The organism is Planococcus sp. RAB007_Raresut (assembly GCF_057369535.1).
The window spans coordinates 115,343-173,013 of the sequence record NZ_JBXYIF010000004.1 but is presented as its reverse complement, the minus strand read 5'-3'; the positions used below and the strand labels follow the sequence as shown (position 1 = coordinate 173,013).

33 protein-coding genes (1 of these 33 cut by a window edge) are annotated in these 57,671 nt (G+C 46.0%); 26 read left to right on the top strand and 7 right to left on the bottom strand.

All coding sequences use genetic code 11. From position 1 onward, the window contains the following. From AC2Q9J_RS09635 to AC2Q9J_RS09560, 16 genes are all read left to right on the top strand, one after another. Positions 1-347, top strand: partial view of a hypothetical protein gene (locus AC2Q9J_RS09635; protein ID WP_499039365.1) — the 3' portion only. 25 nt of this gene lie to the left of the window's left edge; only the last 347 of its 372 coding nucleotides appear in the window; the start codon falls outside the window, past its left edge; it ends in the stop codon at positions 345-347. A gap of 88 nt (positions 348-435) precedes the next feature. Continuing rightward, positions 436-906, top strand: a complete 471-nt coding sequence (locus AC2Q9J_RS09630) for a transcriptional regulator (RefSeq protein WP_499039363.1) — start codon at positions 436-438, stop codon at positions 904-906. Positions 907-1,436: 530 nt separating this feature from the next. Continuing rightward, complete coding sequence (locus tag AC2Q9J_RS09625) at positions 1,437-2,360, top strand: S66 peptidase family protein (protein WP_499039361.1); 924 nt, start codon at positions 1,437-1,439, stop codon at positions 2,358-2,360. Between the two features lie 178 nt (positions 2,361-2,538). Beyond that, positions 2,539-2,763, top strand: coding sequence for a DUF2187 family protein (locus AC2Q9J_RS09620; RefSeq protein ID WP_084244292.1), 225 nt, complete (start codon positions 2,539-2,541; stop codon positions 2,761-2,763). 196 nt (positions 2,764-2,959) lie between these two features. Continuing rightward, entirely contained in the window at positions 2,960-3,652 is a 693-nt protein-coding gene (locus tag AC2Q9J_RS09615) for a hypothetical protein (RefSeq protein ID WP_499039359.1), read from the top strand. Beyond that, positions 3,645-4,943, top strand: a complete 1,299-nt coding sequence (locus AC2Q9J_RS09610) for an efflux RND transporter periplasmic adaptor subunit (RefSeq protein ID WP_499039357.1) — start codon at positions 3,645-3,647, stop codon at positions 4,941-4,943. The genes AC2Q9J_RS09615 and AC2Q9J_RS09610 overlap by 8 nt, the downstream gene beginning before the upstream one ends. 527 nt (positions 4,944-5,470) lie before the next feature. After that, entirely contained in the window at positions 5,471-5,743 is a 273-nt protein-coding gene (locus AC2Q9J_RS09605) for a YhdT family protein (RefSeq protein ID WP_112221188.1), read from the top strand. Further along, entirely contained in the window at positions 5,740-7,188 is a 1,449-nt protein-coding gene (gene panF, locus AC2Q9J_RS09600) for a sodium/pantothenate symporter (protein ID WP_499039355.1), read from the top strand. The genes AC2Q9J_RS09605 and panF overlap by 4 nt, the downstream gene beginning before the upstream one ends. A gap of 70 nt (positions 7,189-7,258) precedes the next feature. After that, entirely contained in the window at positions 7,259-8,170 is a 912-nt protein-coding gene (locus AC2Q9J_RS09595; protein WP_499039738.1) for a DMT family transporter, read from the top strand. A gap of 386 nt (positions 8,171-8,556) precedes the next feature. Next, complete coding sequence (locus AC2Q9J_RS09590; RefSeq protein WP_499039353.1) at positions 8,557-9,729, top strand: aminotransferase class I/II-fold pyridoxal phosphate-dependent enzyme; 1,173 nt, start codon at positions 8,557-8,559, stop codon at positions 9,727-9,729. 3 nt (positions 9,730-9,732) lie between these two features. Then, a complete protein-coding gene (locus tag AC2Q9J_RS09585) occupies positions 9,733-11,346 on the top strand; it encodes a M20/M25/M40 family metallo-hydrolase (protein WP_499039351.1) in 1,614 nt (537 codons plus the stop codon). Positions 11,347-12,185: 839 nt separating this feature from the next. Next, the gene (locus AC2Q9J_RS09580; protein ID WP_499039349.1) at positions 12,186-13,103 is read left to right on the top strand and encodes a nuclease-related domain-containing protein; all 918 of its coding nucleotides are present in this window, start codon (positions 12,186-12,188) and stop codon (positions 13,101-13,103) included. A 478-nt stretch (positions 13,104-13,581) separates the two neighbouring features. Then, complete coding sequence (locus AC2Q9J_RS09575; RefSeq protein ID WP_499039348.1) at positions 13,582-14,706, top strand: mandelate racemase/muconate lactonizing enzyme family protein; 1,125 nt, start codon at positions 13,582-13,584, stop codon at positions 14,704-14,706. A gap of 2 nt (positions 14,707-14,708) precedes the next feature. Further along, the gene (locus AC2Q9J_RS09570) at positions 14,709-15,800 is read left to right on the top strand and encodes an amidohydrolase (RefSeq protein ID WP_499039346.1); all 1,092 of its coding nucleotides are present in this window, start codon (positions 14,709-14,711) and stop codon (positions 15,798-15,800) included. A gap of 253 nt (positions 15,801-16,053) precedes the next feature. Then, on the top strand, positions 16,054-17,463 hold the full coding sequence (locus tag AC2Q9J_RS09565) for an alanine/glycine:cation symporter family protein (protein ID WP_499039344.1): 1,410 nt from the start codon (positions 16,054-16,056) through the stop codon (positions 17,461-17,463). Positions 17,464-17,755: 292 nt separating this feature from the next. Beyond that, entirely contained in the window at positions 17,756-18,814 is a 1,059-nt protein-coding gene (locus tag AC2Q9J_RS09560) for a C40 family peptidase (protein WP_499039342.1), read from the top strand. A 985-nt stretch (positions 18,815-19,799) separates the two neighbouring features. Here AC2Q9J_RS09560 and AC2Q9J_RS09555 read toward each other — a convergent pair. Both AC2Q9J_RS09555 and AC2Q9J_RS09550 read right to left on the bottom strand, forming a co-directional pair. Further along, positions 19,800-21,479 carry a S8 family peptidase gene (locus tag AC2Q9J_RS09555; protein WP_499039340.1) on the bottom strand — a complete coding sequence of 560 codons (1,680 nt, stop codon included), beginning with the start codon at positions 21,477-21,479 and terminating at the stop codon, positions 19,800-19,802. 97 nt (positions 21,480-21,576) lie between these two features. Next, a complete protein-coding gene (locus AC2Q9J_RS09550; protein WP_499039338.1) occupies positions 21,577-22,956 on the bottom strand; it encodes an N-acetylmuramoyl-L-alanine amidase in 1,380 nt (459 codons plus the stop codon). Positions 22,957-23,413: 457 nt separating this feature from the next. Here AC2Q9J_RS09550 and AC2Q9J_RS09545 point away from each other — a divergent pair, with 457 nt between their 5' ends. The 5 genes from AC2Q9J_RS09545 (at position 23,414) to csaB (ending at position 31,149) form a co-directional block, all read left to right on the top strand. Beyond that, positions 23,414-25,390: an S-layer homology domain-containing protein gene (locus AC2Q9J_RS09545; RefSeq protein WP_499039336.1), complete on the top strand. Its 1,977-nt coding sequence runs from the start codon at positions 23,414-23,416 to the stop codon at positions 25,388-25,390. 113 nt (positions 25,391-25,503) lie between these two features. Then, a complete protein-coding gene (locus AC2Q9J_RS09540) occupies positions 25,504-26,241 on the top strand; it encodes a WecB/TagA/CpsF family glycosyltransferase (RefSeq protein WP_499039334.1) in 738 nt (245 codons plus the stop codon). Beyond that, positions 26,238-27,791 carry a putative polysaccharide biosynthesis protein gene (locus tag AC2Q9J_RS09535; protein ID WP_499039736.1) on the top strand — a complete coding sequence of 518 codons (1,554 nt, stop codon included), beginning with the start codon at positions 26,238-26,240 and terminating at the stop codon, positions 27,789-27,791. The genes AC2Q9J_RS09540 and AC2Q9J_RS09535 overlap by 4 nt, the downstream gene beginning before the upstream one ends. Positions 27,792-28,147: 356 nt before the next feature. After that, positions 28,148-30,016: a DUF5693 family protein gene (locus AC2Q9J_RS09530; protein WP_499039332.1), complete on the top strand. Its 1,869-nt coding sequence runs from the start codon at positions 28,148-28,150 to the stop codon at positions 30,014-30,016. After that, a complete protein-coding gene (csaB, locus tag AC2Q9J_RS09525; protein WP_499039331.1) occupies positions 30,013-31,149 on the top strand; it encodes a polysaccharide pyruvyl transferase CsaB in 1,137 nt (378 codons plus the stop codon). Before AC2Q9J_RS09530 ends, csaB begins: the two co-directional genes overlap by 4 nt. 277 nt (positions 31,150-31,426) lie before the next feature. Here csaB and AC2Q9J_RS09520 read toward each other — a convergent pair whose 3' ends face one another. After that, the gene (locus tag AC2Q9J_RS09520) at positions 31,427-32,578 is read right to left on the bottom strand and encodes an acyltransferase (RefSeq protein ID WP_499039330.1); all 1,152 of its coding nucleotides are present in this window, start codon (positions 32,576-32,578) and stop codon (positions 31,427-31,429) included. 361 nt (positions 32,579-32,939) lie between these two features. On the opposite strand from AC2Q9J_RS09520, the gene AC2Q9J_RS09515 reads away from it, so the two are divergent. Then, entirely contained in the window at positions 32,940-35,138 is a 2,199-nt protein-coding gene (locus AC2Q9J_RS09515) for a 5'-nucleotidase C-terminal domain-containing protein (protein ID WP_499039328.1), read from the top strand. 307 nt (positions 35,139-35,445) lie between these two features. After that, the gene (locus AC2Q9J_RS09510; RefSeq protein ID WP_499039326.1) at positions 35,446-38,979 is read left to right on the top strand and encodes a DUF8508 domain-containing protein; all 3,534 of its coding nucleotides are present in this window, start codon (positions 35,446-35,448) and stop codon (positions 38,977-38,979) included. A 349-nt stretch (positions 38,980-39,328) separates the two neighbouring features. Here AC2Q9J_RS09510 and AC2Q9J_RS09505 read toward each other — a convergent pair whose 3' ends face one another. Beyond that, the gene (locus AC2Q9J_RS09505) at positions 39,329-41,209 is read right to left on the bottom strand and encodes an LTA synthase family protein (RefSeq protein ID WP_499039324.1); all 1,881 of its coding nucleotides are present in this window, start codon (positions 41,207-41,209) and stop codon (positions 39,329-39,331) included. 1,302 nt (positions 41,210-42,511) lie between these two features. On the opposite strand from AC2Q9J_RS09505, the gene AC2Q9J_RS09500 reads away from it, so the two are divergent. The 3 genes from AC2Q9J_RS09500 (at position 42,512) to AC2Q9J_RS09490 (ending at position 49,931) form a co-directional block, all read left to right on the top strand. Further along, complete coding sequence (locus AC2Q9J_RS09500) at positions 42,512-46,789, top strand: S8 family serine peptidase (RefSeq protein ID WP_499039322.1); 4,278 nt, start codon at positions 42,512-42,514, stop codon at positions 46,787-46,789. 650 nt (positions 46,790-47,439) lie between these two features. Further along, positions 47,440-48,789 carry a S1C family serine protease gene (locus tag AC2Q9J_RS09495; RefSeq protein ID WP_499039320.1) on the top strand — a complete coding sequence of 450 codons (1,350 nt, stop codon included), beginning with the start codon at positions 47,440-47,442 and terminating at the stop codon, positions 48,787-48,789. A 122-nt stretch (positions 48,790-48,911) separates the two neighbouring features. Continuing rightward, the gene (locus tag AC2Q9J_RS09490) at positions 48,912-49,931 is read left to right on the top strand and encodes an acyltransferase (RefSeq protein ID WP_499039319.1); all 1,020 of its coding nucleotides are present in this window, start codon (positions 48,912-48,914) and stop codon (positions 49,929-49,931) included. Positions 49,932-51,219: 1,288 nt separating this feature from the next. On the opposite strand, the gene AC2Q9J_RS09485 is transcribed toward AC2Q9J_RS09490, so the two are convergent. The 3 genes from AC2Q9J_RS09485 to AC2Q9J_RS09475 all read right to left on the bottom strand — a co-directional run bounded on the left by AC2Q9J_RS09485 (position 51,220) and on the right by AC2Q9J_RS09475 (position 57,577). Next, positions 51,220-53,130, bottom strand: a complete 1,911-nt coding sequence (locus tag AC2Q9J_RS09485) for an FAD-dependent oxidoreductase (RefSeq protein ID WP_499039318.1) — start codon at positions 53,128-53,130, stop codon at positions 51,220-51,222. A 222-nt stretch (positions 53,131-53,352) separates the two neighbouring features. Continuing rightward, positions 53,353-54,078 (bottom strand): C40 family peptidase, encoded by a 726-nt coding sequence (locus AC2Q9J_RS09480; RefSeq protein ID WP_499039316.1) that lies wholly within the window; start codon positions 54,076-54,078, stop codon positions 53,353-53,355. 835 nt (positions 54,079-54,913) lie between these two features. Further along, positions 54,914-57,577, bottom strand: a complete 2,664-nt coding sequence (locus AC2Q9J_RS09475) for a CDP-glycerol glycerophosphotransferase family protein (RefSeq protein WP_499039314.1) — start codon at positions 57,575-57,577, stop codon at positions 54,914-54,916. Positions 57,578-57,671: the final 94 nt, after the last annotated feature.

Below are 57,671 nucleotides of genomic sequence, written 5' to 3'. Positions count from 1 at the left end.
TCCCTGATTTGCAGCAAGTGTTGAATCAGGAAGATATCGCGGTATGGGAACTTTTCTTATTAACTGCTGAAAAACGCTATGAAAAAATCCGCTTTCAGGTTTCCAGTGACGGGGGATGCTATACGTTCCGGAATGTCGAGGCATGCAATGGTTTATTGGCGACAGTCCAGATAGATTTTGAAGATAAAAAAGTTGTCTTCGTCCAAGGTGAGGCTAATGATAAAGAATTTGAGGATTTCTTATTTGACGCGCTTTCCCAGCTATTCGTGCGGGTGAAGAAAGACCGGATACAATTTCTTGCTACAGCTAAAAAGTCAAAAATAAAAGGTTTCAGCACAAGAAGATAATTCTTGTGTTTTTTTAGTTACGTAATGGGGAATATATGGTATGATTAACTAAACAGAATATTCTAAATTCAGAGAGGGGGGAACCGTCATGTTGCATGTCAAAATGATGAAGCCGTTCTATACAAAGAAAGAAGATCATCTTGTGAAATTCGTCTTTGCCTACCAGTACCTCTCAATTATGAAAGACGATGAATTATTTCATTTCATCCCGGTTGAAGGGAAAGAAATTGTAGTCAATACGAATACATTCCAGGTTGAGAATTTGTCTGAAGTATTCGTTTTCCAAAAAGGAAATCGGTTTATCCGTCTGCCTTTATACCAACTTTTGCTGGTCTCTGATATTCATATGCATCTCCAATCCATCCTGCAGGGTGAAAGTGCGGGCATTGCAGAAATTCCTGATCAAGCAAGAACCGAAGCAATGGAAGCAATCGAATTCCTGGAGCATGAGAATCTTGAACGAATGATCGATTATGCGCTTGAGTCACGGGATGAAGCGATGTTCCATGAACTTATGGCATTACAACAGCTTAATGGAGGTCTGCCAAGTGAAGCCTGATACCAGTCTTGTGAAATTCATATTCAAATGACAGCGTCTGCCCGGAAAGAATATGGGGAGGCGTTTTCGTTTGCTTACATATGTGTGTAAACAGCAAAAACCCCATTTCCTGAAAATCCGGAAAAGGGGTTTTATGGTTTGTAAGTATTCATGAGTCACCTCTACATCATTGTGAAAAAGTTGACGAACAGCATAACGGCTGCTGAGCCACCAATTCCCAGTGCAAGATCTTCCCATCCCAATTCAAGTACTTTTTCGAAATTCATACCGATCCGCTCCTTTTGTAGTTTCTAAGTTTGTATAGAAGACCTTGCGTGTAAGCTATAAATTCTTAGTGGATTTATAACTTGTTTTCATTGTAATAAAAAATCAAATTATTGTCATGATACTTTATTACTAAAAATTCAAAATAATTCAAATATAATAAGTATTAGTTTGAATGGGTAATTATGCGCGATGGCGTCAGCTTGAAGAATGGCGGCCCCATTGCTATATTGAATAGAAGAAAATCCGAAGAGGAGTAGATACAGATGCGGACATTACCGAAACGATTAAAAAAAGGGGACACGGTAGGCATCATCGCGCCTTCAACCCCGCCAAACCTGGACAACTTGAAACGGGCGCTGCCTTTCCTGGAAGAGCTGGGCTTGAAAGTGAAAATGGGCAAATCCGTGGAAGCGAAGCAAGGCTATCTTGCCGGAACTGATGAAGAACGTCTGGCGGATCTGCATGCCATGTTCGAAGACCCGGAAATCGCAGGCATCATTTGCGCGGGAGGCGGATACGGAGCCGCCCGGATTACGGATCGCATTGACTTTGCGATGATCAAGGAAAATCCGAAAGTATTCTGGGGTTATTCAGATATCACATTTTTGCATACGGCAATCGGTCAGTATGCGGAGCTTGTAACTTTCCACGGGCCGATGCTTGCATCCGATGTCGGCAAGGAAGAATTCCACGAACGGAGCGGGCGCATGTTCGGCCAATTATTCGCACCGTTTGAGCTGCATTATGACGAAGGAATTTCTACATTGACTCCAGTCAGCAGAGGAGTGGCACAAGGCGAGTTGGTCGGCGGCAACCTTGGTTTATTGCGCAGCAGCATCGGCACGAAATTCGAAATCGATACGAAAGACAAGATTTTATTGATTGAAGATATTGAAAAACAGCCGTATGAAATTGATGGAATGCTCAATCAGCTGCGCATGGCGCGGAAATTAGAAGGGCTGGCGGGAGTGGTGATCGGCGACTTCAAGAATTGCGAACCGGAAGATCCGGAGAAGTCACTGAGCCTCGACCAGATATTCGACCATTATTTCAAGGAGCTCGGCGTCCCGGTGGTTAAAGGCTTTAAGATCGGCCATTGCGAGCCGCATTTCTCTGTGCCGCTTGGAGTGATGGCGAGGCTTGACGCCACTGACATGACGCTGACGATATTGCCTGGCGTGGAGTAAGAAGTGAGTTTTGCAGTTTAAATAAAAGATAGAGTCGCCAACAAACTGCCTTTCAGAAAAAATAGAAGAATAGCAAATACATTTTCGCAGGAACATTACTGGGGTCAAAAGATGATATTTCCGTGAATTTATGATATAATAGATAGATATTGTTTCTAAAAGAGAGGCGTGGATAACAATGGCATTCCAACCACATGAAAAAGAAGTATCTGAATTCGTAGCGGCTCGCCGCATCGGAGAATGGATTTCCTTTAACCGCAACGGCGTTGACGTCAATGGCACCATCTTCAAAATCATGGACAACTCGGTGATTGTTGAAATTTCACCTGAAGATGCAAAAGAAATCGGTGCAGCTTCGAATATGACCGTGATCTCACATAAGAAATATACACCAATCGAGTAAGTTAGCTTAAACTCCCGCTGTGTGCGGGAGTTTTTTTCTGCCCAATTATATGGCTTATAGCCACCGGAACAATACTGAAATTTTATTTTTTGAAAATTGTACCAGTCTTAGCATTCCAAAGTTCATCGGTTTTTGGTAAAGTAAGGTAAGATTAACATATGCGGAAGCGCAATCGCCATGAAGGGAATAAGGCCTTATGATATTTGATTTTAAGTTCTGGCATTATTTCGCCAGACAGGGACAACTTATACATAATCTTGAGAATTCGGAAATGCGCCATTTCAACAAGCGCCTCGGATGGATATTTGCACTTGGCATCCTTCTTTTTGCGCTGCGTGAAATATGGGGCATGAACAGCGCTTCCCTGACACCTTATCTGGTGGCAGGCGATATGGATACCTACACCCTTGCCCGTTGGACTTCACTCGCCGGCACATTGATCTGGGCGGGAGTCTATTTAGCCTTTCATACATACGGAGCGGCGTTCCTGTTCAGCCGCATATTAAAGATTCCATGGCGCGCGGCACTGGTCATGCAGACTTATGTAACGGCAATTCTTGTCATCGAAAAAGCCTTGCTGTTCTTCCTGTTCGCCGTGCTCGGCTACACTACATACTTATCAGTTTTTTCATTCGGCCCGCTTGCGGCTATGCTTTTTAATCATTCATTTATCATTCTTTTCTTCAATCAATTAACGATTTTCACATCGCTCATCATTGCCATCCAATACCGCTTCCTGCGCAATTACGTGACATTTTCACCGAAATTGCTGCTGTTTGGCCTGATCTTGCTGCACGTCTTGGTCGCGCTGGCTATCGGGGCATTAAGTTTTGTGCCGCTTGCTGACATGATCGAAGGCTTCACGGAAGGAGTGGTTCCGGGTGAATAAATACTTTATGATCGGCTTATCCGTCGCCATTACTGCTTTTTTGGCAATAAACGCGATTTTATTGTTCAGCGATAAAAGCATTGTGCAGAAAAAACTCTATATCAATGAATACGAACGCACATATACGAGCAGTTATACAGAGAAATTACCTAAAGAGGCAGTCACAGCGCCGCTTGCTGCCACAGAGATTTTCATCCAGGATTCGGATGCCGTCGAACAATGGATCATCAATGAAGGTGATTATGTCGAAGCAGGCACTGAACTCGCACTGCTCAATGAAGCGGAAAGCGAAGAACAGCGCGCAATCTGGGAAGCGGAAGAAGATGCGCTGAACGACGAATTGTCTGAAATCCGCACCGTTTTGAGAGATCTCGAATCGGCGCAGTCCCGCCAGTCGCGTCCGACAACAGGTTCAACAACCAATAGTGATACAACGACAACACCGAACGGCGATACAGTTGAACTCGATGTGAACGTTCAATTGGAAGTCGAAGTTCCACAGGACGGCTCTTATGCAGCGGGTGTCGCGGAAGCCGAGCAGCGCATCGCCTCGCTTGAAACCCAGCTTGCGGTCATCGAAGCCCAATTGGAACAAAATACAGCGAAACCAGCTTTAATCAGCCCGATTGAAGGCGTCGTCGGCAAAATTGACGCAGGTTCGATGCCAATGAGCATTGAAATCTACTCGAGCGAAAAACTGTTCATGACTTATGTCGTTGAAAAAGAATGGCTTGAAGTCAATGTCGACGACCGTGTCTTCCTTCATGTCGACGGCATCGCACAGGCAATGCCCGGCAAAGTATTGCGGAAGTCACAGCTGCCGGCGGACGGTTCAAAATGGCTCGACGCTTACCGCGCGCTTGACCCGGTAGACCAAAACAATCCGATTGCGATTTACGAAGTCCTCATTATGACAGAGGAACCGATTACGGATGCCGTACCGTACGGCAAAACCGCCAATGCCTCCATCATCGTCAATGAAGCGGCAGATGCAGTCGCCCTAAAAGACAACTGGATTTTTGACCGCTACAATGGCACCGGCAATGTCTTCATGCTGAATGAAGACGGACGGGCGGAAGCGGCACCAGTCACCATTGCATTCGACCTCGACGGCAAAGCTGTATTGAGCGAAGGCGTGGCACCGGGTACAACGGTGATCGACAGTGAAATCTTAAGAAGATTCGGATTTACGCCACAAGCATTCCTGCCATTCCCGAGCATCCAGCCGGACATCGAGCATGCCAAAAATACCGACTGGCGCAGATACGTTGAATATTTATTAGCGAGATAGATTTTCGGACCCGGGAGCGGATGCTTTCGGGTTTTTTGTTTGGGTTTTGGGTGGGGGGGTGGGGGTTGCTATCGGATAGAGTGGTTTTTGTGTCGTATAGCGTGGATATGGTGCCGTATAGATTGTTTTTGGTGACGTATAGCGGAGATTTGTTACCGTATAACGCATTTTACTTAACGTGCCGGATTTTCATGCGGGTTTCATCGAAAGAAAAGTGCATTCAAATGGAAAGCAGTCCGCTGCCGGCGGACTGCCCAGTGGGCGGCGCTTCGGCCGCCGCCCGATTTTGGCCGATAGTGGGTTGGGATGTTTGGGTGGGGGATGATGTCGTATAGCGTGGATATTGTGTCGTATAACGAAAATTTAGTGACGTATAGCGAAGCTGTCCTGCCGTATAACGGGTTTTATTTAACATATCCGCTAGCTCAGCAAATCCGCCCTAAAAGAAAATCGCCGCACAGCATTATTCATTCTAGAAAATAATGGTACTATTAAAAAATGATAAGAACAGAAACGGAGTGAGATAGATGAACGAGACGGATTGGCGGTTTAAGATTGCCCACCGGGAAGCGCTGATCGGCGTGGGGTTGGCGCTGTTCAATTTTGTTTGGTGGTTTGGCTTTGCCTATGGCATGGGCTCGGCGCCAGTGGAAGAATACACGTATGTCTTCGGCTTGCCGGCGTGGTTCTTCTACAGTTGTGTGGTAGGCTTCCTGGTCATCGCGGTGCTGGTGATCATCATTGTGAAATTCTTCTTTGTGGAAGTGCCGTTTGAAGAGGAAGAGGAGGAGAAACGATGAATTATGCTGTTTTGATACCGATGATCATCTTTTTGATCCTCATCTTCTTTATCGGCTATTGGTCGAGCCGCAAACTGGCGTCGTCCTCGAATTTCATTGCTGATTACTTCTTAGGTGGCCGCGAACTTGGCGGCTTTGTGCTGGCGATGACGATGGTCGCCACTTACGGCAGCGCGTCGAGTTTCCTGGGGGGTCCCGGAACGGCTTATACAATGGGCTTTGGCTGGGTGCTGCTCGCGATGACGCAAGTGGTCACCGGTTATTTCGTGCTGATGATTCTCGGCAAGAAATTCGCGATCATGGCGCGCCGCTATAAAGCGGTGACGATGATCGACTTCCTGAAAGCGCGTTACGACAGCAAAGCCGTGGTTTTATTGTCTGCGCTCAGCATCATCATTTTCTTATTCTCCGCCATGGCAGCACAGTGGATCGGCGGTGCGCGGCTGATCGAATCGCTGACCGGGCTGTCGTATAACTCGGCGCTATTCCTGTTCGCTGTGTCCGTGCTGGTCTACGTCACCATCGGCGGATTCCGCGCGGTTGCGCTGACGGATGCTGTGCAGGGAGCGGTCATGCTGGTCGGAACCCTGATTTTGCTCATCGCGGTCATATTCGCGGGCGGTGGGATTCCGAATATCGTCCAGGATTTAATCAATGAAAACCCGAATCTCGTCACGCCATACGGAGCGGAAGGCAATTTATCAGCGGCTTATGTATCGTCTTTCTGGATACTCGTCGGCGTCGGCGTTGTGGGTTTGCCTCAGATTGCCGTACGGGCGATGTCCTATAAAAACTCGCGCTCGATGCACCGCGCGCTGATCATCGGTACGCTTGTCACCGGTATCATCATGCTCAATATGCACCTTATCGGCGTATTCGCGCGTCCGATTCTGCCGGGCATCGATGTCGGCGATAAAGTCATTCCGCTGATAGCGCTGGAAACCTTGCCGGCATGGCTCGCGGGAATTGTGCTCGCGGCACCGATGGCGGCAATCATGTCGACAGTCGATTCGCTTCTTTTAATCGTCAGTTCGTCGATTGTCCGTGACGTCTATTTGAATTACATAAAACCTGAAGCGGAATTGAAAACCATCAAGCGCATCTCGTTCGGTGTAACGGCGATGCTCGGAATCGGCGTATTCCTATTGGCACTCGACCCGCCAGACTTGTTGATCTTCCTGAATTTATTCGCGTTCGGCGGTTTGGAAGCGGCCTTTATCTGGCCGGTCGTGCTCGGGCTTTACTGGAAATGGGGCAATAAATACGGTGCCATCGCGTCGATGATTACGGGAATCGGCACCTATGTCGCGCTGCATTTCTATAACCAGGAATACGGCAATCTGCTCGGCGTCCACACCGTGACGTTTCCGGTGCTGCTGTCGCTGGTTGCGTTCATCGCATTCAGTTTGCTGATCGGGCGAAAGGCTTATGATTATGCGGGATAGTTATTTACTTTCCAGTCGACAGGGCGTAAAATGAATAGTTATTCGAAACCCGAAAGAAGGCATGACTGGATTGAAGCAATGGAAAGTATACATGATCCTGACAGGCGTCATGATCGTTTGGGGATTTAATCTCGCAACAGTTAAATATATGGTCGAATTTGTCGGCCCCGTTACGCTGACGACATTCCGGATTCTCCTCGCAGGGATTTCAGTCTTCGTCATTCTCGCGTATTTCCGCTTGCTGCGCTGGCCCACGCGCGTCGACTGGAAATATATCTTGCTCGGCGCATTATTAAATGTCGTCTCGCATCATTATTTCCTGTCGAATGCGCTGACATTGACGACCGGCACGAACGCCGGGCTGATCCTTGGTACAGGTCCGATGCTGACGGCGGTGCTCGTGTCGCTCATCATGCGCAATTATCCGTCGCGCCTGCAATGGCTCGGTGTCATCATAGGCCTTGCCGGAGTGGTCATCACCGTGCGCGTTGGCAGCGGTCCGACGAGCGGCATGAATATCGGTGACCTGTTCGTCTTCATCTCGATCCTGACGCAGGTGCTCAGCTATATCGTCATCGCCAATGCGGCAAAAAATCTGGATCCGCGCCTGATGACGGGCTATATGTTCATCACCGGCAGCGTCGTGCTGTTCCTCATCTCACTCGTGCAGGAACCAGGCGGCATGGCCGCATTCGCGGACGTTCCATCCGTGTTCTGGCTGGCATTCATCTTCTCGGCCGTGCTCGGCACATCCGTCGGCCACATGCTCTATAATTATTCAATCGGCCAGGCCGGCCCCACGAAAGCGGCCATCTTCATGAACCTCAACACGCTGTTCTCACTGATCGCCGCGGCCATCATTCTAAATGAAACCATCCTGCCTGGCCACCTGGGCGGCTTTGTGCTGATCGTCATCGGCGTCCTATTCGGCTCAGGTGCGGCAGAAGATTTATTAAATAAAAGAAGGAAACGGTTCGGCTGATGCTGGATCGTTTTTTTGTTGTGTGTGGTGGTTGTTGTCGGTTGGGGGAATGTTGTTGTCGTATAGAGGAGATTTAGTGTCGTATAAGATAATTTTGTTACGTATAGCGACGGTTTGTTGACGTATAGCGTATCTTACTTAACGAACCGACTTTTCCAATGGCTCTCACCAAAGGAGAAAGATCAAAATAGAAATCACCCATACACAACCCAACCGTTTTCCCTTGTCCAATTCCGCATTATTAATTATGATGAGGACAGCAGGGCAAACGTTGCGTAAGCCGAGGGTTTATTGCTTAAATTAACAATCTTTATGAGTATCCTCCCTGTTATTATTCAGCGCGAAAAGAATATAATAGAAGAAAATAGAATGGAACGGAGATTATTATGACATTATCCCTTAATCCACGGGCCGAAGCGCTCGTTATATCGGGCATCCGCCAGTTTTTCAATCAGCTGGTCGATTATCCCGATGCCATCAATTTGACGATCGGCCAGCCCGATTTTCCGACGCCGGAAGCGGTGAAGAAAGCCGGTATGGAGGCGATCGCAGTTAATAAAACCAGCTATTCCCATAATGCGGGGCTGATCGAGCTGCGCCAGGAAGTTGCGGCGTTTTTCGGTGACACGTACGGTTTGTCTTATAATCCGCAGACAGAAATCATCATTACAAACGGTGCCAGTGAAGGACTCGATTCGCTGCTTCGAACCATTATTGAAGAAGGCGACGAAGTCATTATACCGGCGCCTTGCTATACGGGCTATGTGCCGCTCATCGAATTGAACGGCGGCAAAGCGGTTCTGCTCGATACGTCGGATACTGGACTTGTGCCGGATCCGGAGCGTTTGGAAGCGGCCATCACGAATAAAACAAAAGCTGTGCTATTCAATTTCCCTTCGAATCCGACGGGTGTCAGCTTGAATAAAGAAGAAACCGATGCATTGGTTGAAGTGTTGAAAAAGCACGAAGTATTCATCATTTCGGATGAAATCTATTCCGAGAATGTCTTCGAGGGGCAGCATTTTTCATTCGCGTGCTATAACGACATCAAAGATCGGACATTCCTGGTGCATGGCCTGTCGAAATCGCATTCGATGACGGGCTGGCGGATGGGCTTTTTGCTTGGGCCGCAGGAATATTTGCAGCATGTGTTAAAAGTGCATCAGTATAATACGGTGTGCGCGTCGTTGCCGAGCCAGCATGCGGCAATCGAAGCGCTGCGCAATAACCGTTTTGTGCCGGATGAAATGAACGATGCATATAAGACGCGGCGTGATTATGTTTATGGAAAATTAATCGAAATGGGATTTGATGTCGTCAAGCCGACAGGTGCTTTTTACATATTTCCATCCATCGAGAAATTTGGCCTTACTTCATTCGAGTTCGCTACGCGCCTGTTGAAAGAAGGGGGCGTTGCGGCAGTGCCAGGCTCAGCTTTTACTCAATACGGTGAAGGTTTCCTGCGCATTTCGTACGCATATGCGATGCCGACATTGGAGCAGGCGATGGAGCGGATGGCCGAATGGCTGAAATCTGTGCAGGTGACGGAGAGGGGATAAGTTATGGGTCTATTATGGGGAACACCGGAGAAATTGAAGGACTTGCTTTGTGAAATGGTCAGCTGGAACAGCATTACATTGTCTGAAGGGGAAGTGGCATTCGCTTATAAACTAAGGGAAAAACTGGAGCAGATTCCTTACTTCCAGGAAAATCCCGAAAAAATCTACCTCGGTGAAGTCAATTGGGATCGCCAGTACGTCACCGCATTATATAAACATCCGGAAGCAACGGACACCATCGTTCTGATGAGCCATTTCGACACGGTTGAAACGGAGGAATACGGTGATTTGGAACCGCTTGCCTGTATGCCTGTCGAATTGACGGAGGCCTTGAAGGATTTCCGCGATGAATTGGATGAATACGCCCAAGCGGATCTCGATTCCGGTGAATATCTTTTCGGCCGCGGCACGATGGATATGAAAGCGGGCCTTGCGATGCACATGGCAATGCTCGAAAAAGCTGCCGCAAATGAATGGCGGATTAACTTGGTATTATTGTCCGTTCCAGACGAAGAAGTGAATTCTGCCGGCATGCGCTACAGCGTCGGTAAATTACTGGATCTCGAACGGGAATACGGACTCGAATATATTTTATTCCTGAACGGCGAGCCTTCATTCGCGCAGAAGCCAGGAGACCAGGACCATTATATTTACACTGGATCAATCGGCAAAATCATGCCATCCGCCATGTTCTACGGTAAAGAGACACATGTCGGCGAACCGTTGTCAGGCATCACATCGAGCTATATCTCGACATATCTGACGCACCGGATGGAATGGAATCCGTCGTTCAAGGAAACGGTCTACGGTGAAACGACGCCGCTGCCGGTAACCCTGACGCAACGTGATATCAAGAATTCCTATTCCGCGCAGACGCCGTACCGCACATATGCGATGTACAATGTCTTCACGATGGAACATAGCGCCAAAGAAGTTTTCGACTTGTTCGAAGGCGTGGCAAATGATGCCGCCGACCATTGCATGGCCGACTACCGTTCGATGTGCCGCAATGAAAACATCGAGCCCGTAGGCGAAATCCAGGTTATGCGCTATGAAAATCTGGTGAAATACGCACTTGAGAAATTCGGGCTTGAATATTTCAACGATTTGATTCATGACACATTGATGCATCCGGAATGGGACGTGCGCGAGAAATCGATGCATATCACCGACATCCTGCTGCTCAATTGTCAGGAGCTCACGCCGGCAATCGTCATCATGTTCGCGCCGCCATATTATCCGGCGGTCAACTCATCAGAAGACGACCTGGTCAAACGCTGCGTCGAGCAGATCACGGAAAACGCCAAGGAAAAATTCGGCTATGAGCTCAATCAAATCCATTACTTCAACGGCATTTCCGATTTGAGCTATGTCAATTACGGCGACCAGGAAGACGGCTGGGTCACTTACGAAAACAACACGCCGGTATACGGCGATTCCTACAGCATCCCGTTCCAGGCCATGAAGCAATTGACAGCGCCAGTCCTCAACATTGGCCAATTCGGCAAGGATGCCCATAAACGTACCGAACGCCTCCACATCAAAAACGCATTCGAGCAGATGCCAGCGTTGCTGGAGGAAATGATATTGAGTATACCAGTGAAAAGCCGCCTGTGAGGGGGCTTTTTTTGGTGGGTTTCTTATGAGGAGAGCTGATAAAAAAGTCTGCACGTTAAGTAAAAGGGGCTATACGTCAGCATCTCTTCGCTATACGATACCAAAATGAATCTATACGACACTAAATCACGGCTATACGGTAACAAACCTCCACCCAAACGAGTCCACCCACTATCTGAATGGATCGGGCGGCGGCCGAAGCGCCGCCCACTGGGCAGTCCGCGCTGGCGGCGGACTGCTTTCCATTATGAATGCACTTTTCTTTTGATGAGAGTCGTTTAAAAAGTCTGCACGTTAACTAAAATTCGTTATACGTCAGCATTTCATCGCTATACGACACTAAATAGAATCTATACGACACTAAATCACGGCTATACGATAACAAACCTCCACCCAAACGAGTCAACCCACTATCTGAAATGATCGTGCGGCGGCCGAAGCGCCGCCCACTGGGCAGTCTGCGATGCGGGCTGCTTTCCAATCGAATGCTCTTTTCTTTTGGTGCGAGCCGTCTAAAAGTCGGCACGTTAAGTAAAAGGGGCTATACGTCAGCAAATCATCGCTATACGACACCAAAATGAATCTATACGTCACCAAACCACGGTTATACGATAACAACGTTCTATCCAAGCACCTCCTTCTCATCAATAATCAAAAAATCATCAAATAGCAATTAATATCATAGTCAAATCTCATTTTTGAAGCCATATGAGGCTTCAAAATTCATATTTGGATAAATATGGAATAATCCAATAGGCTATGCTACTATTGATAGAGGGGTGGCTATAATAATTATCAAGTACCGAAAAAAGCCAGCTAAAATTGCAGGATATGAAGCAATGTTGAAAAGATTACCCGTTTATCATCCGAAAAGAGAGATTATTGAAGATCTGCTTAAGTCCACCAACGCGGGCTATGGAGGAGAGGAACGACTCGATCAGCTGATGAAATATTTCAACCCTGTTTACCCGTATTTAATTATCCAGGATTACTCAATTTCCTCGAATATTGAACTGCAGATCGATACGATTTTATTGACCCAGTCCTGCGTGATTTTATTGGAAGTAAAAAATATATCTGGGCGCCTCCGTTTCACGATAAATCCAAGTACACTGCGTCAAACGACAGCTTCCGGGGTGGAGCGCGGCCTTAAAAGTCCGCTGGTGCAGATGGAAATGGCGAAGTGGAAATTTGAAAAGCTGCTGAAAAGCCTCAACGTCTCTCTGCCAGTTCATGCGTTTCTGGTGATTGCTTATCCAAATCAAATTGTTGAAGATTCGCCCCCCGGTTCGGTTATTTGGAGTGCAGATGAAGTTATGATTCGCTTGCAAAATTTCAATATGCCGCCGAAAATCCTCTCCATCGATGATTTGCATAGGCTTGGCCAGCGATTACTGAGTCTCTATTCCGATTTTAATCCGTTTCCACTTGCACCCAAGAATAATATTGCTCCAAACGAAATTAGTAAGGGCGTATTTTGTCCAGACTGTAAATCTTCGAAAATGAATAAAATCAAGCGCAGCTGGATGTGCGAGACTTGTGGACTTAGAAACCCTGAGGCGCATCACCAAGCAATTCAGGAGTGGTTCATGCTAATAAAACCAAGTATTACAGTTGCGGAATGCAAGGACTTTTTGGAGTTGGAATATGTCTCAACAGCTAGAAGAATACTCAAAAGTCATATATATAAAAACGTCGACAATAATAAAACGAGGAAATATTATTTGAATATACAAGTGGACATTCATGAAAAATGAATGTCTTTTTTTAGGAGGTCCGCTTTTCCGGAGAGATACAGAAAAAGACGGTACGTTAAGTAAAAGGTGCTATGCGGTAGCAAACCCTCGCTATACGACACCAAAATGAATCTATACGACACCAAATCACCGTTATACGTCAACATCACCTCCACCCAAACAAGTCAACCCACTATTACCTAAGATCGGGCGGCGGCCGAAGCGCCGCCCACTGGGCAGTCCGCGCTATAGCGGCGGGCTGCTTTCCATTATGAATGCACTTTTCTTTTGATGAGAGTCGTATGAAAAGTCGGTACGTTAAGTAAAACTTGTTATACGTTAGCAACCCACCGCTATACGACAACAAAATGAATCTATACGCCACCAAATCACCGCTATACGTCAACAATCCCCCGCTATACGCCACCAACACCCTAGCAACCCCCCACAAATAAAGATACAATCATACATAACCACCACCCAAAAGGAGCGGACCCACATGAAAATCAGCAAAGCAGATATATACGCGGTGAACTTTCCATTGAAAGAGCCGTTCATCATTTCGTATGCCAGCTACCCGAGCATGGCGGCGATTATTGTCAGGCTCCAAACGGACGATGGCATCGTGGGCTACGGCGAGGCGGTGCCGGATGAGCATGTGACCGGTGAGCAGGTGGATGCGGCGTTTGAAATTTTGAAGCATGTGCTGGTGCCGCAAGTTATTGGCCAAAGCCCGTTCGATATAGAGCATATCCATCATAAAATGGATGCAGCGATAGCAGGCAATCCGGCAGCAAAAGCCGCCATCGATATTGCCTGTTATGATTTGATGGGTAAAGCGACGGGGCAGCCTGTCTATAATTTGATTGGCGGAAAGGCGCATGACAATCTGCAATATCCGAAAGTGCTGAGCATTGAAGCGCCGGAAATTATGGCGGAGAAAGCGAAAAAGGCAGTGGCACAGGGTTTCTCGAGTTTGAAACTGAAAGTCGGCTTGGATGATGCCGCACTCGACATCGATCGGATTTATGCGGTGCGCGAGGTGGTTGGCGAAGAGATGCCGATCCGGATAGATGTGAATCAGGGATGGAAAACGGTCGGGCTCGCTGTGCAAACGATCAATTATCTCGAAGGCGCAAATCTCACGTGGATTGAACAGCCGATTAGGATGGGGGATATCCGTGGGCTTGCGGAAGTACGGCGCAAAGTGTCGACGCCGATTATGGCGGATGAAAGCGTGCAGACTATGGAAGATGTGCTGGAGATCATCCGTCTGGAGGCAGCTGATTATATTAATATCAAATTGATGAAAGCAGGCGGGATTTTCCCGGCCGTACAGATGGCGAAAGCGGCTGAAGCAGCGGGAATCATAGCGCAGATCGGCTCGATGGTTGAGTCCTCTATTGGTTCCGCGGCAGGCTATCACGCGGTTATGTCGCGCAGGAATATCCAAACAGCTGAGCTGACAGGACCGCTTTTATTTGCGGAGGAAATCGGTGATTTGCATTACGAATTGCCTTACGTGAAATTGAGCGGCAAGCCGGGGCTTGGCATAGAGGTCGATTTGGGCCAATTAAACAAGCTTGCTTCTAAAATGGCGACAGTTGAAGGGAAAGGTGAATAAGAATGGAAATCAAACAGCAGATTCAGCGATACTTTGATCATTTTCATGCGAATCCGGAAGTCAGCTGGAAGGAATTCAAGACGACACAGAAATTGCAGGATATCATGAATGAGCTGGATGTCCGTTATAATATTTTCGACGACCTCACCGGTTTGATTGCGGAAATTGGTGAAGGTGATGAGATTGTGGCAGTGCGCGCAGACATTGATGCGCTTTGGCAGGAAGTCGGAGGGACGATGCAGGCGAATCATTCCTGCGGCCACGACGCGAATATGGCGATGGTGCTCGGTGCCTTATTGTATCTGCGGAATGAAACACTGACGAAACGTGTGCGTTTTATCTTCCAGCCTGCGGAAGAACAAGGCAATGGTTCGCTGTCGATGATCGAGCGGGGAGCGGTGGAAGGAGTCAGTCATTTGTTTGGCGTCCACCTGCGTCCGGCGGAAGAATTGCCGCTTGGTAAAGTGTCGCCGGCACTGCATCACGGAGCAGGGATTTTCCTGCGGGGGAAAATTACAGGAGACGACGCGCATGGGGCTCGTCCGCATCAGGGCAGAAATGCGATGGACGTTATTGCGGCGATTCACCAATTCGTGAAGTCGGTTTATTTTTCACCGTTCGAATCTTATTCGGCGAAGTTGACGAATGTTCAGATGGGCGAGGAAAGTTTGAATATCATTCCGGGAAGCGCGACGTTTGCGCTCGATGTCCGCTCACAGTCGAATGAATTAATGGATGAGTTGCGGAAACGCATCGATGAAGGGTTTGCCTCGCTATCCATGCTTTATAATGTCGGCATCGATTGGGAATGGACGGATTACACGCCGGCTGCGGAAGTGTCGGATGAAGCGATGGCAATTGCGCAGACTGCAATCCGGCATGTGATTGGCGACGAGAATACAGCCGAATCGTTGCATACGCCTGGCGCGGATGATTTTCATTTCTATACGATTCGAAAACCCAAATTGAAAGCGGCGATGATCGGTGTCGGCGCGAATTTGACGCCGGGACTTCATCATCCCAATATGACATTCAATCCGGATGCACTTGATATAGGTGCGCGTGTTTTGGCGGAAACACTGAAGAACGCTTGAAAACATTTCCCGGGAAATAATTGACTCAATTAATGCTTATGACTCTGCCGCTTAAAATTGCAATCTGATAAAGTGGATAGAGCAAAAGGAAAAACCCTCTTGAAAAAAAGAGGGTTTTATTAATTTGAACGATAAAAAGTTTGAATCTTAAGTAATTTCTTTTGCGGAATACTGCCACCGAGTGCAGGTTTTCTGGACCGTCTTTAAGGGTATAGAAAACAAGTTTGGTTCATCTTAGAGGAGGATTTTTACAATGGATGCAATTTTAGACGCGTTGACGTGGATCGTTGACGAGGGTAATAACTTATTATGGACATACATATTGATCGCTCTATTATTAGGCTTGGGCGTCTATTTCACGATCCGCACAAAATTTGTGCAAGTACGTGCTTTTGGCGAAATGTTCCGCGTCATCAGTGAAAAGAAAGATGGCGAAAAAGGGGTCTCGGCTTTCCAGGCCTTCACCATTTCAACGGCATCACGCGTTGGGACGGGGAACATTACGGGTGTAGCCTTGGCGGTTGCTATTGGTGGACCCGGAGCGGTGTTCTGGATGTGGATGGTTGCGCTGATCGGTATGGCGACAGCTTTCATTGAAAGTACATTGGCTCAGGTTTATAAAGTACGTGACGGCGAGCAATTCCGCGGCGGTCCGGCTTATTATATGGAGAAAGCGCTGGGCAACCGGAAACTGGGAATTGTATTCGCGGTACTGCTGACACTGGCATTCGGGTTTATTTTCAACTCGGTACAGTCCAACACCATCGCCCAGTCGTTCGGAGATGTCTTTAACATTCCGGATTGGACGGTAGGATTGGGATTGATCATTTTGGCTGCTATCGTAATCTTTGGGGGCGTCAAACGAATCGCGAAAGTTACTCAGGTAGTCGTGCCGGTAATGGCGATTCTTTACTTAATAGTTGCTATCTTCATCGTCATCACGAATATTACGGAAATTCCAGCAGTCTTCATGCTGATCATCGAAAATGCTTTCGGCCTTGAAGAAGCTGTCGGTGGAGGTATCGGTGCTGCAATCATGCAAGGCGTGCGTCGCGGTCTCTTCTCGAACGAAGCCGGTATGGGTTCTGTTCCGAACGCGGCTGCATCAGCGAACGTATCGCATCCTGCTAAACAAGGGCTTGTACAGAGTCTGGGTGTATTCTTTGATACGATCATCATCTGTTCAGCTACAGCTTTCATCATCATTCTGGCTGATCTTTATGGCACAAGTGAGCAGGAAGGAATTCTTCTTACGCAGGCATCTCTTGGCGTACATGTAGGTGACTGGGCTCCTTACTTCCTGGCGATTGCGATTCTGTTCTTCGCATTCAGCTCGATTATCGGGAACTATTATTACGGTGAAACGAACATCGAATTCATCAATGCGCACAGTGGCTGGTTGACAGCTTACCGTTTCGGCGTATTGGCAATGGTAATGTTCGGCGCATTGGCGCAAGTAAGCCTTGTGTGGAATATGGCCGATTTGTTCATGGGCCTCATGGCTGTTCTCAACTTAATTGTTATAGCACTGTTAGGTAACACGGCCTTCAAAGTGCTCGATGATTACACGAAACAACGAAAAGCAGGAAAAAATCCCGAATTTTACGCAAAAGACATTCCAGGATTAAAAAATACGGAATGTTGGGGAGAAGATCGGGATTAATTATAATAATATATAGAAAAAGCCCTTCAGATCAACGTCTGAAGGGCTTTTTTACTGCAATAAAATCAGGTTTTATTTAAGTTGATTTGACTTGAAAACGTTAATAAATACCCTTCTCTTCCAATAATAAACATAGAAATAGCACTTGTTACATAACTGTAATATAACTGTAACCTACTTATGATGTTTATTCTGTTAGTATCTAAATATGCAACAAAGGTATTTCAAAAAAAGAAATTTGATTCGGTGTCTGATCAGCATCCAGAATCCACTAACTTATAGAGGTGACGATTTGAAGAAACGTATAATGCTTATGATGATTGCTGTACTATTAATTTCAGCAGCACCAATGATGACTAGTGAAGCCGACGCAGCCAGTGGAGCAACACCAGACCAAATTGCAGAATATGCTCTTAAATTTAAAGGCGTTCCATACAAATGGGGCGGAACAACACCTTCAGGATTCGATTGCTCAGGATATATCAGATACGTTTACGGTAACTTCGGCATTAGCTTGCCAAGAACATCAGCAGAACAATTCAATGTAGGCACAGCAGTTTCCAAGAGTAACCTTAAAAAAGGCGATCTAGTATTTTTCGCAAATACATATAAGCCGGGAATCTCACATACAGGAATCTACATCGGAAATGGCAATGTCATTTCAGCTGAAAGCGGCGGAATTGAAATCTCAAACATTAACACTAACCCGTATTGGGCTCCTAAATATGCAGGCGCTAAGCGCTTGTCAAGTGTCAAAGAAGCAGTAGCACCAGTATCAGCACCAAAACCGGCGCCAGCTCCGGCACCAGCGCCAAAACCTGATCTTCCAAAAGGCCAGTACTATGATGTTTCTAAATCATTCTGGGCTTACGCGCCAATCACAGAATTGAGCACGAAAAACATCATCACTGGTTATGCACACAGCGAATTCAAACCGAACAACTCTGTAACAAGAGCAGAAGCGGCAACAATGATCGCTAAATCACTTGGAATCGCACCAGTCGCTGGAACATCATTCAACGATGTATCTTCTAAGCACTGGGCAGCAGGCTACATCAACGCAGTTTACAAAAAAGGCATCATCGATGGACGCGGCAACGGCAACTATGCGCCAGACGCTAAAATCACTCGTGCTGAAATCAGCGCTTTGCTGACTAAAGCTTACGCAATGAAAGCATCTAACTCTTCAGTGTCATTCACTGATATCGGCGGCCACTGGGCTGAATCTTCAATCATCAAAGTTGCATCAAGCAACTTGGCTAAAGGCTACGATGACGGATCATTCAAACCAAACGCTAATGCTACAAGAGCTGAATTTGCTCAATTCATCTACAACTCAATCAATCAATAAAATAGCAAACCGCCTGTCCCTAGTGGGGCAGGCGGTTTTTTTGTTTGAGAGGGGATGTTGACGGATAGCGGGGAATTGGTGTCGTATAGCTTACTTTTAGTGTCGTATAGCATGAGTTTGGTGTCGTATGGTGGGGAGTTGATGACGTATATGGGAATTTAGTTAACGTGGACAATATAATTGAGGGTTTCTCGGGAAGAAAAGTGCATTCGAATGGAAAGCAGTCCGCACAGCGGACTGCCCAGTGGGCGGCGGTGCCGCCCGATCTTGGGTAATAGTGGGTTGAGTTGCTTGAGTGAAGGTGATGGTGTCGCATAGCTGTGATTTAGTGTCGTATAAATTCTGTTTGGTGTCGTATGAAGGAGAGTTGCGGACGTATAAGGGAATTTAGTTAACGTGTCGACTTTTAATGCGGGTTTCTCGGAAAAAGACATTTGAATGGAAAGCAGTCCGCACAGCGGACTGCCCAGTGGGCGGCGGTGCCGCCCGATCTTGGGTAATAATGGGTTGGCTCGTATGGGTGAAGTTCTATCTTATGATTGTGGGAGGCTATCTTATAATTTCGCATTTCTATCTTACGTTTTTGGAGTTGTATCTTACGGTTTGCGATTCTTATCTAATGAATTTACATTTCCTTCGGCTCTCACCAAGTGAAAAGTGCATCTGAATGGAAAGCAGTCCGCACAGCGGACTGCCCAGTGGGCGGCGGTTGCCGCCCGATCTTGGGTAATAGTGGGTCAACTCGCTTGGATCGAGATATGGTCTCGTATAGCGGTGATATAGTGTCGTATAGAATCTATTTGGTGTCATATAGCGCCAGTTTGCTGCCGTATAGAGCAGATTTGCTATCGTATAAAGCCCTTTACCTAACACACCCCCACGCCGCCACACCCACACGCATTGTCTACCCACACCATTCCCCAAAAAAATCCAACAAAAAAGAAAGCCGCACACCCGCACGGCTCTCTCTTATAAATCTCATATTTTATTGCAGTTTCAATGATTTGCTCAAGATTTCAGCGTTTTCTGCCCGCGTGATGGAGGCTTCGGGGCGGAATGTGTTGTCGATGTTGTAGCCTTGGACGATGCCGCTTTCGTATGCGGCCTGGATGGCTTCTGCATAGTATTTGGATGTATCGACATCAGAGAATGTGTTGCCGCCTGATGAAGTGAGTTCGTATATGCGTTTCATGATGACGGCCATGTCGCCTCGTTTAATAGGTGCTTCGGGATGGAAGCTGGTGCTTGAGACACCTTTGATGTAACCGAGTTCGTAGGCTTTATTGATATAGCCAGCGGCGTAAGAGCCTGTTTTAACGTCTTTGAAGTAATGTTTTGAAGCATCTGTCTTCAATTCAAGTGCGCGGCCGATCATAGTCATCGCTTCGGCACGCGTGATTGTAGCGTCTGGGCGGTAAGTGCCGTCCGGGAAGCCGGTGACGATGCCGCGGTCAAAGATGTATTGGATTGAATCGGAATACCAGTAATTAGTGCGTAGATCCGGGAACAAGGCAACTTTCGATTGAAGGGATTGCACAAGTCCGTGGCCGTACAGATTATCTTTGCCTTTAGGTCCGAGATCGACAACAGCACGTTTGACGGTGGCGCGTAATTGTCCGTTCGTCAGATGCGGATATGCTTCTTTATACTGTGCGAATACCGCAGAAACGAATGGTGTTGAAACAGAAGTTCCTTCACTTGTTTTATAGTCGTCGTGACCCGAAGTGTGGATATTAGTGAAGGTGCTGTAGATGCCTTGGCCTGGTGCAACCAGTTCTACAGAAGGGCCGCGGTAGGAAAAGCCGGACAAGCGATTGTTGGTGTCAGTGGATCCGACTGCGATAACTGATTTATAACGGGCCGGATACAAGACATCCCCTTCACCTTGAATATAATTGCCGCGGGTATCGACTGTTTCGATATTGCCGGCAGCGGCAACGACGATGATGCCCAAGTCATTTGCTTTTTGCAGTATTGCCTCTAATTCAGGAATATAACTGTCTGTTGTCAAACTAAGGTTGATGATGTCCATTTTCTGGTCAATCGCCCATTGGATGCCGTCCAAAACGTCTCCGAGGGTGCCGGCGCCGCTGCTTGCCAGGACTTTTACCGAGTATATATCAGCGTCCGGAGCTGCGCCGACAACGCCGATTGTATTATTCAATGCGGCGATTACACCGGCTACATGTGTGCCGTGGCCAGCGCCGTCTGTAAATGGCGATGCATTTTCAATCATCGATGCGCCGCCTGCCACCGATAGGTCAGGGTGTTTGGAATTGATGCCTGAATCGATGACAGCGATTTTCACGCCTTTACCTGTGTAGCCGAGCTTTAAAGCGCTTGGGGCCTTAATGTGATGATAGCCCCAAGACGGCTGCTGGGCAGCTGCTTTGAAAATCGGTTCGTCGGAAAGAGTCTTTACCGATACCTCTGTATCGGCTTTCATTACAGTAGTAGAAGGAATAGTCGCAATGACAGATGATATGGCGTCCAGTTCGCTATGTACTTCAGCGCCCATGTTTTCGAGAGCCTTGTAGTCAATGCTGTCTTCAAATGAGATGATCACTTTTTCAAGATCATTGTCGGAAGTTGCTGCAAAGGCTGGTGTGATGCTGATGGATGTTAGCAACACCAATAAAATAAAAGTGATCCCTATTTTCTTCAATTAATTTCCTCCTAAACATAGTATATATGTACAGTATATATTATTTCCCAAAAAAAACGGACTTTAAAAGTCCGTTTTTTGAAAAAATAATATTTTTTTATCGTTGCTTCCAGTCGTAATAATCTTCGATTCCTTCAGCGATTGCTGAAGCTGAACGTTCTCTATAAGTGGATGTTGCCAATTTAGCAGCATCGCCTGAGTTTGTTAAGAATCCAAGTTCTACAAGAGCGGCAGGAAGCGGGTTAGCTGCAAGAACACGGTAATCGTATTCTTTTACGCCGCGGTTATTATGCTCCATCGCTTTGTACAAACGGTTTTGGATGAAAGTAGCAAGCTGTTTGCTGTCGTTGGCAACAGATGCTGAGTAGAAAGTTTCAGAACCGCTTGTTCCCGGTGTATAAGCGTTGGCGTGGATGCTGACAAAAGCGTCTGCGCCATTCTTCACGCCGTAAGCAGCGCGGTAATCAAGGGTGTAGAATACGTCAGTTCTGCGGATCATCAAAACAGTGATGCCTTTTGCTTTCAGCATTCTTTCGACGCGAAGTGCTACATCAAGGTTTACGTCTTTTTCACGCAAGCCGTTTGCAACCGCTCCTGGATCAGAACCGCCGTGGCCGGCATCGATCACCATTACGCGAGATTCTTTAGATGTTGCTTTTGCCAGGTAAGAAAGGCTGAAGTAACCTGTCAGGTTTCCGGATTTACCATAAACCCAGTTGCCGCTGTAGCCGTAAACTTGAACTTCATTGTTCGTATGGATTTGGCCGACTACTTTATAGCTTGTAGATGGGCCTGAACGGACATTTAAATTATCAGTAGTTGAGTATAATTTAGCGATTGTTGCATTTTGGAAAGCAACTTTGAATTTTGGTTCCAAAGCGCGTGCCAGGAAGATTGCGAATTCTTCTCTGATCAAAGCTTTGTTTGGAGAATAGCTTCCTGCGCCGGTTCCGTTGGAAATGCCGGCAGTCGCAATTTTGTTAACTGCTGTGTAAAGGCTTGTGCTGCTTGAATCTTGTTTGATATCTGTAAAGAACACAGTACTTGTTTTCGACAAGTTGAATGCGCGGCTTAACAAGTATGCCATCTCACCACGAGTCATTGTTTGTTTCGGCTTGAAACTGCCATCGGGATAACCGGTAATAATCCCTTTGTCTACAGCTGATTGAATATAGCCTGAGCTGTAGCTTGTCGCACTCACATCGGAAAATTTGGTTTTTCTCTCTGTTCCATTTAATCCAAGTGCGCGGCCGATCAATGTAGCCGCTTGTTCACGTGTTACTGAATAGTCAGGTCCAAATTGATTGCTCGAAATTCCTTTAATAAGTCCTCTATCATATAAGTAATCAATTTCAACATCACTTGATGATACATCCTTAAATGGTGTCCAAGCGGATGCGGGGCTGAGCCCTATACTGGAAATCACTAAAACAGCAGCGACTAGAAATAACATGACCTTGCTATAAAAACTATTCATTTGTCTTTCATTTTCCCCTTCCGGTTCTTAATTTTTTTCTATCTCTGATGATATTATCACGTTTTTATGCTATATTATGTATTTTTTTATAAAATAAGCAATAAGTCTGGTTTAAAAGTCAAATTTCAAAAATACACTCTGGTACACAAGACTATTTATTCGTAAAATGACCTGTTTTTATACATTCTCTAATATTCAGAAGAATACCTTCTATATAACAGATAAAAATTTTCCTTTCTAATAAAAAAATCTACATTTTATCATCTTTAGGTGACTTTTAGATGATATACTTATTTTTAGGCAATGGTCATATCTGTATGAAAAAATGGTTAAATTTAGATATATAGATGTATAGTTTGCCGCAGAAAAATGATATAAAGTGTTAACAGGCTATTAACGAAACACTTAATATGCCGATTACTAGTTTCATACAGAAAAAAGGGGGATTCATCAGAGAATGAAGAAAACAGTAATTTATTTAGTAGCAATGCTTCTGGTCCTTTCGTCGCTGACTCCGCTGCAAACAAGTGCAGCAGATGATTTAACAGGTTACCTATATGAAGACGAAATGCGTGAGTTAATCGATCTTGGCGTATTGAACGGTTATCCGGACGGTACATATCAACCTAGACGTGAAGTGACACGAGCTGAATTTGCAAAAATGGTTGTAAAATCATTTGAACTGGAATCGGAAGTGCAAAGCGCTGAATTTACAAGTGCGGCAGCAACTGAAATGACTTTTACAGATGTACCGGCAGATAAATGGTTCGCAGCTCCAATCCTGGATGCTGTTAAAGCGGGTATTGTTAATGGTTATCCGAATAACACTTTCAAGCCGGATGATTTAATCACCCGTGAACAAATGGCAAGTATGGTATCACGTGCCATGAAGGCAAAAGGTATTGTTACGGACATGAAAGAGGTCCCGCAACTTGCTTTCTCCGACACTTCATTGATCCATAACGACCACAAAGAAGATGTCAGAATCCTGACTCACCTTGGAATTATCAAAGGTAATGAAAATAACACATTTGCTCCTAAAGGAAAATCTGAACGTTGGATGGTGGCATTGCTTATGTTGAGAGGACGCGATATCGTGTTTCCACCAGTGCCGAAAGAATTTCAGGCTTCAACCATTAAGGACGGGGCAACTATCGTCGTTGAAGAATTCGATACATTTGCAGACGCTCAAAAATACGTAGCTAACAACAGTACGGCTCAATTGGTTGAGCGCAGCAGCCAAATTTTGTGGATGAAAGGTGAGGGATTGGCGGTAGCCAATAAATTCACTGAAGTATTCCCAACGGAAACATTGAAAACAGACTGGAATACAAAGTACCGTCCGTACGTGACAGCGAACGCTGAAATGAAATACCTCGGCGCAACTGATAAGTATGTGAAAGTGGAATTGGCTGGTAAAGTGGGCTATGTTCCATCAAATACAGTGAATCTTCATCCTAAACAGTTGCTTACTGGCCAGTCTTATTACCAGACGACGACTAACGGCGAACTGATTCATTATATTTATAACCACAATACAAAAGCATATGCGACTGCCGGAATCATTGGCGTTGCACCGGAAGCTTTCCAGGCCGGCACAAAGTATTACAGCTGGGATGGGGCGAACTTCTCAGATGCCGCTGGCAAGAAAGTGACGGAATCCCATCAGTATTTCAACAAATTGCAGCTCGCGACAAAAACGAATTACACAGCTGAAGAGTTGGACAGATACCTTCTGGAAGCCTTCCCTTACTACGATAAAAAAGTGCACGGCAAAGTGTGGACTGAAAGCCCGCTTGTCGGGACAGGGGAGTTCTTCAAAGCAGTCGAAGAAGAATACAAAGTGAATGCTTTCTATCTATTGGCACACGCATTGCATGAAAGCCAATGGGGCACAAGCTTGATCGCACAGGATAAAAAGAATTTATTCGGATTAAACGCTGTTGACGGCGACGCGTATAATGGCGCGAAAATTTATGCTAGTTATAAAGATTCCATCATTCACGCTGCTCAGCATGTAAATGGCAGCTACCAGAAAGTGACAGGCACAAACTATAACGGATCATTCCTTGGCAACAAAGGAATGGGCATGAACGTCCGTTATGCATCTGATCATCTGTGGGGAGAGAAAATTGCCGGCCATATGTACCGGGCTGATAAATTCCTAGGGAAAAAAGATCTGTATGCTTATAAGCTTGGCGTAACGAACACTCCTGGATTGAACTTCCGCAATGCGGCTGGTGCAACTGGCGCAGATACAGTTCTTTACAAAACACCGCTGGCAGGAATTCCTGTTGTCATTTTGGGTGAATCAACTGTATCAGGAGCTAAATGGTATAAAGTGGTTTCTGAAAACAAAGCTTATAATGAAGCATTCGCTTATGGATCAGGCTCACTCGGCGAATACATCAAACAATTACCGCTCGCAAAATAACAACCGAATATGTAGACAGGGTGCTGTTTAAGGGTCTATTCTCCTTAACACAGCACCCTTTTTTTGTGTTATATTATGATGAGATATTTTGCCTCATTATAAGGAGAATACATATGACCCCACAATTCGTAAAAATATTGGACGTACCGTTTATTAATACGACGAGAGCTGCATTCATCCAGACTCTGCAAAATAGAATAGAAAAGAAAGAAAAGACGTTCGTTGTCACTGCCAATCCTGAAATCGTCATGGCCTCATTGAATGATCCGGTTTATAAGAAGACACTTGAAAAAGCCGATTTCATTACAGCGGACGGCATTGGCATAGTCAAAGCGGCCCAACTGGTCGGACAGCCATTGCCGGAACGTGTCAGCGGATTCGACATCATGATGGATTTGCTGGAAGTCGCGAACGAAAAGCAATATCGCGTCTTTTTCCTCGGAGCGGCGGACCATGTGCTGCAGGAAACTCTGGCGAAAGTGAAATCCGATTATCCAGGCATCCAAATCGCAGGAGCGCAAAACGGCTTTTTCGACTGGAACGATCCAGTGCTGCCGCAAATGATCAAAGATGCCAAACCGGATCTTGTATTTGTGGCGCTCGGTTTCCCGAGACAGGAAAATTGGATCGGCGGCCATATCGGCCACTTTAACCAAGGGGTCTTCATCGGCATCGGCGGCAGCTTTGACGTGTTCTCCGGAAACGTTAAACGCGCGCCGGAAGCGTGGCAGAAGATGAATCTTGAATGGTTCTACCGCTTAGTGAAACAGCCATCGCGCTGGAAACGCATGCTCGTATTGCCGAAATTCGCTCTGACGGTCATTCAGAAGAAAGCTTTGAACAAACGATGAAAAGCACTTTACTGAAAAGCACCATCATCCTGTCGGCAGCCGCATTGCTGTCGAAGATTCTGGGCAGCCTCTTCCGCATCCCGCTGCAGAACATAGCGGGGGACGAGGTGCTCGGAATTTTTACTTTAGTCTATCCGGTCTATATGGTCGCTTTGATCCTGTCAGTCGCGGGCATTCCGATCGCAATTTCGAAATTGATCGCCGAGTCCAGGGCGCGCGGCGACGAGCAGGAAGTCAAAGATATCTTCATGACTTCCGGGATTCTCGCGGCTGCGTTCGGCATCGGCAGTTTCTTGCTGTTGTATCTGTTCTCTTACCAGATTGCTGAAATCCTGGGAGGGAGTTCTACGCGTCCCGCACTGATCATCGTTTCCGCAACTCTCTTGATCGCTCCATATATGGCGGTTTACCGCGGTTATTTCCAGGGCCATGAAAATATGACCCCGACCGCTGTGTCGCAAGTGATCGAACAATTCATACGGGTCGGCTTGATTCTGCTGGCAGCAGTTTACCTTGTCCAGAACCTTTATTCGGACAGTGAAGTAGCGGGCGGAATCATGATCGGCTCCATCTTCGGGGCACTGGCTTCATTGATCTATCTCCGTATTCTTTACACGCGCTCGGAAGTACGCGTGAAAAAATCGCTTCCATATAACTTCAGCCATTTTAAAAAGACCGCGGGCCGGATTCTTTCCATTTCCATACCGATTGCTTTTGGTGCCATAACCATGGCATTATTGAATCTCGTGGATTCCATTACGATCCCAAGTGCTTTAAAGGCTTATGAAAATACATCGGATAATGTCAATTATCTCTATGGAATCTATGGGCGCGGCTTGGCAATCGTGCAAATCGTCACGGTTTTTGCAAGCTCAGTCATCCTGCCCCTGATTCCGAATATCTCAGCGAAACTGGCGCAGAACGACAGCCTCGGAACGCAGAAAGTCATCGAAAAGACCTTTTTCCTGACCTATCTTCTGACTGTTCCCGCGGCAATCGGGCTTTTTGCGCTGGCTTATCCGATTAACCTTGGCTTATTCACGGACCTAGCCGGCAGCAGTGTACTTGCAATCATTTCCCTTAGCTCGTTGTTCACATCACTGACGATCCTCAGCACCGGCGTTTTGCAGGGAATCAATAAGGCAAGGCTTGCTGCGTGGATCATCGTTGCAGGAGTAGGAGTGAAACTGGTCCTGAATCTTATTCTGGTGAATCTTTTCGGCCTGGACGGAGCGGCGATCTCGACAGCTCTAGTGTATTTGATACTGTTTGTGGCCAATCTTTACTTTATCCAGAAGCACGCGAAGTTCGTTTCATTCAATAAAAGAACGGTCGTCATCCTGTTTGCTTCGCTGATAATGGGAGCGGTAATAGGAATTCCGACGCTGTTTATTGATTTTGAAGCGGCATCACGCGGATTTGCCCTGCTTTACCTGACTGCCGCTATCGCAATTGGCGCAGCAGTGTATGCCGTATTGCTGTTTGCAGGGAAAGCGGTGGACAAAGAATTAGTGAGCGGCTTGCCGTTGGTAAACAAAATCTTTAAATAATACAGTTATGTTAATTTTTCGCAAATCAAAGATTTACACAGGCTTTTGCCTATATAATAGAAGGAAGTTTATTATTTTATAAAAAACTTTCGTTAATAACCGATATTCCGCAAAACAGCTTCGCTTTCCTGGCTGCTTATGCTGAGCTAACTCGTGCTCGTTACACTTCGCCCGAGTGGATCTCAGCATTTCGCTTAGTCGCCTGGGAGTCTTCGCTGTTTTGCTCCATATCTCAGTTAATTCTTAAAATTAGAATGTCATCTAAAATATGAAACTTAACTAATTTTAAACTAGTTACCTAATAGCGTCGCCATTGGAAGAACGAATTCAAAGTAATTGTAAGGGTGTGTAGGCAAGTGCAGAAAGTGTTAATCGGAATAATCCTGGCCGCGATGATTTTAACGATTCCTTCTATATATAACCGTGTGCAGGTAGAGGAATCGAACAAGACAGTCGAAACAATCGTGCCTTATAAATATATAGTGGACTGGATGATCAAAGATCCGGAATTGGAACAGGAGCGTATTCTAAGCCAATTGCAGGAGGATGGCATCGATACGATCAGCATGGAGCCTGATACCTTACGTACTCTTCAGCAAAAAGGGGATTTGACAGTCATCAGTGTTCCCCGGATGAGTGAATTGCTGATTTTCAATCAAATGGAACCGCTGAGGCACCCTTTTGATAAACAAGGCGTTTTCATTCATTCTTATGGGGATTCGTCTTTTGATGATTTAACCAGAAACGTTTTTGAAGAAACGAGACAAATTACAGTCGAAGGTGTAGATTACACCTTTGTACCGGGACCGCCAGATGATATTTTAGAAGTTCCTGTGGGTTACGATTCGAGTATTGTCGATGCTGTCTTGGATTCCGGAATGAATTTGGTGCCGAGAATGGCTGACTCGAAGAACATTGAAGATACAGAAAGAATGGCAGAAGAGCTGCTTGACTTAAAGCAGCCTGGAGTTGATAAAGTTTTGTTTTCGGGAACTGCTGCCCCATTCAGCTCTGAACCGCAAAAATTGAAGGAATTCAGCACTCGTCTTGCTGATGCGGGTTATTCTTTATTTAATGTTGAGTTTGGAAAAACCAAAGGATTCGAGACAGCTGCATATACAATGGACATGGATGTTGTCCGCCTGCATAGTCAAAGATTAACGGAAGATAACGCTTTTGACATTGCGGATAAGTATACACGCGGTGCTAAAGAGCGGAATATTCGTGCATTCTTTGTTAATCCTGAAGTCGCAGAATATGAAGATGCAGTACTGGCATTTGAAGGGCTGAACAATGAAATTGAAAAACAATTGCCTGCTTCTTTCAAACGCGGGCAATCCGAATTATATGATGAAATCGAAGTGCCTTTGTGGCAGATTGCTATTGGTCTGATCGGCTCCATCGCATTTCTGGCATGGGCTGCACAGACTGTTTTCGGTAACCGCAAACTTACGTACGTTGCAATTGGCGGGCTGACACTGCTGGCACTTGCTTATCTTGTAACAGATATGACGTTGATCCTTAAAGCATTTGCACTTGCTTTGGCAGTCACGACGCCAGTTTTCGCAGTGCTGCTGAAAAAGGATACGGAATCGAAATATTACCTTTTTTCTTCTTATTTCAAGGCAGTGGGCATCACGCTAATCGGAATTTGGTTAATTGTCGTACTGTTGAATGGCAATGCTTTTATTCTCGGCATAGATGCTTTCAAAGGTGTTAAATTAGTTTACTTCCTTCCAATCGCCTTTCTTGTGCTGTATGCTTTGTGGGGGAATATGGAGAAATTCATAAGAGCGAATGTCACTTTCGGGCATTTGATTGTCATCGCGGTGGTAGGTGCTATTGTAGTGTTCTATCTTGGCCGTACCGGCAATGAAGGCTCAGTGCTGCCTTATGAACTGCAATTCCGCATGTTCCTGGAAGAGATATTGTATGTGCGCCCACGAACCAAAGAGTTTCTGATTGGCTTGCCAATCTTTTTACTGGCATTGGAAATGGCTAAAAAATATAAAACGATGAGCTATTACTTACTGATCCCAGCCGTCATCGGCTTCCTGTCGATGGTCAATACGTTCACGCATTTCCACATTCCACTGTCCATTTCTTTATTGCGTACAGGATATAGTGTCGTTTTAGGCTTGTTAATCGGGCTGATTCTGGTATTCTTGTATAGGTGGGCAAGTCAAAAAATTATCACAGAATTGAACAGGAGGTGGCAGAGATGAGAATCGTATTATCCGGATATTACGGCTTTGACAATGTAGGCGATGAAGCTATCCTTTTTGCCATCATCCAGTCATTAAAAGAGTATCATCCAGGAGTAGATCTCACAGTCCTGTCCAATAATCCTGAAAAAACAGCATCTTCCTACGGGGTTGATGCAGTCAATAGATGGAATATCAACGAAGTAAGAAAAGCGTTAAAAGAATCGGATTGCCTTATCAGCGGAGGCGGCAGCCTGCTGCAGGACGAGACTGGCATGAAGAGCATCTCGTATTACTCGGGCGTGATGAAAATTGCCCAGTTCCTGAAAAAGCCTGTGATAATTTATGCGCAGGGGATGGGTCCGGTCAAAAGCGGCATCAATCGCCAAATCATGAAGCATGTGCTTCAGCGTTCAGAAATGATTACGGTGCGCGACAAGCATTCCAAAAGCTTTCTGCAATCAATCGGCGTTTCAAAACCGATCCAGCTTGTGCCGGATCCGGTCATGGGCATTGATGCGAGCGGCTTCAGCAGCGGTTTGACGAAAGGCACGGATGCGAGTAAACGCGTCATTTCCGTTTCTATCCGGAATTGGACAGAAGATTTGTCCTATCTGAAAAAAGTGGCGGCTGGCCTCGATCAGCTCGCTTGCAATGGACATGAAATCCTGATGATTCCGATGCACGGCAAATACGATCAAGAGACGTCTAAAAATGTTGCGGGAATGATGAAGCAAAAAGCGGAAATCTTCCCTTACGACAGTTCAATAGAAGAAAAAATGGCAGCAGTCAAAGAATCGGATGTTCTTCTCGGCATGCGCCTGCATGCGTTGATTTTCGCAAGCGTCGGCAATACGCCGTTTGTGGCTTTGTCATACGATCCGAAGATTGATTCGTTCGCGGAAATTGTTGACCAGAAAGTGCTTGGCAATGTCAGCTCGGACGATTGGAGCGCGGATGATATCGTCTCTTCCATTGAAGAGATTCTTGCAAATTATCCGAAGGAAATCAAGAAACTTGAAGAAAGCGTCATCCCGCTGCAGCAAAAAGCGAATGACACGGCAAAACAAGTAATCGATTTTTTGCTGACAGGCGCTAAAGTTGAGAAACAGCGCGAATACATTGTAGCTTCACCGAAAACGAAAAACAGATAGATAAAAACCGGCAGACGATGAGTGAATCGTCTGCCGGTTTTTTAGCTTTTTGAAAAAGAAAGGTAGGAAACCGATATTCCGCAAAACAGCTTCGCTTGCCTGGTGGCTCGCGCTGAGCTAACTCGGGCTCAGCACGCTTCTCCCGAGTGGATCTTGCACTTCGTCGGCATTCGCCTGCTCACCTGGGCGTCTTCGCTGTTTTGCTCCATATCTTCAATTACTTTCTGCAAGGTAATCTTCCGCCTAAAGCGAAATGATTATAGAAATAGAAAAAATTTTAATTATCATATGCTTTGCCAGTCTTCACTTGGCCAAATATCTTATTGCCTTTCCCGAACACGATCCAGCTATGCGGGACGAAGTCGAAGAATAATCGGACGATGAACCAGCTGGCGAAGAAGGTGATGACCATGGTGGCGAGCTGCCACGCATGGAACAGCATGCCGTCTCCGCTTGGGAGCATCTGTCTCAGTATGAGCAGGAACAAAGGATGGATCAAATAGAATCCGAATGACACTGTTCCGATTTCCGTCAGGAAGCTTTTGATCCTCGGCAACTTCCAGAAACGCATCAGATGGACAAAGATGAACAGCGTCGCTGCAGCTGTGAAAGCATGTGTGCTCCAGGCGAATTCGTGGAGCTTACTGTGAAAACTGGCTTGTCCAGTCAGCGTCAGGTAATTGATGCTGACGTATAAGACTACCATGGACAGGTAAGCGGCGAACACTGCTGTGAGACCTGGCCAGCTTTTGCGCCAATTGAGTATCCAAGCGGTTATCTTTTCGTAATAGACGCCGAGAAACGCACCGAAGAAATAAAACATGAAATACGACAGCGACACAGAGCCTTTATTGGCTACCTGGAAGATTTCAGAATTGGCGAAGACCCAGGCCCACTGAATGGCTATGCCGATTGGGATGGCAAAGCGCCGGACGAATGTAACTTTCTGGAACAGATACAAGATCAGCGGGAACATGAGATATAGCTGCACGCTGACAAAGACAAAATACAGATGGAAGTACGCATCTCCTGTGAAGAATTCTTTCAGGAAATTCGGCAATGCTTCTGCTGGCACAAATGGTACGCCGACTGTCGTGTTCATATAGCTTGCAATTCCAAAATAGAAAGTTGAAAAGACAAGGTATGGGACGAGAATGTAGAGCATGCGTTTTTTGTAGAATTTCTTAAACAGATCCATCGTCAGTTTGCGGTGGTAATAGGTATAGAACAGGATGAAGCTGCTCAGGAAAATGAAAGTCGGTGTACCGAGTTTTCCTGCGTAATTGAAAAATGTATAAATGCTGAATGCCGGAGATGAATGTTCGGTAAAGCCGACTCCGGTTGATGATGCGTGGACGGCAAGCACGGCGAAAATGGCGATTGCGCGTGCAAATTGAATCTCATCCAAATGTTTTCTGTTGATATTCAATGATTTTCACCTGGCTTTCTTCTACTATCATATATACTAACCAGCCAAGAGTTAAACCCTCAGCCTGAAAAATTTACAAAACACGAACATTAACGCAGTTTACTTTATTGAAATAAGGAATTGTGAACCACGACTTCGTGGGTAGAAGGGCTCTGATGGGACTTTGGTTTGTAAAAGGTTTGTTAATTTGTTAATTTTCCGAATAATATATTGTTGAAATATTCCATCCATGCTAAACTTAAAACGTATGATTGCGCTTTCATGAATGGGAACAAAAGATCACCCACAGCATAAGATTACATAATTTATTCCCATAAACTGAAAAAAGCAGTCTAACCAATAAACCAAAGGATGGTGCCGAATGAAGGGTAATAAGATGTTTAAAGCCTCAATTGCCGCTGCAATGACAGTGAGTATGGTAGGCTTGCAAGCGCCGCTGGCTGCAGAAGCAGCTGAAGGGGATTTCGATTTAACGATCATGCACACGAATGACACGCATGCAAACTTGGAGAACGCTCCAAAACGTGCGACGCTCGTCAAACAGCTTCGTGCTGCAAACCCGAATAGCCTGTTGCTTGACGCTGGTGACGTTTTCTCTGGAAGTCTTTACTTCAATTTATTTGAAGGCTTGGCTGACTTGGAACTTATGAATTATATGGGTTACGATGCAATGACTTTCGGTAACCACGAGTTTGACCTTGGAAGCAGTGAATTTGGACATCAGTCATTGGCTGATTTCGTAACAAACGCTGAATTCCCGTTCGTATCATCAAACGTTGATTTCTCTGGCGATCCATTGTTTGACGGTCTTCAAAAGAACGTTTATACAGCTGATTTTGGAAACGGCGAAATCTATGATGGAATCATTAAAGATTTCAACGGAGAAAAAGTCGGGGTTTTCGGTTTGACTACTGAAGAAACAGCGTCCATTTCAAGCCCGGATGCAATTGAATTCACGAACTACCTTGCTGCTGCAGAAGAAGCGGTTGCTGCTTTTGAAGCTGAAGGCGTAAACAAAATTATTGCTTTGACTCACATCGGCTACAACGATTCTGCACAATTCGACAACGATCGCTTGTTGGCTGAAGGCGTTGCCGGCATTGACGTAATTGTCGGTGGACACACGCATACAGCATTAACTGAAGGCCAAGTGATCGATAACGGCGGCGAGCCGGTTGTCATCGTACAAACAGGCCAATACAACAACAACCTTGGTCAACTTGATGTAACTTTCAACGCTGAAGGTGTCATCACTTCAACTGTAGGTGAAACGCACCCAGTAACTTTGCATAAAGTTTCTGATGCAGCGGCTGATCCTGAAGCTACAGAACTGCTTGCAAGCTATAAAGCGGAAGTTGACGAAGTGAAAAACGAATCAGCTGGCGCATACACTGAAGTATTCCTGAACGGTGGCCGTAATGAAGGCGGAGTCCGCTCTTCAGAAACAAACCTTGGGAACGTCATCACTGACGGTATGTTGAATACAGCAAAACAAATCGATCCTGAAACTGTAATCGCTCTTCAAAACGGCGGCGGTATCCGCGCTTCAATCGATGTGGGTGAAATCACAATCGGTGAAGTATTGACAGTTATGCCTTTCGGTAACTCATTGGCAATCATGGACTTGACTGGTGCAGAGCTTAAAACTGCACTTGAACACAGCGTAAAAGAATTCCCGAAAGAAAGCGGCGGATTCCTTCACGTTGCTGGTATGGAATTCTCGTTTGATCCATCTCAGCCAGTAGGCAGCCGTGTAACTTCAGCAAACGTAATTTCTGAAGACGGTGTTCGCACGAAGATTGAAAACGATAAAAACTATAAAGTTGCAACAAACACTTTCACTGCTGCTGGCGGTGACGGCTATACAGTATTCGCTGATGTGTATGCTGACGGCCGCGTAAGTGAGCCAGGAAACATTGACTATGAAATGTTCATCGATTACATCTCTGAATTGGAAGTCATCTCACCGATGCTTGAAAACCGCATCAACCCGACAGTTCCATTCAAAGACATCAACATGAAAGATTGGGAATACCCATACGTTAAAGATTTGTACTACCGCGGAATCATGAACGGAACTGAATTGGATACATTCTCTCCGGATCAGAACCTGACTCGCTGGCAGGCTGTTACAATCCTGACGCGTATTCCAGGATTGATTGATGAAGATTTGGTTATCGAAGATTCACCGTTCACTGATATCTCAAACTTGCCGCAAGTACGCCAGGATGAAATCCATGCAGCTTATGCAGCTGGTTTGATCCAAGGTACAGATGCAGCAGGCACGAAATTCAACCCGAACGCTAACATCTCTCGTAAGCATTTCGCGTTGTTGATCAACCGTGTATTCGAAAACATCAACGGCGATTTCGAGTACGATGAAAACGCTCCATACAAAGATACAGCTAAATTGACTGCTGAAGAGCAGGAAGCTGTTACAATGCTTTACTACCACAGCATTGCAACTGGTTACAATGGTAACTTCATGCCAAGCAAAAACGCTACTCGCGCTGAAGCGGCTAAGATGTTCTCATTGTTCATGCCTTACACAGCTCAATAAGGTGACAGCTTAGAAAAGCGGAAGCGCCCGTTAAGCTCTGTGCTCCTGCATCGCTGCGCTAGCTTCGTCGCAAAGCCTTGACCTCGCAGGCGTCGGTCAAGACTTGGCCGCTGGAGTCTGGACATAGCTTCGATCTTCCAAAGCCATTAAAAATGTTAAAATTTTTGTACTTTCTTATCTAGTTAGAAAAGCAGCCTCTTCCACAAGGAGGGGCTGCCTTTTACTGGCTTTACAGCATTTTATTACTTTTTTGTTATTTATTAGTTAAATGTTTTTATCTGTCCCAACTATTGAGGAGTGAAATTCATTGACGAAAAGTTCTTTTGGTAAATTATTCTTGAGTTTTCTATTAGTTATTTCTGCGGTTCTGCCATATGCAGCGACGCAGGCAAATGCTGAAGCAGCACCGATTACGGTTGCTGAAGCGATTGCGACTAACAGCGGTGATGCAACGGTTAACGGGTATATTGTAGGGACTGTCGTCAGCGGCGGGAATTATGATCAGGAAGCGCCGTTTACAAGCGCTACGAATATGGCATTAGCGGATTCACCGGATGAAACAGATCCGGCAAAAATTCTTACTGTACAATTGCCATCTGGTGCGACTCGCGCAGCATTGAATTTGGTGGATAACCCAACAAATTTCAAAGCAGAAATTAACATTACAGGAACTTTGAAAGCATATTTTGGCGTTCCTGGTATTACATCTCCAACCGCTTTCACAATCCTCTCTGAAGGCGAAGCTCCACCTGAAGCGACTGTTGTCGATTCAGTATTGGAAGCACGCGCTGCAGTTGGTGAATTGATCCAAGTGGAAGCAACAGTTACGACAGGCACAGGATTCTGGGGCGGGAAAGCTTTCTACGTCCAGGATGACACTGCCGGAATCTACGTCTACACAAGCAACGCTGACGTAGCGCCTGGCGACATCGTTCGTCTGACAGGTTCGATTTCCGAGTATAGCGGCGAATTGCAATTGCAGCCGAATACGATTGACATCGTTTCTTCAGGAAACGAATTGCCGGCTGTTCAATCAATCACTCCTGCAGGTGTCGATGTGGACACGCAAGGTGAATTGATCGAGATGAACAAAGTTACAATTTCTAACTTGAATGCTGTAAACGATTACGGAACTTTCGAGTTTACTGCAACTGATGCAGACGGCAACGCTGTAGTTGTCCGCAACGACAACCGCAACGGCTTGACGTTCGACCGTTTCACACAGCAGTTTAAAGATGGCGACCTGATCAACGTTACAGGGATCGCTTCGAAATACAACGACAGCTTCCAGGTAAAAACATTGGGTCTTGAAAGCTTTGACCTTGTGAATAAACCTGCAGTTTATGTAGACATTTTCCCGGGCATCGTATCTGAAGGCACTGAAATTACCCTTCAGTCTGGCTGGGAATCTGCAAAAATCTATTACACAGTTGACGGCAGCACGCCGACAGCTTTAAGCACAGAATACACTGCACCAATCACGCTTTCTGAAGATACAACGATTAAAGCAATCGCTGTAGGAAGCGATACATCTGAAGTGTTTTCATTCGAATATACGGTATTGAAAACAGCTGACTTGAGAATCCGCGACATCCAAGGTGATGGCCATTATTCGGATTATGAAGATGTAGTTGTCAACGAAATCGTAGGTGTGGTTACACATATTTACAACTCTGCTAACTTTGTCATTCAGGATGTTGAAGCGGATAACGATTTGACGACTTCTGATGCATTGATGGTCAACATGGCTTCAAACAATGTGGCTGTAGGTGACTTGGTCACTGTTGCAGGTACTGTTGAAGAGCATTTCCAGGAAGGCTATTCGGATATGCGCGACAACGATATGCCGATCACACGCATCCGCGCTACTGACGTAGCAAAAGATGGAACAGCTGACCTTCCGGAACCGATCGTAATCGGTGAAGATGTTACGCCGCCATCTGAAATTATCGACAACGACGGTTTGACTTCATTTGACCCTGCTGAAGATGGAATCGATTTCTGGGAATCCCTTGAATTGATGTATCTGGCAGTGCCGAATGCACAAATTGTTGGACCGCAGAAATACGGCGAAGTGGTTGTAGTCGCTGAAAATTCTCCAAACACTGAATTCCATAAGCAAGGCGGAATTTTGATCTCTGAAAATGATTACAATCCAGAACGCATCACTGTTGATTTTGACAATGAAAGCTTCGTTGCAAAAGCTGGCGATTCTTTCGACGGCCAAATCACTGGCGTTATGGGCTACGGATTCGGCAACTACAAACTATGGACTGAAGAAGAAAACCTTCCGACGTTTGTAACAGGCGATACTGCTCCAGAAACAACGTGGATCACTGCTGACGAAGAAAAATTGACAGTAGCTACGTATAATATGGAGAACTTCTCTGCAGACCCTGGCCATACATCGGACGAAAAAGCAGCTCGCATCGGCGAATCATTTGTTGAAAACTTGAACTCTCCTGATGTTGTTGCATTGGTTGAAGTTCAGGACAACGACGGACCGAAGGCTTCAGGCGACAGCGACGCATCACAGAGCTATGAGCGTCTGATTGCGGCTATCGAAGCTGCAGGCGGACCAACTTACGCTTGGACTGATATTGCTCCTGAATACAATAAAGACGGCGGACAGCCGGACGGTAACATCCGCGTCGGTTTCCTTTATAACCCTGAGCGCGTAACATTTGCTGAAGGTGAAAAAGGCGCATTTGATGAAGATAACTCATGGGTGGACGGCGAATTGGCATTGAACCCAGGACGCATCGATCCAAAAAATCAACCAGGCACGCGTAAACCGCTTGCCGCTCAATTTGATTTCCAAGGCGAGAAAGTCGTTGTCATCGCAGCTCACTTAAACTCTAAAGGCGGCGACCAGCCTTTATTCGGACAGAACCAGCCTCCATTCCTTGGATCTGAACAAGAACGAATCGGTCTTGCGACGATGATCAATGACTTTATCGTAGAAGGCCAAAAACAGGATCCGGATCTGAATGTAGTCGTAACAGGCGACATGAACGACTTCGAATTCACACCGGCTCTTGCCGCATTGAAAGGCGATATTCTAACGAATAAAGTCGAAGATGTGCCGCTTGATGACCGTTTCTCTTATTACTACCAAGGCAACTCGCAAGTTCTTGACCATGCGCTAGTTACTAATAATATCGCAGCTCAGACAGAAATCGATATGGTCCACATCAACTCAATGTTCATGGAAGAGCACGGACGTGCATCTGACCACGACCCAGTGTTGATCCAAATCGATTTCACACCAGAACCACCGGTTAAAGAAATGCCGTTCACGGATATTAAAGTGACGGACTGGTCATACGTTTACATCAAAGATCTTTTCGACAGAGGGATTGTAAACGGTACGACGGAAACGACGTATTCACCGCAAAGCAGCCTGACGCGCTACCAGGCAGTAACAATCTTGACGCGTATCCTTGAAATGGACACTGCAAACGCACCGAAATCTCCATTCAAGGATATTTCAAGACTTCACCAGGACCGTCAAAACGAGATCAATGCCGCTTACGCTGCTGGATTGATCACAGGTAAAACAGCAACTGAATTCAAGCCGAACGAGTACATCTCACGTGCCCATTTCGCGTTGTTGCTTGACCGCGTTTACACGAAAATCAACGGTGATTACAGAATTGCCAAATTGGCTCCATACAGCGACATCAAAAACCTGACGAACGATGAAAAACTAGCAATCACATTGCTGCACGACAAGAAAATCGTTGAAGGATACAACGGGAAATTTAACCCATTCCGTTCAACATCACGTGAAGAAGCAGCGAAGATGTTCTCACTGTTCTTACCGTACACATCAAACTAATGATGTAAGCTAAATGATAAGCGAGGCTCCCTGGAAATGGGGGCCTCGCTTTTTTGTGTAGTTGAGGAAGAAATGTAGGAAAACGATATTCCGCAAAACAGCTGCGCGTTCCTGGGGGCTTGCGCTGAGCTAACTCGGACTCGTTTCCCTTCGCCCGAGTGGATCTCAGCACTTCGCTCGAAACCCAGTTGGAAAGCCAACTGGGTTTCTAATCCCCTGGGAGTCTTCGCTGTTTTGCTCCATATCTAAAATACTTTAAGTCTCATCTTTGGGTTGATTTGAAAACTATAACGTAACGTCAAAGAAAAACCCGCTTCCAGCCAAACGAGGCGGGGAGCGGGTTTCGAAATTAATCTCTGACAGGCAGCGTCTTCATGTACGCATCCGATAAGTATTCGAGATGCAGCACGCGGTCATAATCTTCGCGGTATTGTTCGAAATCAGGAATGATTTCTTCGGTTTCGAGATCATACGCAGTGCCGTCTTCAAAGCCTTTCTCCGGGATGAAGAGGATTTCTTCATTCCAGAAAGAACCGACCGGCAGATAATAACGTGCGCCGAGAAGCGTTTCCTGATGGTTCAACACATCCTGGCCGAAAATGACCATATCATCGAGTGTTAGGCCAAGCAGGTTAGCGATAGTCGGCATCATGTCGAGCTGGCCAATCTGCTGGTCGAAAGTTTCGCCTTCATCGGTGATGCCCGGTGCGTGAAGGATGAACGGAATCTTCAACCGGTCGATCGTCTTGTATTCATTGCCGAGCAATTCGGTTACGAGATCCACATCACGCTGTTCGATAGCGCTTTGCTGGAGGCCGAAATGGTCGCCGTAGATGGCGATGACTGAGTTCTCATAAATGCCTTCTTCTTTCAGTCGTTCAATAAAATCATTGATGACGCGGTCCATATAATTGATGGAAACCAAATACTCGCCGGTCAATGAGCCTTCGAAGCGTTCCGGCAGGTCATATTGCTGATGCTCTTCCGGCAGATGGAACGGGTGATGGCTCGTGAGTCCAACCAATTGCGTGTAAAACGGTTTGTTCTTCATATGGGATTCACGGAGAACCGGCAGCGCCTTGTTAAACATCACTTCATCGGATGGACCGATGCCAATTATATCTTCATTGCCGAAAAACTCACCGTAATAATATTTCTCGATGCCAAGCGCCGGATACAGTTCGTTGCGGTTCCAAAAACTGATATCGTCGGCATGGAATGTCGAAGTCGTGTAGCCTTCACCTTTCAGCAGGCGCGGCAGACTCGGGAACGAACGATCGGCGAAAGTCTGGGACGTCGGATTGAACGCCGTTGGGTAAAGGGATGTATTGACGATGAATTCGGCATCAGATGTATTACCCGGGCCGGTCTGTTGTGCAGTGTTCGGGAAATAGAAACTGCCGTCTACTAGCTTGTTGAGGTTCGGCGTCACTTCTTTGCCGTCCAGTTCAAGTCCGACCGGGAAGCTCTGCATCGATTCAACTTGAATCACGATCAAGTTGCGGCCTTCAGCAGCGCCGAAAAATTTACGCTCTTCCGGCGGGATGTATTCCAAGCCTTTCAAGTTGCGCACTTCTTCAATCAACTCGGCAGAATTCTCGACCGAAATATCCGTTTCGATCGCCGCTTGCCCCTCGGGCCCCAGATAAATTTCCAGCGCCTCGTAATTCAAAATGCCTTTTTCCTCTGCAGCCAAAACATTGTTCGAAATGGCTTCATCTTTATGCGCCTGGAAATTAAAGACTGAAACGATAACCGCCAATAAAAGAAGCGGGAGCACGACAAACTTCTTGTTCAAGGAATAATTGCGGATCGGATATTTGCGGATCAGCAATAAAATGATCAGCACGACAATCTCTGCAAAGAACAGGAAATAAATCGGCTTGATCAACGCGCTGACACTTTCGTTAATTGTCCCGACCTGTCCCAATTGGAACAGCGCAAAATAAGTAACGATGCGGCCAAAGAACGCGTGATACATAACGACAGCCAAAAATAGCGTCGAAAATATCAGGTTGAGCAATAAAAAAGCACCAGGTTTCCATTTGCCGGCAATCAGCTCAATCAAAGCAGTGAAGACAAGAATATAACTCAACTCGAGCACGAGTGCCCGAGTGATATCCGCCTCGCCGAACAGCAAGTAGCGGAGGAAGATGATCTTTAATATCAGTATGGCCGTGACAATAAATAAATGGCTCGTCAAAAATTTTACAATATGCTCTTTTTTCATCATTACCCACCTATGAATATCTATATTTTTATCTATTTATATTCTTCTGTAAATAATATGTAAAGTCAAGGTAAAGATGAAGTAAAGGGGAAGGAGATTGTGGTATTTCCCGGGAAATATTTTGTAGATTTAGGAAGAGGATTTTAAGGAAGTAAAGTTGATTTTTATAGCAAGAGAAGGAATGATTGAGCAGACTGCTTTCTACATAAATACACTTTTCTTATGGATGAGGGCCGAGGCTAATAGTAATTCGTAAGATAAGAATCACAAACCGTAAGATACAACTCGAAAAACGTAAGATAGAAATGTGTAATTATAAGTTATAGGACCAAAACCATAAGATAGAACTTCACCTATGAGAGTAAAGCTACTATTAGAATGGATCGGGCGGCAACGGCCGCCCACTGAGCAGTCCGCTGGCGGACTGCTTTCAATTCCCATGCACTTTTCTTTTGATAAGAGTCGGACGAAATATGAATTCGTAAGATAAGAATCGCAAACCGTAAGATACAACTCGAAAAACGTAAACTGAAAACACTAAATCATAAGATAACCGCCAAAACCATAAGATAGAACTTCACCCATACGAGTAAACCCACTATTAGAATGGATCGGGCGGCAATGGCCGCCCCTGGGCAGTCCGCGGGCGGACTGCTTTCCATTCCCCTGTACTTTTCTTACGAAAACCCCCACATCTAAAATCAACACGTTAAGTAATACTCGCTATATGACACCAACTTACCGCTATACGACAACAAAAACATTCTATACGACACCAATTCCCTTTTATACGTCAACAAACCTTCATTTAAGAGAGCCACCCTAGATTTTGAACTGCGTCACTCAAATCTTATTTTATTAATGAACTTTCTAAGATATGGAGCAAAACAGCTGAGACTCCCAGGCGACCAAGTGAAGTGCTGAGATCCACTCGGGCGAAGTGGAACGAGCACGAGTTAGCTCAGCGCGAGCAGCCAGGAAAGCGAAGCTGTTTTGCGGAATATCGATTATAAAGATTGGTAGTGCAATTTATATAGATGCTTTTCACAAGCAAAGTGTGTGAAATCTTGCCCAATGTACAAATGATCTTCCAATTATCACCCGCCCTCCTAAATTTCGTGCAACTTCCAATAATCCACCATCCCCTAACACTCCCTAAACCCAATATCACAATAAATACGCCAAATATTCAAAAAAATATTAAGAATACGTTTGCAATACTGAAAATTTATGGTAAATTTAATAGTGTTATGCAATTAGGAATAATTGCACAATTACCAACCAATAAAAGGGGGAAAAACATTGAAGAAGTTTAAAACAGCGTTAGTTACGATGTTAGTCGTAATGATGACGCTCAGCTCTGCTGTCTTCGGTTTGACCGGCGTATCCGCGGCGACGACCAAGTCCGTATCGGACCTTCCGACTTTGAACGCTGAAAAACCAGCTGTCAAAGTACCGGAAAAATTCGTGAACCCGGAAGATCCATCCAAAACAGTCCGTGTGATTGTGGAACTTGAAAAAGCTCCAACAATTGAAACGGCGACTCAAAAAGGAGTTCTTTACAAAGACCTTCCTGAGTCAGAAAAAGCAAGTCTCGAAGCGGCTGTAGAATCTGATCAGGTGACTGTTCAGTCGGCTGTGAAAATGGCTGCGCCAAGCGTTACATATCTTGAAAACTTCACGACTGTTTTCAACGGTTTCTCTGCTAATGTAGCAGCTGGACAAGTTGAAAAAATCGCGAATACTGCAGGCGTTAAGAAAGTATACGAAGCGACTGAATACACACGTCCTTCTGTACAGCCTGAAATGAAATACTCTAAAGAATTGGTTCAAGCTCAACAAGCTTGGGGCGATTTCGGCTACAAAGGTGAAGGAATGGTTGTCGGCGTTATCGACACTGGTATCGATCCTTCCCACAAAGACATGGTTTTGACTGATGACTCTACTGGAGACATCACGAAAGACGAAGTGCAGGCTTTGCTTGCTGACGGTTCTATTGAACACGGTGAATACTTCACTGCAAAAGTTCCATTCGGTTGGAACTACATGGACAATAACAACCAGATCCTTGACCTTGGACCAGATGCTTCTATGCACGGTATGCACGTTGCCGGTACAGTAGGCGCTAATGGTGACGAGGATGCTGAAAACCCTGGCCTTAAAGGTGTGGCTCCTGAAACACAATTATTGGCTTTGAAAGTTTTCGGCAACGACCCGAACTTCGCTTCAACTTACGGCGATATCTACGTTAAAGCAATTGATGATTCCATCAAACTTGGCGCAGATGTCATCAATATGTCTCTGGGATCCACTGCTGGGTATGTTGATTCAACTAACCCTGAGCAAATGGCAGTTGAACGTTCAACTGAAAACGGAATCCTTGTAGCAATCTCTGCTGGTAACTCTGATATGTTCGGATCTGGTACTTGGTATCCGTACGCAGAGAACCAGGATTACGGTTTGACTGGTTCACCAAGTGTATCTGAAGATTCATTCGGTGTAGCATCATTCGAAAACACGATCGTTACTGGCTACGGCTTTAATTACCATGTAAATGGTGAAGAAGCTGGACAAGTAATGTACCTTCTTGCAAATGACGCTGATCCGATCGAATTGCCGAACGCTTCTTATGAAGTAGAGTTCGCTGGCTTCGGTAACCCGGCTGATTTTGAAGGAAAAGATTTCACTGGTAAATTCGCTCTTATTTCACGCGGCGAAATTGCTTTCGTTGAAAAAGGCTTGAATGCACAAGCGGCTGGCGCTGCTGGTGTTATCGTATACAACAACACAACTGGCACGATCAACATGGCTTCTGACGCAGCTATCAAAATTCCATACATGTCTACATTGCAGGCTGATGGACTGGCGATGAAAGCGGAAATCGATGCAGGAAACACAGTTACTGTATCGTTCGAAGGCGATAACGTTGAAACACCAAACCCGAACTCGGGTCTTATGAGTGACTTCACTTCATGGGGTCCAACTCCGAACCTTGATTTCAAACCTGAAATCACTGCTCCGGGCGGAAACATCTTCTCTACATTGAATAACGATGAGTACGGCCTGATGAGCGGAACGTCTATGGCGGCTCCACACGTAGCCGGCGGTACTGCACTAGTTTACCAACGAGTTGACGCAGAATTCGGATTGTCAGGCGCTGACCGCGTTCAATTCGCGAAAAACTTGATGATGAACACAGCTAACCCTGTTGAACTTGAAGAAGGTCAATTCGTATCTCCACGCCGTCAAGGTGCTGGTCTGATGCAATTGCACGATGCACTTTCAACGGATGTAATGGTAACGAATAAAGCGACTGGCGAAGCGAAAGTTGCTTTGAAAGAAATCGCGAACGATCAATACACATTCACTTTGACAGCAGAGAACTTCTCTGATGAAGCAGCTGAATACGTGGTTGACGTAGCAGTACAAGTTGATACTCCAGTTAACGCTGGCGATTACTTCGTAACTATTCCAAATGAGTACGGTTCACTTGTAATCACGGAAGATGCTTCAATTGCAGCTCCGGAAACTGTAACAGTTCCTGCTAACGGTTCTGTTGAAATCCCGGTAACTGTTGATATCTCTGATGTCAGCGCTGAACTTGACGCATACTTCAAAAACGGATTCTTCGTTGACGGCTTTGTCACTTTGACTGACGTAAATGAAGAAATCACTGGCAATACTTCTCTAGTAGTTCCTTACTTCGGCTTCAACGGCGAGTGGGACGATGCAAGAATCTTTGACTACTTTGCATGGGACGAAGTTATGACTTATTACGGTATGACTCTTCTTACTGATGGCGATGGCAACATCCTTAACGGCGGAACACATCTTGATGGATTTGACCCAGAGAAATTCGCATTCTCACCAAACGGTGACGGATCGGTTGACTCGGTACTTCCTGTTTATTCATTAATCCGTAACGCTAAGGAATTCGAAGTGAATATCCTGAACGAAGCGGGCACAGTAATCCGCACGATCCGTACAGCTGAAAACCTGGTTAAGCATTATGATGGTACAGCTTCGTACACGTACAACCCAGATTTCGCTTGGGACGGTAAAGCCCGGGGTAAAGTGGTTGCAGACGGCGACTATCAAATCCAGCTTCGCGCTGTAATTGATTACCCGGATGCTGAATGGCAGTCAATCGAATTCCCGATTACAGTGGATACGGTTGCTCCTGAAGCAGATGCAACTTACAATGCTGCTACGAAAACTGTAGAAGTTTCATCATTCACTGACAACACTGGCGCAGACCGCTGGGAAGTTTACTTGAATGGCGAAGAAATCACTGAAGATGCAACAACAGATGCTGATGAGTCATTGGCCCCATCAACAACTCAATTTGCAGTAACTGCAGATGTTAAGAAAACGGATGAATTGACTGCTGTATTCTACGATGTAGCAGGCAACTCTACAGAAGTTGAATTGCGCGTTACAGCTGAAGAATCAACACATCCTGTAATCTTCATCGAAACACCTGAAGTTATGGAATACCTTGATTCGAATGAAGTAACGGTTGCTGGTACAGTAGAAGACGATTCAAACGTTGTCGCTGTAACAGTTAACGGTGAAGAAGTTGACACATTTGATGGCGTGAACTTCGAACACACAATCACTTTGGAAGATGGCGTTCACGCGATCAAAGTCAAAGCGGTTGACGAGTTCGACAACGAAATGGAAATCCAACGTCAGATTCTGGTTGATACAACTGCTCCAACTGTAGAAGTTGTAGAAGCTCCTGAATCTGTAGATCTTGAAACAGAAGAAGCGGAAGTAACAGTAAACGTACAAGATAACTTCGACGAAATCGCAGTTTATGTTGACGGTTCTGAAGTATTCCGTAAAACAATCACTGAGCCATACGGTATGTATGCGTTCGACGAAGACATCACATTCAATGTACCTGTTCTTGACGAAGGACAAAACGACTACGTAGTAAAAGTAGTTGATGTAGCTGGAAACGAAGCAGAAGTTGAATTCTCGATCGTCAAAGAAGATGTAGAAGAAGTGGAAGTTGTAACATTTGCTGATATCCAAGGACACTGGGCTCAAGAACAAATTGAAGCTCTTGCAACACTTGGAATCATCCAAGGTAAAACAGCTGACTTGTTCGCACCTGAAGCTGACCTTACTCGTGCTGAGTATGCAACGCTTCTAGTTCGTACACTTGACCTTCCGGTTGAGGACTTCGAAGGAACATTCAAAGATGTATCAGCTAAGCACTGGGCTGCACAATACATCGAAGCAGCTGCACGCGCTGGAATCGTACTTGGTAACCCGGATGGCACGTTCAAACCGAACGCTGACATCTCACGCCAGGACACTGCGGTTATGGTAATCCGCGCAGTTGACTATGAAGATGCTTCACTTCTTGAAGGTCTTGATCTGTCGCACAAATATGCAGATCAAAACAAAGTTTCAAATTACGCTAAAGAAGCAGTTTCACAAGCTTATGCACTTGGCTTGATGACAGGACGCAACAAAAACGTCTTTGCTCCGAAAGATGACATCAAACGTGGAGAGACTGCGGTAGTCGTTTACCGTGCTCTTGAGTTGATGTACGGGGAACTGGAATAGAATAAAGAATGAAAGCCGGGAGCGGATGCTCTCGGCTTTTTTCGTTTGTGGTAATAAAATCGATATTACGCAAAACAGCTCAAAATATTTTCTATAATAATTTCGCTCTAGCCGGAAGCTTTCCGCGGGGAGCGGCCTGAGCCTCCTCATCCGCTGCGCTCCTTGCGGGGTCTCAGGACACGCTCTAGATCCCGCAGGAGTCACCGGCTGTCGCTACATTTTAGTATGTTATAAATAGAAGGTATGCTGTTTTTCATAAAGAAATAATGTTTCTTAAATTACAGAAAGCAATCAGAGATATGGAGCAAAACAGCTGAGACTCCCAGGCGACTAAGTGAAGTGCTGAGATCCACTCGGGCGAAGTGGAACGAGCACGAGTTAGCTCAGCGCAAGCAGCCAAGTGCGGCCAAAGTATTTCGGCCAGCGCTTTGCGACGAAGCTAGCGTAGCGATACAGGAGCATGGTTTTGAAAGCGAAGCTGTTTTGCGTAATATCGGTTATAGCATCTCTAAAATATCTGTCAAAGGTAAGAATGGTAATATTTCTGCAATCTTAATGAAACTATACATAGGGTTCATCCGTCTATATAATGAGCAGTGATGCAATGAATCAAAAAAAGTGAGCTGATTTTATTGAACAGACGAGTAGATATGAGAAATAATAATACACCCAAGAAAAAGAACTGGCTGATTACGTTAGTCACTATCCTATTTTTGGCGGCAGTCGGAGCGGGCGTCTATTTGATGATCGCCAGTCCGGAAGAGCAATCGACCAAGGAATCACTGGAAAAAACCTCGTTCTCAGAGCGTGAATACCAGGGTGGAGGCGGCGTCAGTGTCGCGATAGAAGAAGAAGAGCCGGAGACGGTTGAACCGGGCACAGTCACGGACCGGACGGAACAAAATGACTCTTCAGAAGAAGAAGCCACGGATACAGAAGAAAGCAGCGACGCGATTAAAAACGAGACAGTGGAAGAAGTAAGCCAGCCGGATGACAGTATGGTAGTTGTTCCGGAGCCGGATCTTTCCTCGATGATCGCCAACGCAAAAACATATGTCTACACGCTATATACCGATCTCGATCAGGGATCCGGGTTTTTATTTAACAATAAAGGCGATATCCTTACCAACGCGCATGTCGTTAAAGACTCACAATACGTAACAGTTAAAAACAGCAACGGCCAGGAATTCAATGGCCAGGTCATCGGCTTTTCCAGAACAACGGACATCGCGTTGATCCGTGTGCCGGAGATTGCCGGCAAAGCGCCGATGGAAATGGAAACGCAGGAGGTGCCAGCGGGCACGAAAGTGTTTGCACTCGGCAGTCCGGAAAACATCAACAATACATCGACAGAAGGCGAAATCACGGCAACGGGGATGGACTTCTTCGATGGCTATAAATACGATGATTTATATGAAATGACTGCGAAGATCAAACAAGGATCAAGCGGCGGGCCGTTAATTTCAGCGGAATCCGGCAGAATCCTCGGCATCAACTCAATCGTTTTGACTGACAATCCGGACATCGGCTACTCGATTCCGATTTACACAGTCAACGACCAGTTGCAGGAATGGGCGGCAAATCCACTTCCGGCCGAAAGCGATGCGTGGCAGCCGGAAGTTCCGGATGCAAGCTTTGAAGAAGAAGCGCTCCGCGGATTCATCTCGGATTTCTATGAACTGGTTCCATATTCACTCAACGACGACGAAGTCACGTTCTACCAATTCTTCCTGCTGTCAGGCAGCCAGGGTGAAATGGCCGGCAACGAAATGGTCGAAGGCTTGAAAGGCGAGCAGCGCGTATTCCAGGCTGTGGAGCCGGTCATCACAAATGTCGAAATCGGTGACAACGAAGCCCACATCACGGCAAACGCGACGTTCACATTCCACGACCAGGAAGACGATAAACTTGTCTCCATCAGCCACGCGGTCATCTACACCATCGTCATTGACCGTTTCGGCGATTACCAGATCTCAGCGATCACCAACCAGGAACAATAACCAAAAGCGCCGGGGCACGATGCCGCCGGCGCTTTTCTTTTTGCGGAGTTTCACGCTTCATTGCTGAGGGAATATTGCAATAAAATCGAATAAAAATATTTATATCTTAAAAGGAGTCCACTATGGCAAAGCGATACGATTATATGGACTGGCTGCGGGTGCTGGCGATTTTCACAGTAGTCGGCGTCCATGTTGTTTCAAAGATCATCAATACCGGCCACACCGGCGAATGGGAATGGCAATTCGCCAACTGGATCGATTCGGCGCTGCGCTGGTGTGTGCCAGTATTCTTCATGCTGAGCGGCGCGCTGCTGCTCAACTTGAAAAGGGAAGACCCGATCGGCGAATTCCTGAAGAGGCGGCTGACCAAAGTCATCATTCCGCTGCTTTTCTGGAGCGGCGTCTACATCGCCTATAAAGTGTTTGAACAGGGCGAATCGTTTACGCCGTGGGAGATGGTCGTGCTGTTTCTGACAGACGACGTCTATTACCATTTATGGTTCATGTACGTCATCATCGGCCTCTACATCATGGCGCCATTCTTGAAGATTCTCGTCAAGAACATGGACCAGAAAGCGTATCTCTACTTTCTCGGCATCTGGTTCTTTTTCGCAGGTCTCCTGCCATTCGTGCAGAAGATGTACGGCTTCGAACCGGCACTTGTCGCCGGCCTGTTCCAGCCCTATATCGGCTACTTCTTATTAGGCGCCTATCTCGTGCGTTACCCGTTGCCTAAGAAGGCCCTATGGCCGCTGCTTGGCTTGTCCGTCATCTCTTATCTCGCGACCGTCTACGGCACGCATAACCTGACCGTCCAAAAAGGCGAACTCGACGAATTCTATTACGAGCATTACCGCCCGACGCAAATGGTGATTTCCGTCTTCATCTTTACCTTATTCCAGCAGCTCGGGCCGCGCATTAAACCAAATCCGCTCATCACGCAGCTGAGTCTCGCCACACTGGGCATCTACGTGATCCATCCATTGGTGCAGTTTTACCTCAATAAATTCTTCGGCATCAATGAAACGATGGTGAACGCCTTAGTAGGCGTGCCAGTCGTGTGGGTGCTGATATTCACAATTTCATTTCTAATTGTCTGGGCGCTGAAGAAAGTGCCGGGCGCGAAGCATATCATTCCTTAGGGGTGATGTGCTTTTTTTTTGCGGGTGGGGGAGGAGTAAGTGTGGGTTAGTGAGGTAAGAATTGCAAAACGTAAGATACAACACGAAAAACATAAGATAGAAACACTTAATCATAAGATAAACGTCCAAAATCATAAGATAGAACTTCACCCATGAGAGTCAACCCACTATTAGAATGGATCCGGGCGGCGCTCGCCGCCCACTGGGCAGTCCGCTGGCGGACTGCTTTCCATTAGGAATGCACTTTTCTTATGTTGAGAGGTGGAAGAAGTGTGCGTTCGTAAGATAAGAATGGAAAACCATAAGATACAACTCAAAAAACGTAAGATAGAAATGCAAAATCATAAGATAGCCGACCAAAATCATAAGATAGGACTTCACCCATGCGAGTCAACCCACTATTAGAATGGATTGGGCGGCAACCGCCGCCCACTGGGCAGTCCGCCAGCGGACTGCTTTCCATTCAAGTGTACTTTTCTTTTGGTGAGAGCCGGAGGAGAGTTGCGTTCGTAAGATAAGAATCGCAAACCGTAAGATAAAACTCGAAAAACGTAAGATAGAAACACGGAAACATAAGATAGCCATCCAAAATCATAAGATAGAACTTCACCCATGAGAACAAACCCACTATTACCAAAGATCGGGCGGCAACCGCCGCCCGCTGGGCAGTCCGCGGGCGGACTGCTTTCCATTCGAACGCACTTTTCTTTCGATGAAACCCCATTAAAAATCGAAGTGTTAAGTAAAATCCGCTATACGACAACAAACACATTCTATACGTCAGCATCTCACCGCTATACGACAACAAAATCAATCTATACGTAACCAACTCCCATCTATACGACAACTTGCTGCTGCATCCCTCTGTAATCAACAATTCCACAACAAAAGCAATCCATAAAAAAAGAGCGACGCAGAATTCAAACTGCATCATTCAACATATTATTTATTAATGCACTCTCTAAGATATGGAGCAAAATAGCGAAGACTCCCAGGGGATTAGAACTGGAGTTGGAAAGCCAACTCCAGTTCGAGCGAAGTGCTGAGATCCACTCGGGCGAAGGGAAGCGAGCACGAGTTAGCTCAGTGCAAGCCCCCAGGAAAGCGAAGCTGTTTTGCGCAATATCGGTTTTCGTTTTTTCTTTCTAAACAAAAGACCAGTGCAGAGAATATCTCTGCACTGGCTCTATACTTAATCACTTAATCACTTAATCACTTAATCACTTAATCACTTAATCACTTAATCACTTAATCACTTAATCACTCGATCACTCGATCACTTAAAACTTTACTCCAGCTCTTCATTCAAACTAACTAACACACTATACAACAAATAATAACCTTCAGCCCGCGTCAATTCGCGCTCGCTGTCTACACGAGAGTGGATGGTTTCGTCCATCAAGCCAAGCTCGAAAGCTTGATCCCAAGGACTGCCACTAACTTCTTCATCACTGAACGCCTCCACTAAATAAGTACCAGCAGCTTCACGCGTCAGCATTTCGTCAGGAGACGTCACGCCTGCAGTGATTTCAGCCAGCTTATCGCCGTATTGTTCATTCAGCCGGTCGTCGGTGTGAACCAAGCCGGTGCCCAAAGTTTTCAGGAAGCCAAGAGCTCCTTGTGGCTCGTCGACTTGCAGGTCGTTGTCATAGCCGCCGAATGCCAGGCCGTAGTCCATCAAATACTGGACCGCGCCGTCGAACCATTCGCCTTCGTATGGATATTCAATATCGAAGTGTTCCACTTTCGCGCCTTGGTCGGCAAGCGTCGTGCGCAATTGTTCAATCGCGTATTCGCTCTTCGACAATTCACGGAAGTTCATATCCGCTTCGATGGACTGAGCGGCAGCAGCGCCGCCAGCTTCAGCAGCGGCCATGCCCGTAGGAATGATGCGCGCGCTGCCGGCAGCAAGCGATGAGTAACCCGCTGAGCGGCTGACAACCAGTATATTGTCGATTTCTAGCGGTACCAGCGAGCGGAAAGGAACCGCGTACTGGACCGGACTTGATAATACATAACCGTAATCATTTACAGAAGTTGCCTGCACATCAACCGGGTAGCCGCCGAAGCCGATGCTGTCCCAGTGATCCGCGTTTGTCCAGATATCGGACATCTGCAGGATGTATTCCGCCTTCATGTGGCGGGTTTCACGAATATACATTTCGTCAGGGAAACTTGCGATTTCCGCATTTTCAAAGCCAGGGAAGTTCTCGCGGAGCCATTTCACGATATGCTCCGTTTCGCGGATGCCTCGTTCCAGGCCTTCCGCTTTTGATGCTTCATCCAAGCCGTCAACGCCGAAAATCTGCAATGCGTTGATGTAATACTGATCTTCATCGCCCGGCACACGTACCAGGTTCAAACCGCGCAGGCGCGTATTTTCTTCAACCGCCGGATACGTCGTATGCAAGTCGCCGAAGCCCCATGCCACGATCGGCGTCACTTCGCCGTAGCCGAAGACTTCTTCATCAGCGGCTTTTTTAACGCCGTCCCAATCAAGTCCTGTCAAATGGATCATCGGCGTCACCGACATCAAACGATCTTTCAAGTTGATGTCTTCACCGCCAACATTGAAGGGAACACCCGCTTCAGCTGCAAAATCAGCATCCTGTGTCGCGTCAATAAAACGTTTGCCGTTTACAATGAAATCGCCGTTTTTATTTTCAAGTTCAGCACCAGTAACCGTCCCGTTCTCGACAATCGCCGAAGTAAAATCGGTTTCAAGCGCCAATGTGATATTTTCTTCATCTTCAACGAGCTTCAGGAACGCCGCCTTTGCCAGTTCGATATCAAACGAACTGCCGCCGCCAACAATCTGATGCCATTCCTTGAAGATCCCGGTAACTGCACTGTCACCGCCGATGCCTTGCACCATGTCAATGAAGTTCAGCATGCCGTATGTCATCAAGCCGCCAAGACCTTCGCGGTGCTCAATCAGCAACACAGAAGAACCGTTGCGCGCAGCTGAAACCGCCGCCGCAACACCTTCCGGCTCACCGCCGATTACCACTACATCATATTCTTCTTCGAGCTCTGGAATCTCTTCCGCAGGCTGATACTGGTCAACCAATGTCTTCTGCTCAGTTGTCGGACCGGCCGCACTCTGGCCGCCGCCGTTATCTTTAAAATAATAATAAGCCGTCGTGATGCCTATCCCCAGCACGAATGCCAGAAACGCCACAATAATAGTCTTCTTCAACGTAAAATTCCTCCTATGTATAACTAAAAATTTCTATATTTGATAAAGCCTTACTAAGAAATAAGTATACTATGATTCCCAGTTCTTTTGTAAAAAAACTCCTAAAGTTAATAAATCCTTAATATGTAAAGCCCGTCCATAAAGGCCACCGCAATATTTTACCAAAAATAAAAAGACACCCAATTGTATGGGTGCCTCACCTTGCTCTTATGTTTTATTGACTTATCGTCTGAAGCTGTGGAATTTCGGGCCCCAGTAAGAATCGCTCAAGCTTCTGACTTCCGCTTTCGCGCCGCCGGAGTGTACGAACTGGTTGTTGCCGATGTAGATGCCGACGTGCGAGATCCCTGGACGGTAAGTGTTGGCGAAGAATACTAGGTCGCCGACTTTAGGTGTCGAAACTTTATCCGTTTCAGCAAATTGCGTCAACGTTGTGCGTGTAAGGTTCTTGCCGTTTTTCTTGAAGACATATTGTGTGAATCCGCTGCAGTCAAAGCCGGCCGTTGTCGTTCCGCCGAATTTGTAAGGGATGCCGCGTAGTGACATAGCAGTCGCAACGATGCCAGAACTTGAAGCAGGAGCTGTAGCCGCTGATACTTTAGAAGTTGATGCTGACATCAATGTGCTCAAGATCCAGCCCGTTTTGCCGTTAACATTCACTTTGTACCAAACTTGGTTGCCATATTTCTTCTGGTGAGTGGCAGTTACTTTCGTGCCTTTTTTAGCTGTAAGAATGCGTTTATTATGGACACCCGCGTCTAAGCGGACATTTGAATTATATTTAAGAACGAAAGTTCCGGATTTAGCAGTCGCTTTAGAAGCCGATACTTGTTGAACTTGTTCTGCTGATGGAGCGAAAGTTGGTGTTGAAGTTTGTGCGCTTGCTGCTGAAATTGTTCCAGAAAAGATCATCGTGCTCGCGAATAAAGTAAAGATAAGTTTTCTCATTATTATTCCCCAATCATATGTTTGATGTCCGTGTCTGGTTGCTGATAAGGTTTAATATCGATTTATAGTTGATGTTAGTTTTTTGATCTGTTCTTATCATAAGGAGTGGGGAGGGGTAAAACAAGGTCAGTTCTATTGCAATAACATTACATTTATATTTCACGATAATTTGCAATTTACTTTGAATAAAGAGCGGCTCTTACTACCGCCTGAGACTAGCATCCATAGCCGCATTACCATTAACCCAGGAAGTTATACAAAGGATTTAATGTCTCAGATTAAAACAAATATTACTATTACACGAAAATACCGAAAAAATACATGGATAGCTTCAGGGGAGGATTGGGTAGTTTTATATTAAGAAAAAAGACCCTCGTGTGAGGGTCTTGATATAACTTAATAAAAATGTTGATGATGGATAAACGATATTTCGCAAAACAGCTTCGCTTTCCTGGGGGCTTGCACTGAGCTAACTCGGACTCGGTGCCCTTCGTCCGAGTGGATCTCAGCACTTCGCTCGAATCGGAGTTGGTTGCCCAACTCCGATTCTAATCCCCTGGGAGTCTTCGCTGTTTTGCTTCATATCTGAAATGTCTATTCTTAAAGCTCGTTAATATATAGAAGTAGATACAATTTTACTGAACAGAAAAAATGAAGTGCCAGATGGCGACTCCTGCGGGATCCAGAGCGTGTCCTGAGACCCCGCAAGGAGCGAAGCGGATGAGGAGGCTCAGGCCGCTCCCCGCGGAAAGCGTCCATCTGAAACGTAATGATTATAGAAGTTAAACGTTATTTAACAAGAAAAGAGCCCTCTCACGAGGGCCCTTTAAAATCTTTAACTCAACTCACCATCAACCACAACTTGCTTACCTTCCAGCAATCCCTGGACACTTTCATAAATCCGTCGGCAATTGTCCTGGTCCTGATACTTGATGATGCCAGATATATCGATATCGAAATTCGCAAAGTCATGCAGGATCCGGTCCTCGATGATGCTCACTAATTCTTCTTCGTGGCTGGCAATCCCACCGATGAACGTCTCATCAATCGGACGCAGGATGCCGCGGCGGAAGAAACGGTCCACATCGAAATGGTAGAACACAACCGGCTTATTGAGAAGGGTGAAGTCGAAACTCACGCTGCTGTAATCTGTTATCAGCAGCGCATGGCGGATCAGCAGACGCTGAACCGTCACGGAACCCAGCGGGATGAACTTGATGCGCTCATGCATATCGGCTATTCCGTGCTGGAAATAATTCTGCGCCCGATAATGTGGATAGAAATACAAATTGATATTGTGCTCATCCAGTAAGCCCAATAACTTCTCGTTCTGGATAAGGTTCGTGTATGCAAGATAGTACTCACTGGCCAAGAACGCTTCGTCCGTATTGATCCAGTCGCGCCATGTCGGCATCAGCAGGATATCTCGCGGCTCTTTATTCTGCACAAGGCGGTCAAAACGAGCTAACCCTGTAACAGCGACTTCCTCTTCAGCATAACCCATTTCTTCCATAACAACGGCTTCTTTTTCTGGCTCTGAACTGACGATGAACAGATCAAACGGCAACTCGTAATTGCGCTTGTGGTACTCGACATTCTTGCGTCCGAGCACACCATGCTGCAGGAAGATTTTCTTCGTGTTCTCGTAACCGAAGAAACCGCGCGCCGGTTTGTACGGCAAGATATTTTCGATGTCATGTGTACACAGCAGCACACCCGCACGGAATGCCACTTCGAAATGCTCTGGTGAACCAAATACCAAGACATTTTTCAGATGCTGGATCGGTTCATAGTCGAGGCTGTCTTCTTCAATCACATAATAGGCTTCGATATCCGTATTCTCGCGAAGCCACTGGAATAGCACGATGCCGTTATCCTGCGCGGTGTTGCTGCGCTCGCCGACCAGCCAGACATTCGGATCCTTCACATCGACATCCGCAGGAATCCGGATATCCGCCGGCACTGTGAACGTTTCAATCTTCAAATTATCAAAAGGGGTTGTCGTGATCATGAAATGATGTTCGTTTTGCTCTTCATCACGCAGCACCTTATGGCTATAGTAATTGTCTTTTCGGTAGTCAGCTTTCAAATACTTGATCTTTTCCTTGCGAATCACTTCACCATTGGCATTTTCGACTACTACGAAGAAGTCGAAAATCGTTTTGTCTTTACTTTTCAGCCCGATTAAATTCCACTCATTCAGATCGATTGTAAATTTGTCCTGGATCGGCACTTGGCGGGATTCCAGGGACAACCGGTCTTCGAGCAGGATGTAGGTGGTGGAATCGATGAATTCCTCCGTCGAGCCGATAAAGCCATTCAGGCGGAAACCGTCAATATCGTTGACTGCTCTGCGCAGTTTCGGCAGGGAGATCTTCACGCCGAGGGAATTGTCTTTCCGTTTGTAGAAACGCAATTTCGTTTGCTGCGAGTTGGTGATCACTTTGAAGCGCACAGCGGTCTGGCTCAATTGCTGTGTATCGAGCATAAACTGCGCCACTTTCGGTTTGTCGTTTTGCTGCAGGATAAAGAAGCGCTTCGCGAATAAAGACTCATGCAGATCTTCCAATGGAATAACGGCTTGCAGGGAACCATCTATTTTCTCCAAAGGATAGGTCGCGTTTCTGCCGCTTTTTGGTGTATCCATAAACAATGCATAATGTGCTTCATCAATAAGATCTGCCGCTGTAAGCGTCACGGCAATCCGGAAATAGCGGTCCTCGTAATTCTCGATGAGGATACGTTCAGGTCGTACGAAGTTTGGATGCACTTCCAGATAGAAAGCTTTTCCGCGGCGCACCGGCCAAATTTCATTGCGCAGCGTCGTGAACGACTCGACATCCTTGGCTTCAGCGCACAGGGGATGGAGCATTCCGTCCATTTCCACGAAGAGCCGCCAAATTCCACGGGTCAATTCAAGAAAATCCTCGATGACCAACAGCCCCGGAGCTTCATCATAAACCGCATTCAAAATTTTAAACTGCCGGTTTTTAAAAGCGTACAGTTTCACTTCTGCACCGTTCTCCAGAACAGCATCTTTCCACGAAAGACATAGTTTATCATAAGCCGAATCCGATACGGCGACTGGAATGTCGCTGCCCGTGAAACGGAACTCGGAGAACCTGTTGCTGATCGTCAGCGTCTTTTTAACACGCGTCGTCAAATAACGCTCATTCACCAATAGACTCTCGTTAAAATCGCCTTCTTTATAAGAAACGTGTTCCGTCAGCCAAACCGCCTGTTTATTGATGAAAATCTTCACTTTGGCACCAGTCTCGATCCAGTCCAAATAGCCCAATGGAATAAAAACCTTAAGTGTGTCCCGTTTGGTCAATTCAAAATCAACCGGCAGGTGCTCGTCGTTATTCCAAAACTCTGCGTGGACTTTGCGGATAAACAGAAAATTGGTCAATCGAAACTCGAACACCAAGTGCGTGTCCGTCAAATAATGCTTTTCAGCCTCGACTCGTTTTATTAGATAATTTCTCAACCTTCTCAACGTTCTGGATCCTATCACAAATACCTCTCCCTATAACCATATTACTCAGTCTCAAATTCATATAACTTACTATAAACCAAAAGCGGTCAAATCA

What these genes read in the sequence shown, in the direction of transcription:
- AC2Q9J_RS09630 (WP_499039363.1), top strand. Translation starts at nt 436, where the DNA reads ATGTTGCATGTCAAAATGATGAAGCCGTTCTATACAAAGAAAGAAGAT.
- AC2Q9J_RS09625 (WP_499039361.1), top strand. Translation starts at nt 1,437, where the DNA reads ATGCGGACATTACCGAAACGATTAAAAAAAGGGGACACGGTAGGCATC.
- AC2Q9J_RS09620 (WP_084244292.1), top strand. Translation starts at nt 2,539, where the DNA reads ATGGCATTCCAACCACATGAAAAAGAAGTATCTGAATTCGTAGCGGCT.
- AC2Q9J_RS09615 (WP_499039359.1), top strand. Translation starts at nt 2,960, where the DNA reads ATGATATTTGATTTTAAGTTCTGGCATTATTTCGCCAGACAGGGACAA.
- AC2Q9J_RS09605 (WP_112221188.1), top strand. Translation starts at nt 5,471, where the DNA reads ATGAACGAGACGGATTGGCGGTTTAAGATTGCCCACCGGGAAGCGCTG.
- panF (WP_499039355.1), top strand. Translation starts at nt 5,740, where the DNA reads ATGAATTATGCTGTTTTGATACCGATGATCATCTTTTTGATCCTCATC.
- AC2Q9J_RS09590 (WP_499039353.1), top strand. Translation starts at nt 8,557, where the DNA reads ATGACATTATCCCTTAATCCACGGGCCGAAGCGCTCGTTATATCGGGC.
- AC2Q9J_RS09585 (WP_499039351.1), top strand. Translation starts at nt 9,733, where the DNA reads ATGGGTCTATTATGGGGAACACCGGAGAAATTGAAGGACTTGCTTTGT.
- AC2Q9J_RS09580 (WP_499039349.1), top strand. Translation starts at nt 12,186, where the DNA reads ATGTTGAAAAGATTACCCGTTTATCATCCGAAAAGAGAGATTATTGAA.
- AC2Q9J_RS09575 (WP_499039348.1), top strand. Translation starts at nt 13,582, where the DNA reads ATGAAAATCAGCAAAGCAGATATATACGCGGTGAACTTTCCATTGAAA.
- AC2Q9J_RS09570 (WP_499039346.1), top strand. Translation starts at nt 14,709, where the DNA reads ATGGAAATCAAACAGCAGATTCAGCGATACTTTGATCATTTTCATGCG.
- AC2Q9J_RS09565 (WP_499039344.1), top strand. Translation starts at nt 16,054, where the DNA reads ATGGATGCAATTTTAGACGCGTTGACGTGGATCGTTGACGAGGGTAAT.
- AC2Q9J_RS09550 (WP_499039338.1), bottom strand. Translation starts at nt 22,956, where the DNA reads ATGAATAGTTTTTATAGCAAGGTCATGTTATTTCTAGTCGCTGCTGTT.
- AC2Q9J_RS09545 (WP_499039336.1), top strand. Translation starts at nt 23,414, where the DNA reads ATGAAGAAAACAGTAATTTATTTAGTAGCAATGCTTCTGGTCCTTTCG.
- AC2Q9J_RS09540 (WP_499039334.1), top strand. Translation starts at nt 25,504, where the DNA reads ATGACCCCACAATTCGTAAAAATATTGGACGTACCGTTTATTAATACG.
- AC2Q9J_RS09535 (WP_499039736.1), top strand. Translation starts at nt 26,238, where the DNA reads ATGAAAAGCACTTTACTGAAAAGCACCATCATCCTGTCGGCAGCCGCA.
- csaB (WP_499039331.1), top strand. Translation starts at nt 30,013, where the DNA reads ATGAGAATCGTATTATCCGGATATTACGGCTTTGACAATGTAGGCGAT.
- AC2Q9J_RS09515 (WP_499039328.1), top strand. Translation starts at nt 32,940, where the DNA reads ATGAAGGGTAATAAGATGTTTAAAGCCTCAATTGCCGCTGCAATGACA.
- AC2Q9J_RS09505 (WP_499039324.1), bottom strand. Translation starts at nt 41,209, where the DNA reads ATGAAAAAAGAGCATATTGTAAAATTTTTGACGAGCCATTTATTTATT.
- AC2Q9J_RS09495 (WP_499039320.1), top strand. Translation starts at nt 47,440, where the DNA reads ATGAGAAATAATAATACACCCAAGAAAAAGAACTGGCTGATTACGTTA.
- AC2Q9J_RS09490 (WP_499039319.1), top strand. Translation starts at nt 48,912, where the DNA reads ATGGCAAAGCGATACGATTATATGGACTGGCTGCGGGTGCTGGCGATT.
- AC2Q9J_RS09480 (WP_499039316.1), bottom strand. Translation starts at nt 54,078, where the DNA reads ATGAGAAAACTTATCTTTACTTTATTCGCGAGCACGATGATCTTTTCT.